This is a genomic window from Streptomyces sp. NPDC005863 (genome assembly GCF_042871345.1).
Lineage (GTDB): Bacteria > Actinomycetota > Actinomycetes > Streptomycetales > Streptomycetaceae > Streptomyces.
On the sequence record NZ_JBIAII010000002.1, the window covers coordinates 399,405 to 457,075 of the forward strand.

General features: G+C 72.7%; 12 protein-coding genes (2 of these 12 cut by a window edge). 6 read left to right on the plus strand and 6 right to left on the minus strand.

All coding sequences use genetic code 11. The features are described from left to right. The 5 genes from ACFYO9_RS08090 to ACFYO9_RS08110 all read left to right on the plus strand — a co-directional run. A protein-coding gene (locus ACFYO9_RS08090; protein ID WP_388666087.1) for a type I polyketide synthase crosses the window boundary here: on the plus strand, positions 1-4,112 show its 3' portion. It extends 838 nt beyond the left edge of the window; 4,112 of the gene's 4,950 nt are visible here — the last part of the coding sequence; the start codon falls outside the window, past its left edge; its stop codon occupies positions 4,110-4,112. A 111-nt stretch (positions 4,113-4,223) separates the two neighbouring features. Beyond that, on the plus strand, positions 4,224-15,587 hold the full coding sequence (locus ACFYO9_RS08095; protein WP_358779179.1) for a type I polyketide synthase: 11,364 nt from the start codon (positions 4,224-4,226) through the stop codon (positions 15,585-15,587). A gap of 19 nt (positions 15,588-15,606) precedes the next feature. After that, positions 15,607-16,041, plus strand: coding sequence for a nuclear transport factor 2 family protein (locus tag ACFYO9_RS08100; protein WP_358779178.1), 435 nt, complete (start codon positions 15,607-15,609; stop codon positions 16,039-16,041). A gap of 38 nt (positions 16,042-16,079) precedes the next feature. Continuing rightward, positions 16,080-16,493, plus strand: a complete 414-nt coding sequence (locus ACFYO9_RS08105; protein WP_355813912.1) for a nuclear transport factor 2 family protein — start codon at positions 16,080-16,082, stop codon at positions 16,491-16,493. Next, on the plus strand, positions 16,490-17,935 hold the full coding sequence (locus ACFYO9_RS08110; protein WP_358779177.1) for an FAD-dependent oxidoreductase: 1,446 nt from the start codon (positions 16,490-16,492) through the stop codon (positions 17,933-17,935). Before ACFYO9_RS08105 ends, ACFYO9_RS08110 begins: the two co-directional genes overlap by 4 nt. A 15-nt stretch (positions 17,936-17,950) precedes the next feature. Here the strand turns inward: ACFYO9_RS08110 and ACFYO9_RS08115 are convergent, their stop codons facing one another. After that, positions 17,951-18,529 (minus strand): helix-turn-helix domain-containing protein, encoded by a 579-nt coding sequence (locus ACFYO9_RS08115; RefSeq protein WP_358779176.1) that lies wholly within the window; start codon positions 18,527-18,529, stop codon positions 17,951-17,953. Positions 18,530-18,616: 87 nt separating this feature from the next. On the opposite strand from ACFYO9_RS08115, the gene ACFYO9_RS08120 reads away from it, so the two are divergent. Then, a complete protein-coding gene (locus ACFYO9_RS08120) occupies positions 18,617-19,498 on the plus strand; it encodes an SDR family oxidoreductase (protein ID WP_358779175.1) in 882 nt (293 codons plus the stop codon). A gap of 109 nt (positions 19,499-19,607) precedes the next feature. Here ACFYO9_RS08120 and ACFYO9_RS08125 read toward each other — a convergent pair whose 3' ends face one another. From ACFYO9_RS08125 to ACFYO9_RS08145, 5 genes are all read right to left on the minus strand, one after another. Beyond that, positions 19,608-22,637, minus strand: coding sequence for an AAA family ATPase (locus ACFYO9_RS08125; protein WP_358779174.1), 3,030 nt, complete (start codon positions 22,635-22,637; stop codon positions 19,608-19,610). Positions 22,638-22,681: 44 nt separating this feature from the next. Continuing rightward, positions 22,682-27,961 carry a beta-ketoacyl synthase N-terminal-like domain-containing protein gene (locus ACFYO9_RS08130; RefSeq protein WP_358779173.1) on the minus strand — a complete coding sequence of 1,760 codons (5,280 nt, stop codon included), beginning with the start codon at positions 27,959-27,961 and terminating at the stop codon, positions 22,682-22,684. Positions 27,962-27,978: 17 nt separating this feature from the next. Then, the gene (locus tag ACFYO9_RS08135) at positions 27,979-40,410 is read right to left on the minus strand and encodes an SDR family NAD(P)-dependent oxidoreductase (RefSeq protein ID WP_388666090.1); all 12,432 of its coding nucleotides are present in this window, start codon (positions 40,408-40,410) and stop codon (positions 27,979-27,981) included. Between the two features lie 49 nt (positions 40,411-40,459). Then, entirely contained in the window at positions 40,460-52,693 is a 12,234-nt protein-coding gene (locus tag ACFYO9_RS08140; RefSeq protein ID WP_388666093.1) for an SDR family NAD(P)-dependent oxidoreductase, read from the minus strand. A gap of 84 nt (positions 52,694-52,777) precedes the next feature. Continuing rightward, positions 52,778-57,671: the final stretch of an SDR family NAD(P)-dependent oxidoreductase gene (locus ACFYO9_RS08145; RefSeq protein ID WP_388666096.1), read on the minus strand. 7,463 nt of this gene lie beyond the right edge of the window; only the last 4,894 of its 12,357 coding nucleotides appear in the window; its start codon lies beyond the right edge, outside the window; its stop codon occupies positions 52,778-52,780.

The window sequence follows — 57,671 nt, forward strand, 5'->3', positions numbered from 1 at the left end:
AGCGGCTCTCCGACGCGCGCCGCAACGGCCGCAAGATCCTCGCGGTGATCCGGGGTTCGGCCGTCAACCAGGACGGCGCGAGCAACGGTCTCACCGCGCCCAACGGCCCCGCCCAGGAGCGGGTCATCCGCGCCGCCCTCGCCAACGCCCGCCTCACCGCCGAGGACGTCGACGTCGTGGAGGCGCACGGTACGGGGACGACGCTCGGCGACCCGATCGAGGCCGGCGCCCTCATCGCCGCCTACGGGCAGGAACGGCCGGAGGACCGCCCCCTGTGGGTCGGCGCGGTGAAGTCCAACATCGGCCACACGCAGATCGCCGCGGGCGTCGCGGGCGTCATCAAGATGGTGATGGCCCTGCGGAACGACCTGCTGCCCGCCATCCTGCACGTCGACGAACCGTCCCCGCACGTGGAGTGGGACGGCAGCGGGCTGCGCCTGCTCACCGAGGCGGTGAAGTGGCCACGCGGCGAACGCCCGCGCCGGGCAGGGGTCTCCTCGTTCGGCTTCTCGGGGACGAACGCGCACCTGATCCTGGAGGAGGCGCCGGCGGAGGCCCCTGCCTCTTCCTCAGCCTCTGCCTCTGCCCCTGCCGCTGTCCGTGAGGGGGCGGGTGCCGTCGCGGGTGGGGTGGTTCCGTGGGTGGTGTCGGGACGGTCGGTGGAGGCGCTTCGTGAACAGGCCCGGAGGCTGGGCGAGTTCACGGCGCGGGACGAGGACGTCACGGCTGCGGAGGTGGGTTGGTCGTTGGCCACGACGAGGTCGGTGTTCGAGCACCGGGCCGTGGTGGTGGGGCGGGACCGGGACGCTTTGACTTCTGGGCTCGGTGCGTTGGCCTCGGGTGTGGCGTCGGCGGATGTCGTTTCCGGTGCGGCGACGTCCGGTGGTGCCGGGCCGGTGTTGGTGTTTCCGGGGCAGGGGTCGCAGTGGGTGGGCATGGGCGCCCAACTCCTCGACGAATCGCCGGTGTTCGCGACGCGGATCGGTGAGTGTGAGCGCGCGCTGTCGGCTTACGTGGACTGGTCGTTGACGGATGTGCTTCGCGGGGACGGGAGTGAGCTGTCCCGGGTCGAGGTCGTGCAGCCGGTGCTGTGGGCCGTGATGGTGTCGCTGGCCGCTGTGTGGGCGGACTGCGGGGTTGCTCCGGCTGCTGTGGTGGGGCATTCGCAGGGTGAGATGGCCGCTGCTTGTGTGGCGGGGGCGCTGTCGCTGGAGGATGCGGCACGGATCGTCGCCGTACGCAGTGACGCTCTGCGGCAGTTGCAGGGGCGCGGGGACATGGCGTCCCTGGGTACGGGTCCGGAGCAGGCTGCCTCGTTGATCGGCGACCGTCCGGGAGTGTGTGTTGCCGCCGTCAACGGGCCGTCTTCTACGGTGATTTCGGGACCGCCCGAGCACGTGGCCGCAGTGGTGGCCGAGGCGGAATCCCAAGGACTACGGGCCCGGGTCATCGACGTTGGCTATGCCTCTCACGGCCCCCAGATCGACGAGCTCCACGACCTCCTCACCGAACGCCTGGCCGACATCCAGCCGACCCGTACCGACACAGCCTTCTACTCCACCGTCACCGCCGAGCGGCTGTCGGACACCACCGCTCTGGACACCGAGTACTGGGTCACCAACCTCCGTCAGCAGGTCCGTTTCGCGGACACGATCGACGCCCTCCTCGCCGACGGTTACCGGCTCTTCATCGAGGCCAGTGCCCACCCGGTCCTCGGTCTCGGCATGGAGGAGACCATCGAGCGGGCGGACGTGCCCGCGACTGTCGTCCCCACCCTCCGCCGCGACCACGGCGACGCCGCCCAACTCACCCGCGCCGCAGCCCACGCCTTCACCGCCGGCGCGGACGTCGACTGGCGCCGCTGGTTCCCGGCCGACCCCACCCCCCGTACCGTCGACCTCCCCACCTACGCCTTCCAGCGCCAGCACCACTGGCTTGAGCGGGCCGCGGCTCCCGTGGCCGGTGGCGGTGAGCAGGGGGCCGCCGAGTCACAGTTGTGGCGGGCCGTCGAGGAGCTCGATCTCGGGCTGCTTGCCGAAACGTTGGGCTCGGAGGAGGGCAGTGCGGAGGCGGTCCGGGCGCTGGAGCCCGCGTTGCCGGTGCTCCAGGGCTGGCGTCGGCGCCATCGGGACCAAGCCACCATCGATTCCTGGCGCTACCGCGTCACGTGGAAGCATCAACCCGATCCGACCGCCCCTGAACTGGGCGGCGCATGGCTGCTGTTCGTACCCTCCGGCCACGTCGAGCACCCGGCCGTGCGGGCCACCGTGGACGCGCTCACCGCACACGGGGCGGACGGTGTACGGCTGCACCCGGTGGAGACCGGCCGGGTCCGGCGTGCCGAGTTGGCCTCGGTGGACACCGACGGACTCGCCGGCATCGTCAACCTGCTGGCCCTGGACGAGGAGCCGCACGCCGAGCACCCCGCCGTACCCGCGGGGCTCGCCGCGACCACCACGCTGATCCAGGCCCTCGGCGACAACGGCACGAGCGCGCCGCTGCACACGGTCACCCAGGGTGCCGTCTCCACCGGCGCCACCGACCCGCTCACCCACCCCCTGCAGGCCCACGTCTGGGGGCTCGGGCGGGTGGCCGCCCTCGAACATCCCCGTCTGTGGGCCGGTCTCATCGACCTCCCGGCCCGCGTCGACACCCACATCCACGCCCGGCTCGCCGCCACCCTCCTCCCCCGGGAAGAGGACCAGACCGCGATCCGTCCCACCGGCGTCCACACGCGGCGGTTCACCCACGCCCCCACCTCCCCCACGACCCACCGGGCCGAGCCGTCCTGGCGGCCCGAGGGGACCACCCTCATCACCGGCGGCACCGGCGGCATCGGCGCCGTCCTCGCCCGCTGGCTCGCCCACCGCGGCGCCCCCCATCTGCACCTCACCAGCCGCCGCGGGCCCGACGCCCCCGGCGCCGCGGAGCTCGCCGCCGAACTCACCGGGCTCGGCACCACCGTGACCGTCACCGCCTGCGACGTGAGCGACGCCGACGGAGTGCGCCGCCTCGTCGACGACATGCCCGACGAGCACCCCCTGACCGCCGTCATCCATGCGGCGGGCATCACCGATCTGACCTCGGTCGCCGATCTGACGACGGCACGCCTGGGCGAGATCCTCGGCTCCAAGTCCGGCGCCGCCTGGACCCTGCACGAGGCGACGCGCGGGATGGAACTCTCGGCGTTCGTGATGTTCTCCTCCGGCGCCGGTGTCTGGGGCAGCGGCCAGCAGGGCGCCTACGGAGCCGCCAACCACTTCCTCGACGCGCTCGCCGAACACCGGCGCTCCCAGAGACTGCCCGCCACCACCGTCGCCTGGGGGCCCTGGGCCGAGGCCGGCATGTCGGCGGACCCGGAGTCGCTGACGTACTTCAAGCGCTTCGGTCTGCTCCCGATCGGCCCTGAGCTGTGCGTCAAGGCGCTGCATCAGGCGGTGGACGCCGGTGACACGACGCTGACCGTGGCGAACTTCGACTGGGCGCGGTTCACGCCGACGTTCACCGCGCAGCGGCCCAGCCCCTTCCTCGACGACATCCCGCAGAACCGGCGGGAGGCCGAGCAGACCGGTTCCGCCGCGGAGACCGGCGCGTTCCGCGCGGAGCTCGCGAAGACTCCCGCGGCCCAGCGGCTCGGCTTCCTCGTCCAGCACGTACGGACGTACGCCGCCGCGACGCTCGGCCGCACGGTCGAGGACATCCCCGCCGCGCAGCCGTTCCAGGAGCTCGGCTTCGACTCGCTCACCGCGGTCCAGCTGCGCAACCAGCTCAACGCCACGACCGGGCTCACCCTGCCGGCCACCGTGATCTTCGACCATCCGACGTCCGAGGCGCTCGCCGCGCACCTGCGCGGGCAGCTCGGGGACGACGGCGGGGCCGCGGGCGAAGGCACCGTGCTCGCCGCGCTCGACAAGTGGGACGCCACGTACGGCACGGCCGAGGTCGACGAAGCGGCGCGCCGGCGGATCGTGGGCCGGCTGCAGGTGCTGGTCTCGAAGTGGAGTCCCGCGCAGGAAAGCCCGGAAGGGGGCGACTCCGCCCACTCCGACCTGGAGGCGGCCAGTGCGGACGACATCTTCGACCTGATCTCCAGCGAGTTCGGCAAGTCCTGAGCGAAGTCCCCCACCCCGCCGCCTCCCGCCGTCCCTGTTCCCCCACCGTCCTCTCCGCTCCCCCACCCGTACGTCCCCGATCACCACGTAGCGCCAAGGAGCCTGGGTCAGATGTCGAACGAGGAGAAGCTTCTCGATCACCTCAAGTGGGTCACCGCGGAGCTGCGCGAAGCCCGCCAAAAGCTCCGCGACAAGGAGTCGGCTGAACCGGTCGCGATCGTGGGCATGGCCTGCCGCTATCCCGGCGGCACACGCTCCGCCGAGGATCTGTGGCGGCTGGTGCGCGACGAGGGCGACGCGGTCGCGGCGTTCCCCGGCGACCGGGGCTGGGACCTGGAGTCGCTCTACCACCCCGACCCGGAACACCCCGGCACCAGCTATGTACGGGACGGCGCCTTCCTGTACGACGCGGGCGACTTCGACGCCGACTTCTTCGGCATCAGCCCGCGCGAGGCCGTCGCCATGGACCCCCAGCAGCGGCTGCTCCTGGAGACCGCATGGGAGGCCATCGAGCACGCGGGCCTCAACCCGCAGGCGCTGAAGGGCAGCGACACCGGCGTCTTCACCGGCGTGAGCGCCCACGACTACCTGACGCTGATCAGCCAGACGGCCAGCGAGGTGGAGGGGTACATCGGCACCGGCAACCTCGGCAGCGTGGTGTCCGGCCGGATCTCCTACACGCTGGGCCTCGAAGGCCCGGCGGTCACCGTCGACACGGCGTGCTCGTCCTCCCTCGTGGCCATCCACCTGGCGGCGCAGGCGCTGCGCCAGGGCGAGTGCTCCCTCGCGCTCGCCGGCGGCTCGACCGTCATGGCGACGCCCGGCTCGTTCACCGAGTTCTCGCGGCAGCGCGGGCTCGCGCCGGACGGGCGGTGCAAGCCGTTCGCGGCCGCCGCCGACGGCACCGGCTGGGGCGAGGGCGCGGGCGTGGTGGCGCTCGAACTGCTCTCCGAGGCGCGCCGCCGCGGCCACCAGGTCCTCGCCGTGGTGCGGGGTTCGGCGATCAACCAGGACGGTACGAGCAACGGTCTCGCCGCCCCCAACGGTCCCTCGCAGGAGCGGGTCATCCGCGCCGCGCTCGCCAACGCGCGCCTCTCACCCGAGGACGTCGACGCGGTGGAGGCGCACGGTACGGGCACCACGCTCGGCGACCCCATCGAGGCGCAGGCCCTGCTCGCCACGTACGGCCAAGGGCGGCCGGAGGAACGGCCGTTGTGGCTCGGCTCGGTCAAGTCGAACATCGGTCACACGCAGGCCGCCGCGGGCGTCGCCGGGGTCATCAAGATGGTCATGGCGCTGCGCAACGAGCGGTTGCCCGCCTCGCTCCACATCGACGCGCCCTCCCCGCACGTGGCGTGGGAACAGGGCGGGGTGCGGCTGCTCGCCGAGTCGGTCGCCTGGCCGGCGGAGCGGACCCGGCGTGCGGGCATCTCGGCCTTCGGCATCTCGGGCACGAACGCGCATCTGATCCTGGAGGAGGCGCCCCAGGACACACCGGAGTCCGCCGCGGAAGAGCCCGCTCCGGCGCCCGATGCGGTTCCGTCGTCGGACGGGGTGGTGCCGTGGGTGGTCTCCGGGCGGACCGGAGAGGCCCTGCGGGAACAGGCGCGGAGGCTGGGCGTGTACGCGGCCGGCGACACGGGGGCACGGGACGCGGGGGCACGGGACGCGGGTGCCTCGCCCGTGGAGGTCGGCTGGTCACTGGCCACGACACGGCCACTGTTCGCGCACCGGGCGGTGGTGGCGGGGTGCGACAGGGAGGCTTTGACGGTTGGGCTGGGTGCGTTGGCGTCGGGTGAGGCTTCCGCCGATGTGGTGTCCGGGGTGGCCGGGGATGTGGGCCCTGGACCGGTGTTGGTGTTCCCGGGGCAGGGGTCGCAGTGGGTGGGCATGGGCGCCCAACTGCTCGATGAGTCGGCGGTGTTCGCGGGGCGGATCGGTGAGTGTGAGCGGGCGCTTTCGGCTTACGTGGACTGGTCGTTGACGGATGTGCTGCGCGGGGACGGGGCGGAGCTGTCCCGGGTCGAGGTAGTTCAGCCCGTGTTGTGGGCCGTGATGGTGTCGCTGGCCGCCGTGTGGGCGGACTGCGGGGTCGTTCCGGCTGCTGTGGTGGGGCATTCGCAGGGCGAGATGGCCGCTGCTTGTGTGGCCGGTGCGCTGTCGCTGGAGGATGCGGCGCGGATCGTCGCCGTACGCAGTGACGCCCTGCGGCAGCTGCAAGGGCATGGGGATATGGCGTCCCTGGGTACGGGCCCGGAGCAGGCCGCCGAGCTGATCGGCGACCGGCCGGGGGTGTGCGTTGCTGCCGTCAACGGGCCTTCTTCTACGGTGATTTCGGGCCCGCCCGAGCACGTCGCCGCCGTGGTGGCCGAGGCGGAATCCCAAGGACTACGGGCCCGGGTCATCGACGTGGGATACGCCTCCCACGGCCCCCAGATCGACCAACTCCACAACCTCCTCACCGAGCGTCTGGCCGACATCGCACCGACCCGTACGGACGTCGCGTTCTACTCCACCGTCACCGCCGAGCGCCTCGACGACACCACCGCTCTCGACACCGAATACTGGGTCACCAACCTCCGCCAACCCGTCCGCTTCGCCGACACCATCGAAGCCCTCCTCGCCGAGGGCTACCGGCTCTTCATCGAGGCCAGCCCGCACCCCGTCCTCAACCTCGGCATCCAGGAGACGTTCGAGGCCACGGGCGTCGACGCCCGTACCGCCCCCACCCTGCGCCGTGATCAGGGGGGCCGCGTCCAGTTCACGCACGCCGTCGCCCAGGCGTTCGTGGCCGGGGCGGACGTCGACTGGCGGCGCTGGTTCCCGGCCGGCCCCGCCCCCCGTACCGTCGACCTCCCCACCTACGCCTTCCAGCACAAGCACTACTGGGTGGAACCGCCCGCGGCGGGCGCTCCCGTGGGCGCCGGGCACGATCCGGTCGAGGCGCGGGTGTGGCAGGCCATCGAGGACCTGGACATCGACACCCTCGTCGACAGCCTGGGTGTACAGGGACAGGCCGAGACCGTGGGGGCGCTGGAGCCCGCGCTGCCCGTCCTGTCCGCCTGGCGGCGGCGCCACCGGCAGCAGACCACCGTCGACTCCTGGCGCTACCACGTCACATGGAAGCACCAGCCGGACGCCACCGCCCCTGATCTGAGCGGCAGTTGGCTGCTTCTCGTGCCCGCGGCGCACGCCGACCACCCCGTGGTCCGGGCGACCGCGCAGACGCTCGCCGCACACGGCGGGGAGGTGCGGCACCATGTGGTCGACGCACGCGCCGTGGAGCGTGCGGGGCTCGCGCAGGAGCTGCGGTCCCTCACCGACGGGGGCGCCTGCGCCGGGGTCGTGAACCTGCTCGCGCTGGACGAGGAACCGCATCCCGAGCATCCGGCGGTTCCCGCCGGGCTCGCCGCGACCACCGCTCTCGTCCAGGCCCTGGGCGACCTGGCCGCCGACGGCGCCAACACGGCCCCGGTACGGACCCTCACCCAGGGCGCCGTCTCCACGACCGCCACCGACGCCCTCACCCACCCTGTGCAGGCCCAGGTCTGGGGGCTCGGGCGCGTCGCCGCGCTGGAGTATCCGCAGCTGTGGGCCGGTCTCGTCGACCTTCCGGGGCGCATCGACCACCAGACGCTCTCCCGTCTCGCCGCGGCCCTCGCGTTCCGGGACGAGGACCAGGTGGCCATCCGCCCGGGCGGCGTCCAGGCCCGTCGTCTCGCCCACGCGCCGGGCCGCGCGCACGACAGCGGCGTACGGTGGCGGCCCGAGGGGACCACCCTCATCACGGGCGGCACCGGCGGCATCGGCGCGGTCCTCGCCCGCTGGCTCGCGCGGGAGGGCGCCCCGCATCTGCTGCTGACCAGCCGTCGCGGATCCGAAGCACCCGGCGCCGACGAACTCAGGGCGGAGCTCACCGAGTTGGGTGCCGCCGTCACCATCGTCTCGTGCGACGTCGGCGACCGCGAGCAGGTGCAGGCGCTCATCGAGGGCGTACCGGACGAGCATCCGCTGACGGCCGTGATCCACGCGGCGGGCGTGCCGAACTACATCGGGCTCGGCGACGTGTCGGGCGCGGAGCTGGACGAGGTGCTGCGGCCCAAGGCGCTCGCCGCGCAGCACCTGCATGAGGCGACGCGTGGGGCGGATCTCTCGGCGTTCGTGATGTTCTCCTCCGGCGCCGGTGTCTGGGGCAGCGGCCAGCAGGGTGCCTACGGAGCCGCCAACCACTACCTCGACGCGCTCGCCGAGCACCGCCGCTCCCAGGGGCTGCCCGCCACCTCCATCGCGTGGGGCCCCTGGGCCGAGGCCGGAATGGCCTCCGACCAGGCCGCGTTGACGTTCTTCAGCCGGTTCGGCCTGCACCCGCTGAGCCCGGAGCTGTGCGTCAAGGCGCTGCAGCAGGCGCTCGACGCGGGCGAGACGACGCTGACCGTGGCGAACTTCGACTGGGCGCAGTTCACGTCGACGTTCACCGCGCAGCGGCCCAGCCCGCTCCTCGCCGACCTGCCCGAGAACCGCAGGGCGAGCGAACCCGCGGCAGCCGAGGAGGAGTCCGGGGAGGCGTCCTCGCTCCAGCGGGAGCTGACCGAGGCGAAGCCCGCGCAGCAGCGGCAGTTGATCCTTCAGCACGTACGCGCGCAGGCCGCGGCCACCCTCGGGCACGCGGACGTCGACGCCGTACCCGCGACGCAGCCCTTCCAGGAGCTGGGCTTCGACTCGCTGACCGCGGTGGAGCTGCGCAACCGGCTCAACAAGAGCACCGGCCTGACGCTGGCCACCACCGTCGTCTTCGACCATCCCACGCCCGACTCCCTCACCGATCTCCTCCTCGCCGAACTGTCCGGCGACACCTCGGCCACCGGCGCCGCCGCCCTGACGGCCACGGCCGCCGCCGACGACGAGCCGATCGCGATCGTCGGCATGGCCTGCCGCTACCCGGGTGACGTCCGCTCGGCCGAGGAGCTGTGGGACCTGGTCACGGCCGGCCGGGACGCCATGGGGGACTTCCCCGACGACCGGGGCTGGGACCTGGAGGCGCTGTACGACCCGGACCCGGAGAGCCGCGGCACCAGCTATGTGCGCGAGGGTGGATTCCTTTACGACGCGGGCGACTTCGACGCCGGCTTCTTCGGCATCAGCCCGCGCGAGGCCGTCGCCATGGACCCCCAGCAACGGCTGCTCCTGGAGACCGCATGGGAGGCCGTCGAACGCGCGGGGCTCGACCGGGAGACGCTCAAGGGCAGCAACGCCGGGGTGTACACGGGCCTCACGATCTTCGACTATCTGGCGCTCGTCGGTGAACGGCCCACCGAGGTCGAGGGGTACATCGGCACCGGCAACCTCGGCTGTGTCGCCTCCGGCCGGGTGTCGTACGTACTCGGGCTCGAAGGCCCGGCGATGACCATCGACACCGGGTGTTCGTCCTCTCTGGTGGCGATCCACCAGGCGGCGCACGCGCTGCGGCAGGGTGAGTGCTCCCTCGCCCTCGCGGGCGGCGCGACGGTGATGGCCACGCCCGGCGCCTTCGTCGAGTTCTCCCTGCAGCGCGGCCTGGCCAAGGACGGGCGCTGCAAGCCGTTCGCGGCCGCCGCCGACGGCACGGGGTGGGCCGAGGGAGTCGGCCTGGTCGTCCTCGAACGGCTCTCCGAGGCCCGCCGCAACGGCCACAACGTCCTTGCCGTGATCCGGGGTTCGGCGATCAACCAGGACGGTACGAGCAACGGTCTCACCGCGCCCAACGGCCAGGCGCAGCAGCGCGTGATCCGACAGGCGCTCGCCAACGCCCGCCTCGCCGCCGAGGACGTCGACGCAATCGAGGCACACGGCACCGGCACCATGCTGGGCGACCCCATCGAGGCCAGTGCGCTTGTCGCGACGTACGGCAAGGAGCGGCCCGAGGACCGGCCGCTGTGGCTCGGCTCGATCAAGTCGAACATCGGCCACGCCCAGGCGTCGGCGGGCGTCGCCGGGGTCATCAAGATGGTCATGGCGCTGCGCAACGAGCAGTTGCCGGCCTCGCTGCACATCGACTCCCCCACACCGCACGTGGAGTGGGAGGGCAGCGGCGTGCGCCTCCTGTCGGAGCCGGTCGCCTGGCCGCGCGGCGAACGTCCGCGCCGCGCCGGTGTCTCGGCCTTCGGCATCTCGGGCACGAACGCGCACCTCATCCTGGAGCAGGCCCCCGACGCACCGGAGCCTGTGGATGCCGCCCCGACGGGCGAGTCCGCGGCTGGCGTGGTGCCGTGGGTGGTGTCGGCGCGGGGTGAGGAGGCGCTGCGGGCGCAGGCCGGGCTCCTGGCCGAGCGTGCGACGGCCGACCCGCGGCTCGCGTCGCCCCTCGATGTGGGCTGGTCGCTGGTCAAGAGCCGCTCGGTCTTCGAGAACCGGGCCGTGGTCGTGGGCGAGGACCGCGAGACGCTCCTGGCCGGGCTACGTTCCTTGGCGGCGGGCGAGCCCTCGTCGGACGTCGTCGCGGGCACCGTCCAGGGTGCTTCCGGTGCCGGGCCGGTGTTGGTGTTTCCGGGGCAGGGGTCGCAGTGGGTGGGCATGGGCGCCCAACTCCTCGATGAGTCTCCGGTGTTCGCGGGGCGGATCGGTGAGTGTGAGCGGGCGCTGTCGGCTTACGTGGACTGGTCGTTGACGGATGTGCTTCGCGGGGACGGGAGCGAGCTGTCCCGGGTCGAGGTCGTGCAGCCGGTGCTGTGGGCCGTGATGGTGTCGCTGGCTGCGGTGTGGGCGGACTGCGGGGTTGTCCCGGCTGCTGTGGTGGGGCATTCGCAGGGTGAGATGGCGGCTGCTTGTGTGGCGGGGGCGTTGTCGTTGGAGGATGCGGCGCGGATCGTCGCTGTACGGAGTGATGCGCTGCGGCAGTTGCAGGGGCGCGGGGACATGGCGTCGCTGGGTACGAGCGCGGAACGGGCTGCTGAGTTGATCGGCGACCGTCCGGGCGTATGCGTGGCTGCCGTCAACGGGCCTTCTTCTACGGTGATTTCGGGCCCGCCCGAGCATGTGGCCGCAGTGGTGGCCGAGGCGGAATCCCAAGGACTGCGAGCCCGGGTCATCGACGTTGGCTATGCATCCCACGGCCCCCAGATCGACGAACTCCACGACCTGCTCACCGAGCGCCTGGCCGACATCCAACCGACCCGCACCGACGTGGCGTTCTACTCCACGGTGACGGCCGAGCGCCTCGACGACACCACCGTTCTCGACACCGAGTACTGGGTCACCAACCTCCGCCAACAGGTCCGTTTCGCGGACACGATCGAGGCCCTCCTCGCCGACGGCTACCGGCTCTTCATCGAAGCCAGCCCCCACCCCGTCCTCAACCTCGGCATGGAAGAGACCATCGAACGGGCCGACCTGCCCGCCACCGTCGTCCCCACCCTCCGCCGCGACCACGGCGACGCCGGCCAACTCACCCGCGCCGCAGCCCACGCCTTCACCGCCGGAGCCGACGTCGACTGGACCGGGTGGTTCCCTGCCGTGCCGCTGCCTCGGGTGGTGGACCTGCCGACGTACGCCTTCCAGCGGGAGCGGTACTGGCTGGAGGGGCGCAGGGGTGTCGCCGGGGATCCCGCGGGGCTCGGGCTCGCCTCCGCGGGGCATCCGCTGCTCGGCGCCGCCGTGGAACTCGCGGACGGCGGCAGCCATGTGCTGACCGGCCGGATCTCGCCGCGCGACCAGACGTGGCTGGCGGAGCACCGGGTCATGGACACCGTGCTGCTTCCCGGTTCGGCGTTCGTCGAGCTCGCGCTGCAGGCCGCGGCGCGCACCGGCTGCGAGGAGCTGGCGGAGCTGACCCTGCACACGCCGCTCGCCTTCGGCGACGAGGGTGCGGGAACGATCGATCTGCAGGTCGCGGTCGGCGCGGTCGCCGAGGACGGCCGTCGCCCCGTCTCCGTCCACTCGCGTCCCGCGGGTGAGGGCGAGGAGGCCACGTGGACCCGGCATGCCGCGGGTGTGGTCGCGCCCGTCGAAGCGGACGCCGAAGCGCGCTCCGCGTCGGGCTCCGCGGCGGACGTCCCGTTCGGCGGGGCCTGGCCGCCACCCGGCGCCACCCCGGTCGGCGGGGCGGATCCGTACGGCGAACTCGCCGCGCACGGATACGACTTCGGGCCCGGATCCCAGGGGCTCGTGAGCGCCTGGCGCCTCGGGGACGACATCTTCGCCGAGGTGGCGCTGCCCGAGACCGAGACCGGCCGGGCCGACCGCTACCAGGTGCACCCGGTGCTCCTCGACGCCACCCTGCACGCGCTGATCCTGGACGCGGTCACCTCGTCCGCCGAAACCGACCAGGTGCTGCTGCCGTTCTCCTGGAGCGGGCTGCGGGTGTACGCGTCCGGTGCGGACCGGCTGCGGGTCCGCGTCGCACGGACCGGCCCCGACCAACTCGCCCTGACCGCCGTGGACAGCGACGGTTCGCCGGCGCTGACGCTGGACTCGCTCATTGTGCGGCCGGTGGGCGCGCATCAGATCGCCGGGGCCCGTTCGGCGGACCGCGACGCGCTTTTCGGGCTCGTATGGGCGAAAGCGGCCGCCGCGGCCGGTGCCGGAGGTGGCGCCACGCGTCCCGCCGTGGTGGCGCCGGCCGGCGAACCGCTGGGCTCCGCGCTCGCCGGTGCGCTGTCCGATGCCCCCGTGTGGGGCACGTTCGGCGCGCTGCGGGCCGGTGTCGAGGCGGGCGGTGAGGCTCCCGATGTCGTACTCGCCGTGTGTACCGGGCTCGGTACGGGTTCGAGGAACGGTGTGGCCGGTGCGGGTGCACACGGTGAGCCGGCCGGGGCCGGTGCGGCCGGGGACGCGCGGGCCGTCGCCGTGGCGCTGCTGTCGCTGCTGAAGGAGTGGGTCGACGATCCGGCGTTCACGTCCGGCCGTCTCGTCGTCGTCACCCGGGGCGCGGTGGCGACCAGGCCGGGCGAGGCCCTCGGCGACGTGCCGGGCGCCTCCCTGTGGGGTCTGGTGCGCAGCGCGCAGGCGGAGAACCCCGGCCGTCTCACCCTGCTCGACCTCGACGGGCTGGACGCTTCTCTCGGCGCACTGCCCGGCGTGCTCGCCTCGCGCGAGCCGGAGTTGGCGCTGCGCGACGGGCAGGCGTATGTGCCGCGGCTCGTACGCGACGACGTCTCGGCACGGCTTGCGCCACCGGTCGGATCGGCCACGTGGCGCCTTGCCCGGGGCCGTGCGGAAGGGGCTGGTGCGGGAGGGGCCGCTGCCGGAGGGCAGTTGTCGCTCGTCGACGCTCCCGAGGCGGGGCGGGCGCTGGAACCGCACGAGGTGCGGGTGGCGCTGCGGGCCACCGCGCCCGGCTCGGGAACGCGCGGGGCAGCGGCTCTGTCCGGGGCGGGCCGGGCCGCGGGTGCGGGCTCGGTCGAAGGTGCCGGCGTGGTGACCGAGGTCGGCGACGCGGCGGGCGCGGTGGCCGTGGGCGATCGCGTGATGGGCGTGTTCGACGCGGTCGGCCCGGTGGCCGTCACCGAGGCCGGGATGGTCATTCCCGTTCCGGGCGACTGGAGTTGGGCGCGGGCGGCGGGGTCACTGGGAGCCTACGTGGCCGCGTACCACGTGCTGGCGGATGTCGTCGTGCCGCGCGGCGGGGAGTCGCTGCTCGTCGAGGAGGAGACCGGTTCCGTCGGCCGGGCCGTGCTGGGTCTCGCGGCGCACTGGCACCTCGATGTGGTCGGCGGCGGACTGTCGGCCCGCGGATCGGGCGGGGAGCGGGTGGCCGATGTGGCTGATGTGGTCATAGAGCGCCGCCAGGTCACGACGGTCACGCCCGGCGAAGGGGACGGCGGCGAGGAGGCGTTGGTCGTCCGGCGTCCCGGTGCCGGTGCCGCATCCGGTTCCGATTCCGGTGACGCGGGCGCGGACACAGGTGCAGACACAGGCACAGACGCAGGCACAGACGCAGACGCAGACGCCGGGCAGCCCGTCACCCCCGCAACCCCCGACCGAGTACGTGAAATCCTCGCCGAACTGGCCCAGTTGGCCGACCACGGCGCCCTGGAGCCGCTCGACGTATCCGTCTGGGACATCCGGCAGGCGCCCTCCGCGGACGCCTCGCCACCGTCACCCGGCGAACCCACCGTGTTCACGCTGCCCGTCCCCTTCGACCCCGACGGCACCGTGCTGATCACCGGCGGCACCGGTGCCCTCGGCGCCCTCACGGCGCGCCACCTGGTGGGCCGCCACGGCGCCCGGCACCTGCTCCTGTCCAGCAGGCGCGGGGCCGACGCGCCGGGCGCCCTGGAACTGGCGGCGGAACTCTCCGCACTCGGCGCGCGGGTCACCTTCGCCGCGTGCGACCCGGGCGAGCGCGAGGCGGCCGCCGCGCTCGTGGAGTCGGTGCCCGCCGAGCATCCGCTGACCGCCGTCTTCCACTGCGCGGGCACCGTGAACGACGCGGTCGTGCAGAACCTCACCGCCGAGCAGGTCGAGGCGGTGATGCGGGTGAAGGCGGACGCCGCGTGGCACCTGCACGAGCTGACGCGGGACGCCGACCTGTCCGCGTTCGTCCTGTACTCCTCGGTCGCCGGGCTGCTCGGCGGCCCCGGCCAGGGCAGTTACACGGCCGCCAACGCCTTCCTCGACGCGCTGGCCCGGCACCGGTACGACACCGGGCTCGCGGCGACCTCGCTGGCCTGGGGCTACTGGGATCTGGAGAGCGGGATGTCCGGCCGGCTCACCGACGCCGACCGGGCCCGCCACGCCCGCGCCGGCGTGGTCGGGCTCGACGCCGACGAGGGGCTCGCCCTGCTCGACACCGCGTGGGCCGCGGGCCTGCCGCTCCTGGCACCGGTCCGCCTGGACCTGGCCGGGATGCGGCGGCAGGCCCAGAGCCACCCGGCCCCCGCGCTCCTGCGGGACCTGGTGCGCGGCACGGGCAGGAGCGGCGGCTCCGGTACGGCCGGGGCGTCCGCGTTCCTCAAGGCGCTCGGCCGGATGTCCGACGCGGAGCGCGAGGAGGCGCTGCTCGACCTGGTGCGTACGCACATCGCGGCCGTCCTCGGCCACGACGCGGCGACCCCGGTCAACGCGACGCAGGGGCTGCGGGAGCTCGGCTTCGACTCGCTGACGGCGGTGGAGCTGCGCAACCGGCTCTCGACCGCGACCGGCCTGAAGCTGCCCGCCACGTTCGTCTTCGACCACCCCAACCCCGCGGAGCTCGCCGCGCACCTGGGGCAGGAGCTCGCGCCCCGCGCGGCGGACCCGCTCGCCGGCGTCCTCGCGGAGTTCGAGCGGCTGGAGAGCTCGCTCCTGTCGGTGTCCTCGCAGGACGGCGCCGCACGCGCCGAGCTGGCCGGGCGGCTCCGCGCCACGCTGGCCCGGCTGGACGCTCCGGCTCAGACGACGGGCGAGGCGGCGGTGGCCGCCCGGATCCAGGACGCGTCGGCCGACGAGATCTTCGCGTTCATCGACCGGGACCTCGGCAGGGACAGCGGCAACGGACAGGCAGTGGAGGGACAGCGATGAACGAAGGGGAGGGACAGCGGTGAACGAGTTCGCCCGCAAGCAGCGCGCCCAGGAGCACAGCCGGCGGATCAACGCCGGGGACCTCGACGCGCTCGTCGAGTTGTACGCGCCCGATGCCGTCCTCGAGGACCCGGTCGGCCACCCACCGGTCACCGGGCACGCGCAGCTGCGCGCCCATTACGCGCGCCTCTTCTCCGCGCGGCTGCGGGAGCAGGCGGAACAGCCCGTCGCCGGGCAGGACGCGGCGCACGCGCTGATCCAGGTCGTCTCCGAGATGGACTACCTGCCCGTGGGCCCCTCGTACGCGGAGCGGGGCTGGCTCAAGGCCCCCGACGCTCCGGAGACGGCCCGCGTGCGGCGTACGGCGATGCTCGTGATCCGCATGGACCCGTCCGGCCTCATCCGGCATCTGAAGTCGTACTGGGGCACATCCGATCTCACGGTCCTCGGCTGAAGCACAGGCCGAGGCCCCCACCCCGCACTGGAGGTGCTATGCCCGACGAGGCCACCCGCAAGCAGATGGCCGTCGACTACGCCGAGCGGATCAACGCCGGCGACATCGAGGGCGTCCTCGACCTGTTCACGGACGACATCGTCTTCGAGGATCCCGTGGGGCGGCCGCCGATGGTGGGCAAGGACGATCTGCGCCGGCACCTCGAACTCGCCGTCTCCTGCGGTACGCACGAGGTGCCGGACCCGCCGATGACCTCGATGGACGACCGGTTCGTGGTGACGCCGACGACGGTCACCGTGCGGCGACCGCGGCCGATGACCTTCCGCATCGTCGGCATCGTCGAGCTCGACGAGAACGGTCTCGGGCGCCGGGTCCAGGCGTTCTGGGGAGTGACGGACGTGACCATGGACGAGCCCGCCGACAGCAGCCATCCCGAAGGGATCCGCGCGTGACCACCACCCGACCCGCACACGCCGTCGTACTGGGCGCCAGCATGGCCGGCACCCTGGCGGCCCACGCCCTGGCCCGGCACGTGGACACCGTCACCGTCGTCGAACGGGACGCGCTGCCCGGGGAACCCCTGCACCGCAAGGGGGTCCCGCAGGGCCGCCACGCCCACCTGCTGTGGTCCAACGGCGCCCGCCTCATCGAGGAGATGCTGCCAGGCACCACCGAGCGCCTCCTCGCGGCGGGCGCCCGGCGCCTCGGCTTCCCCGAGGACCTGGTGACGCTGACCGGGCAGGGCTGGCAACACCGCTTTCCCGCAACGCAGTTCGCGCTGGTCGCCAGCCGGCCGCTGCTCGACCTGACGGTGCGCCGCCAGGCCCTCGCGGCCGGCAACATCACCGTCCGGCAGCGCACCGAGGCCGTGGAGCTGACGGGTGACGACCGCCGGGTCACCGGTGTCGTCGTACGTGAGGTCGACGGCGGCCGGCAGGAGACGCTGGCGGCGGACCTGGTGATCGACGCCACCGGGCGCGGCTCCCGCCTCAAGCGGTGGCTGTCGGCGCTCGGCGCCCCCGCCCTGGAGGAGGACGTGGTGGACGCGGGCGTCGCCTACGCCACCCGGCTCTTCCAGGCACCGCCCGGCGCGACGACCCGCTTCCCCGCCGTCAACATCGCCGCGGACGACCGGGTGCGCGAGCCGGGCCGGTTCGGCGTGGTCTACCCCATCGAGGGCGGCCGCTGGCTCGCGACGCTCTCGTGCACGCGGGGCGCCCAACTGCCGAGTACAGAGGACGAGTTCGTACCGTTCGCGGAGAACCTCAACCACCCGGTCATCGCCCATCTCCTGCGCGACGCCGAACCGCTCACGCCCGTCCACCATTCCCGCTCCGGGGCGAACCGCCGCCTCTATCCGGAGCGGCAGGAGCGGTGGCCCGACGGTCTGCTCGTCATCGGCGACTCGCTCACCGCGTTCAACCCGATCTACGGACACGGCATGAGCTCGGCCGCGCGCTGCGCCGACACGATCGACCGGGAGCTCGCCCGCGAAGGGTGGGGCGGTCCTGGCGCCGCGCTCGGCCTGCAGAAGGCGATCGGCGCGGCGGTCGACGATCCGTGGATCCTGGCCACGACCAAGGACATCGACTACGTCAACTGCCGGGTGTCCGCGACGGATCCACGCCTCACCGGGGTGGACACCGCGCAGCGGCTGCGGTTCGCCGAGGCCATCACCGCGGCGTCGATCCGCTCGCCGAAGGCGTCCGAGATCGTCACGGACGTGATGAGCCTCAACGCGCCGCAGAGCGAGCTGGGCTCCAACCGCTTCCTGATGGCGATGCGCGCGGACGAGCGCCTCCCGGAACTCACCGCACCGCCGTTCCTGCCCGAGGAGTTGGACGTGGTGGGCCTGGACGCGGCGACGATCGCGCCGGAGGCCGCGCGGACCTGAGGCGCCGGTTCCCGGTCAGCCCAGCGAGGCGCTGGCGATCCGCAGCCCCTCCAGGGCCGACAGGACGTATCCGGCGAGTTCCTCCTCGCCGTCCCGGTCACCGTCGGACCACTCGGCGAACCCGCGCTTGAAGGCGAGGACGCCCAGCTCGCTCGCGAGGGCGGCGGTGGGGTCGGGCAGGCCGCGGGCGATCAGGGCGGCCGTCATCGCGGCGGCGAGCGTGACGGTCTTGAGCGCGTCACGCTCCTGCAGCTCGACGCAGGAGGCGATGGCCGCCTTCACGCGCGGGGCGAGCTCGCGGTTCATGGGGCCCATCGCACTCGACGCGCGTTCGAGGCCGGCGGCGACCGCTTCAAGCGGGGTGGCGCGGCGGGGGGCCTCCGCGATGCCCTCGGCGAGCAGCCGGCTCAGCGTCTCCTGCCCGGCCGCCAGCAGCTCCCGCTTGTCGGGGAAGTGCCGGAAGAAGGTGCTCTTGGTGACGCCGGCGCGCTCGGCGATCTGCGCGACCGTCGTGGCGTCGTACCCCTGCTCGGCGAAGAGGTCGACCGCTGCCACGACGAGGCGCTCGCGTGCGCCTGGTTCCCACCTACCCATGGGTCCAGCATATGCGATGGGACTCTTGTCCCGTCACCCTGGTAGCTTGTGACGGGACAAGAGTCCCATCACTCTGGGAGGAACCCCATGCGTGTCTTCGTCACCGGCGCCACCGGCCTGATCGGGTCGACCGTCGTCGCCGAGCTGCTCGGCAACGGCCATACCGTCCTCGCGCTCGCCCGTTCCGACGCGTCCGCCCACGCCGCCGAGGCGGCCGGCGCCGAGCCGCTGCGGGGAGCCCTCGCCGATCTGGACGTCCTGCGGGCCGGCGCCGCGCAGGCCGACGGCGTCGTCCACCTGGCGTTCGGCAACGACTTCAGCGGCCCCGAGGTCATCGCGAAGAACGTCGCCGAGGAGAGCGCCGCCCTCGCGGCCCTGGGCGAGGAACTCGTGGGCAGCGACCGCCCGTTCGTGACCGCGTCGGGTACGCCACTCGCCCCCGGCCGCCCCTCCACCGAGGCCGACCCGGTGCCGACCGACGGACCGGTCGGCGGTCGCGGCCTCGCGGTCACGGCGGTCCTGGGCCTGGCCACGCGCGGGGTCCGGAGCACGGCCGTACGGCTGCCGCGCACGGTGCACAACCAGGGCGCGGGCGGGTTCGCCGGCCTGCTGACCGACATCGCCCGCCGGAACGGGGTGTCCGGCTACCCGGACGACGGCACACAGCGCTGGCCGGCCGTCCACGCGCTCGACGCGGCGGTCCTCTTCCGGCTCGCCCTGGAAAGGGGGGACGCCGGGACCGTCTGGCACGCCGTGGCCGACGAGGGGGACCGGGTGCGGGACATCGCCGAGGTCATCGGCCGGCGCCTCGGCCTGCCGGTCGAATCGGTGCCGTCGTCGACGTACGGCCCGCTCGGCCCCCTGTTCGCGAGCGACCAGCCCTCGTCCAGCGTCCACACCCGGCGGGCCCTCGGCTGGGAGCCGAAGCACCCCGGCCTCTTGGAGGACCTGGAGAACGTCCGGCCCTGACGGGCGGAAGGTCCGACTTGACCGGCGAGAGGTCCGGCCCTGACCGGCGAAAGGGAGGCCCCGCCCGGCGTACGACGCGGTGTACGACCTGCGCCTCCTACCTCAGGTCCTACCTCAGGGCGGCCTGCAGATCGACCCGCTTGACGTCGAGCTTCCGGTAGATCCGGGTCAGGTGCTGTTCCACGGTGCTCACCGTGACGCACAGCTTGCGGGAGATCTCGCGGTTGGTGAACCCGTCGGCCGCGAGCTCCGCCACCCGGCGTTCCGCGCCGCTCAGTTCGGTGTCGGGCGGGGTGGCGTCGGGTGGGGCGTCGCGGTGGGGGGCGTCGTGGAGTGGAGTGCCGTCGAGTGGGGTGCCGCCGTCGGGGGCCGTCGCGGGGACGGGCGCGTTGCCCCAGCGCCGGGACAGGAGTTGGGCCTTGCGGGCGAGCAGGCGGGCCCGTTCCGCCTCTCCCCTTTCCCGTACGGCGACGCTCTGGTCCGCGACGGCCCGCGCCAGCTCGAAGGGGTCACCGCACTCCCGGAGCGCCACCACGGCCTCGTCCAGCAACGCGACGCGCTCCGGGGCGGGCGAGGTCGCGGCCCGCAGACGCAGGGTCATGCCCCGGGTACGGCCACCCGCCGGGGCGTTCAACGCGCTCTGGGCGTCGACCAGTTGGCGGGCCAGGAGCGACTCACCGAGGGCCAGGTACGCCTCGGCCGCGCCGAGCCGCCACGGTTCCAGCGCGGGCAGATCGAGATCCCAGCTGCTCATGCGGGTCCCGCAGGCGTAGAAGTCGCAGAGGGCGGCGTAGTGGCAGCCGGTGGCCAGGTGGTAGCGGCCGCGGGCCGCGAGGTAGTGCAGTCCGGGGCGGGTCTGGAACACCGACTGCGGTACGGGCCGCTCCAGGAGGGCCGCCGCCCCGTCCACGTCCCCCAGCGCCGACTTCGCCTGTACGGCGGCGGCGAGCGGCAGTCCGATCGCGGCGCCCCAGCCCTTCGGGCCGAGCAGGGCGAGCGCGGTCGCGGCGCGCCGGTCCGCAGCGGCCGGGTCGCCCTGGCGCAGGTGGATCAGGGCCCGCCAGGCGTGGAACAGCGCCTGCCAGGTGGGGCTTTCGCGCTCGGCGGCCTGCGCGACGAGCCCGTCGCACCAGGCCGCGGCGCGGTGCGGACGGTCGTGGTAGGTCAGGGTGGCCAGGGCCGCCGACTGCACCGCCACCGTGCGGGGGCCGAGCCGGTACCGGTTCAGGGCGCGCTCGGCGGCCTCGACGGCGTCCGGTCCCGCGCCGTGCAGCAGGTCGTTCAGGAGGGTGCCCGCCCCCTGCAGCTCCGGAGTGACGGCGGGCGGGGCCGAACGCTGTGAGGCGAGCACGCCGGCGCCCAGCCGCTCCTTGACGTGCCCGGGGAACAGGTACGCGCCCCACAGCCACGGGGTGTCGAGGTCCGCGGCGTTCATCGGGGGCGCGCCGTCCGGCCGGCCCGGGCTCGGCCCGGTGAGCGCCTCGATGGCGTCCAGGCCCTCCTCGACCCGCCCGTGCCAGAGGAGGTGCGTGGGGAGACGGGGTGGGGTGAGGCCGAAGGGTGCGGGTGTGCGCCCCGCGGGTGAGCGCCCTGCGGGGTGCGCCGCGGTCACGGTCGAAGCCGTGGGGTCGGGCAGGTGGCGGAGCACCTTCGCGGGGTCCACGCGCCACTCCGCGTCGGCGAGCGCGACGACGGTCGCGGCCAACTGGCCGGTGGTCCGGCACCGGCGATGGGCGGCCCGCAGGTAGCCGATGCCGGTCTCCATCCGGTCCTCGTCCAGGGCGAGTTGGGCCGCCTCTTGGAAGACGGGCACCGCCCACGGCGTGTCCGCGCGGTCGGCGGCCACGAGGTGTGCGGCGACCTCGGTCGCCGGCGCGCCCTCCTCGTACAGCAGGTCCGCCACCCGCCCGTGCAGGGCCCCGCGCTCCTCGGGCGGCATGCCGTCGAGGACGGCCGCCGCGAACGCCGGATGGCACAGGCGCCCCTCGTGCAGGACGTCCGCGGCGGTCAGCTGGTGCACGGCGCGGGCGACGGACGCCGCGTCCACGTCCAGGAGCCGCCCGACCAGCGTCGCACCGGCCCGCGTCCCGAGCGCCGCGACCGCCCGGGCGACCTGGGTGACGGGTGCCTCGTGCCGGTGGAGGAAGCCGAGCACCGCGCGCCCGTACGCCTCCCCCGCCCCGCCCGCCGTCCGGTGGTCGTCGATCAGCGCGCGGACGAGGTGCGGGTGGCCCGCGGTCATCTCGTGGACGAGGGGCGTGAGGTCCTGGGCCGTCCGCTCGTCCAGGTGCCGGGCGAGTACGGCGCCCACGCCGGCCTTCGACAACGGCTCCAGACGGAGTACGCGCAGGTCGGGCTCGTGCGGGAAATCGCTGCCGAGCAGGGCGTTCGACGCCTTCTGCTGCGCGTACTCGGTGAGCACCACGTGCAACCGCGCCGACCGCAGGCGCCGCACCACGTACAGCAGGCACCGCAGCGAGGCGGCGTCGGCGTGATGCGCGTCGTCGACGGCGATCACGACGGGCCGCTCGTCGAGGAGGCCGCGCAGCACGGTGCAGAGGCCGCGCAGGGCGGGGGCGGAGAGGGGCGGCTCACTGTCGCCGGTCTCGGGGGTGAGGGCCTCGGGGGTGTGGGTGATGGCGGTGGCGGTGGCGGTCGTGGTCGTGGTGCGGGGTTGGGGGTACGGGGCGCCCGGGGCCGGGGTGGTCGGGGCTGACGTGTCCGCGCCGTCGAGCCACGCCAGAGCGCGTTCGGCGCTCGCGGCGGGCAGGCCGGGGCTGTGCAGCAGCTGCTCCATGACCCCCAGCGGCAGGCCTCGTTCGGCGCGGCAGGCGGTGGCGGTCAGCACCAGGGCGTCGGCGTCCAGACCGTCCGCCCAGGCGCGCAGCAGCGCCGTCTTTCCCGTACCAATACCGCCGCTGAGGACGACGAGGCTGCCGTGGCCTTCGGGGCGGCGGGCGGACCCCGGGTCGGGACGGGTGCCGGGGTGGGGGCCGGGACCGGGGCGGAGGCCGGCACCGGAGTGGGGGCCGGCATTGGGGCGGGCGCCCGTACCGGCACCGCTGGCACCGTCGCCCTCGACGTCTCCGTACGCGTCCCGTAAAGCGGACAGATGCTCCGAACGTTCCACCAGGTCCACCGCTCGCCCCTTCCGTGATCAGCTGCCCGGCCGAGAGGCACGGGTCATCGCGTGCCCCACTGGCGGTCGATCAGCGCGAACATGTCGTCGGCGCTCGCGGTCTCCAGGTCCTCGCCCTCGTTCCCGTCGCCCGGCGTGTCTCCGTCGGCGGGAGCAGCCGCGCCGGTGGTGTCGGGCTGCTGTTTCCACAGCAGGGTCTGCAGGCGCCGGATCAGTCCCTTGCGGCGCGGATCGTCCACGGCGAGGCCGTCGAGGGCCAGCTCCAGGTCGTCCAGGTGGGCCGCCACCGGCAGCTCCCCCGCGCCGCCGTCGGGCAGGATGCGGTCGAGCAGGTGTTCCGCGAGGGCGCGGGGCGTCGGGTAGTCGTAGACCATCGTGGCGGGCAGGCGGAGGCCGGTGGCGGCGCGCAGCCGGTTGCGCAGCTCGACGACCACGAGGGAGTCGAACCCGAGGTCCTTGAAGGCCTTTTCCGGCTCCACCTCCTGCCCCGGCTCGTACCGGAGGACGGCCGCCACTTGTTTGCGGACCACGTCCAAGAGCGCGCCGGTCCGCTGCGGGACGGGCAGGGCGGCCAGTTCGCGGCGCAGCTCCGCGGCCTTCTCGGCGGCCTTCTCCGCGCCCTCGCCGCTGTCCGACGACGCGTCGAGGATCCGTACGGCCTCCGGGACCCCGTCGAGCAGGCGGGTGGGGCGGGCCAACGTGAACAGCGGGGCGAACCGCTCCCATTCGATGTCCGTGACCAGCGTGTGGCCCTTGCCGCCATCGAGCACGGCATGCAGCGCGCCGAGCGCCAACTGCGGTTCGAGCGGGGGCAGTCCCTGCCGTCGGGACAGCGCGGCGGCGTCGCGTGCCGGCTCCCCGTCGTCGGGCAGATCCCAGATGCCCCATCCGACGGCGACCGTACGCGGGCCGTCGGTGTCCTGCCGCTGCGACAGGGCGTCGAGGTAGGCGTTGGCGGCGGCGTAGGCGGCGTGCTCCCTGCTGCCGAGGGTGGCGGCGACGGAGGAGAAGTAGAGGATGGTCTCTACGGTGCTCACGTCGGCGTCGGCGTCAGCTTGGGTGTCGGCGTCAAAGTCTGGTGTGCCGCCCGCAGTTGGGGCATGACCCGACCCCGGCGCAGGACCCCCCAGCTCGCCCAGCTCGACGGCAGCGGAGGCCATGGCCACGAGCTCCCCGGGAGTGACCTCGGCAAGCGGGGCGAGCCGGCCGGGGAGCGAGGTGTGGATGACGGTGCGTATGGACAGGTCCGGCAGCTCGGCGAGCGCACGCGTCACCGCCGCCCTTCCTTCGGCCGGGCCGCCGGTGAGAACCGTCAACCGGCTTCCGTGCCGCGCGACTTCGTCCGCAAGCTCGTCGTCGCGCGTGCTCGCCTCGGGGTCCGTGTCCAGGAGTACGACGTGTTCGGCACCGGACGCCGCAAGCCACCGCACCACCTGGTCCGCCAGGTGACCGACGCCGCCCGTGACCAAGACGGCACCGTGCGGCTGCCAGCGGGAACCGGCGGAGTCGGCGGGGCTGGTGGAGCCGGTCGCGTCGGCGCCGGTGGCGGCGTCGGGGACGAGACGGCGGCCCAGGACTCCGCCGCGCCGCAGGGCGACCTGGTCCTCACCACCGCTGCCGGACAACACCGCGTACAGCGTGCCCGCGTCGAGCGCCTCCGGGTCGCCGGGCAGATCCACCAGGCCGCCCCACAGCTCCGGGTGCTCCAGGGCCGCCACGCGACCGAGCCCCCAGATCGGGGCCTGCGCCGGGGAGACGACCGGATCGGCGTCACCGCACGAGACCGCGCCACGGGTGGCGCACCACAGGGGGACCCCGAGATCGGCGTCGAGCAGCCCCTGCACCAGAGTCAGGGTGTCGGTCAGGCCCTGGGCGACGGCGTCGAGGACGGGAGCCTCGGTGGTTGCCGGGCCACCGGAAGCGGCGGCGCGCCCGGCTTCCCGCCCGTCGTCGAGCGCCAGCAGGGACAGCACCCCGCCGAGCGGCGACCCGTCCGGGCTCGCGGCCTGTTGCGCCCGCAGCAGCTCCGCGACCTCCGCCCGGCCGCAGTGCGGACCGACCTCGACGAGAGCCACCGGCACGCCTGCCTCCCCCAGCGCCCGTACGCAGGCCTGCCGCCAGACGGAAGTGGCCGCGTCGGCGGGAGTGACGATCAGCCAGGTACCGCCGTTTCCGCTGCCCGGCACCCCTTCCGCACGCGCGGTATCCGCGTTTCTGCGCGCCGCGACTGGCCCTGGAAGCGCGACCGATCCCGGAAGCTCGATGCGCTGCCAGTCGACGCGGTACCGCCAGCCGTCGATGATCGACTTCTCACGCCGCTCGCGCCGCCACGAGGCCAGCGCGGGGAACACCGTCTCCAGCGCCACCCTCTCGCCGTCGTCCTTGAGGTGCAGGGTGTCGCAGAGCGTCTGGATGTCCGCGCCTTCGACGGCCGCCCAGAAACCGGCCTCCTCACCGTCCGTCTGTGAGACGGCCACGGGCGCCGCGACGTCCGCCAGCCAGAACCGTCGCCCCTGGAACGGGTAGGTCGGCAGGTCGACGGTCCGGGGCGCGGGGTCGGGGTCGGCCGGGAAGTACGCGGACCAGTCCACGGTGGCCCCGACCGTGTGCAGGCGCGCCATCGCCCGCGCGAACGCCACGTCGTCCCGCAGTGCGGGGTCGAGGGACGCGGTGACGACCGGCTCCGGGGCACTGTCACCGCCCTCGGCCTGGTCTGCCACCGCATCCAGGGTGTGCTGGGCGGCGGTCGTGAGCACGGGGGCGGGTCCCAACTCCACGAACACCCCTGCTGACTGGGCGAGTTGAGCAATGGCGGGCTGGAACAGTACGGGCTGCCGCACGTGCCGCGCCCAGTACTCCGGAGCCGTGATCTCCGCCCCGGCCAGCTCCCCGGACACATTGCTCATCAGCGGGATCGACGGCTCCCGGAACTCCACATCCCGCAGCGCTTCGGTGAAGTCGGCCAGCATCGGCTCCATCAACACCGAGTGGAAAGCATGACTGACCGACAACGCCTTCGTCTTACGACCCCGCTCAGCCCACAAAGCCGAAATCGCAGCCACTTCCTCAACAGGCCCCGAAATCACCGTGGAATCCGGCGTATTAACCGCCGCCACACCGACGTCACAGCCCTCCAAATCAGGCGCCAACTCCTCACGAGTCGCCTGCACCGCACACATCGCCCCACCCTCAGGCAACGCCCCCATCAACCGCGCCCGAGCCCCCACCACCCGACACGCATCCTCCAACCCAAACACACCCGCCACATACGCAGCCGCGATCTCCCCGATGGAATGCCCCACCACCACATCAGGCCGCACCCCCACCGAACCCCACAACCGCGCCAAACTCACCTGCAACGCAAACAAACCCGCCTGCGCCCACAACGTATGACCCAACAACTCCCCCGGGCCCGCAAAAACCACCTCCCTCAACGACCGCCCAGAGGAACCCAACTCCCCATCCAACAGCCCGCACACCTCATCAAAGGCATCAGCAAACACCGGGAACCGCTCATACAAACCAGCCCCCATCCCCACCAACTGACTCCCCTGACCACTGAACAGCCAGACCACATCACCACCGATACGCTCCCCCGCAACGGGAGGACCGGTGAGGGACGAATGCACGTCACCCGCCGCCAACGCCTCCAACCCAGCGATCAGCTCACCGCGGTCCGCGCCCGCGACGACCGCGCGCCGGTCGTGCAGCGCGCGCGTCGTCAGCAGCGACCAGCCGACGTCAACAGGGGCACCCAATTCGGCTGCCTCCGCGAGACGTTCGGCCAAGGTCGCGGCCTGGGCCCGTAGCGCCTGGTCGCTGCGGGCCGATATCAGCCACGGCACCACCAGGTCCGCGCCGGCACCCCGGGCCTCAGCCTGCCCTTCCGGGGCCGCCGCGGGCTCGGGGGCCTGTTCGACGATCAGGTGGGCGTTGGTGCCGCTGATGCCGAAGGAGGAGACGCCCGCCCGGCGGGGGCGGTCGGACCGGGGCCACGGCACGGGGTCGGTGAGGAGCCGTACTCCCCCGCCCTCCCAGTCCACGTGCGGCGTGGGACGGTCGATGTGCAGCGAGGGAGGCAGTTCGCCGTGGCGCATCGCCATCACCATCTTGATCACGCCCGCCACGCCGGCGGCGGCCTGCGTGTGGCCGATGTTCGACTTCACGGAGCCGAGCCACAGCGGCCGGCCGGCCGGCCGGTCCTTGCCGTACGTGGCGAGGAGCGCATTGCCCTCGATCGGGTCGCCGAGCGTCGTGCCGGTGCCGTGCGCCTCGACGGCGTCGACCGCGTCCGGGGTGACGCGGGCGTTGGTGAGTGCCTGGCGGATCACCCGTTCCTGGGCGACGTCGTTGGGGGCGGTCAGACCGTTGCTCGCACCGTCCTGGTTGACCGCTGATCCTCGTACGACACCGAGGACCCGGTGGCCGTTGCGGCGCGCGTCGGAGAGGCGTTCCAGGAGGATCAGGCCGACGCCCTCGGAGAACCCGGTGCCGTCGGCCGCCTCGGCGAACGGCTTGCACCGGCCGTCGGGGGCCAGGCCGCGCTGGCGGGAGAACTCCACGAACGCGGTGGGCGTGGACAGCACGGTCACGCCGCCCGCCAGGGCCAGACCGCAGTCGCCCTGCCGCAGCGCCTGGCAGGCCAGGTGGATCGCGACGAGGGACGCCGAACACGCCGTGTCCAGGGTCACCGCAGGACCCGCGAGGCCGAAGGTGTAGGCGATGCGGCCGGAGATGACGCTGGCGAGGGTGCCCGTGGTGGCGTACCCCTCGACCTCCCGCGGCACCTGCCCGGCCTGTCCGCCCTGTCCGCCCGTCATGTGGTCCTGGCTCGACACGCCCGCGTACACGCCGGTGGGGGTGTCCTTGAGCGTGGCCGGGTCGATGCCCGCGCGCTCGAACAGTTCCCAGGCCACTTCGAGAAGCACCCGCTGCTGCGGGTCGGCGGCCAGCGCCTCGCGCGGGTTGACGCCGAAGAAGTCGGCGTCGAAGCGGGCCGCGTCGCGCAGGAACCCGGCTTCGCGCACGTAGGTCGTGCCCGGGTGGTCGGGGTCCGGGTGGTAGAGGCCGCCCAGGTCCCAGCCGCGGTCGGTGGGGAACTCCTCGATGGCGTCGCCGCCCGAGGCGACCAGGTCCCACAGCTGTTGTGGGGAGCCGACGCCGCCCGGGTAGCGGCAGGCCATCGCGACGATGGCCACCGGTTCCCGCTGCCGCTCCTCCATGTCGCGCAGCCGCTGGCGGGTCTGTCCGAGGTCCGCCGTCACTCGCTTCAGATAGTGGCGGAGCTTGTCCTCCGTACCCGGCGTGTCGTGCGTACCCGGCATGTCGTCTCCACTCCTGATCAAGAAGGCAGTTCTCGGTCGATCAGTTCGAAGAGCTCGTCGTCCGAGGCGGACTCGAGGTCTCCGTTCCCGGTGTCCGCGTCCTCGGCCGCGGCCTCGCCGGTGCCGTGCGTGCCGTTGCCCGGCACGCCGGTGGCGGCGTCGTCGAGGCGCCACATCAGGCTCTGCAGGCGCGCCACGAGGCGGTCGCGGGTGTCCGCGTCGTGCGCGTGCCCCGTGATGGCCGTCTCCAGCCGGTCGAGCTCGCCGAAGAGCGGCGCCGCGGGGTCGGCACCGGCGGGGCAGAGCTGCGTCCGCAGTTCGTCGGCGATGGCCGAGGGCGTGGGATGCCGGAAGATGAACGTGGCGGGCAGCCGCAGCCCGGTGGCGGCCGAGAGTCGGTTGCGCAGTTCGACGGCGGTCAGGGAGTCGAAGCCGAGGTCCTGGAAGGCGGCGTCGGCACGCACGGCGTCGGTGCCGGAGTGCCCGAGGACGGCCGCCGCGTGTGTCCGCACCAGGCCGAGCAGGGTGCGGTGCTGTTCGTCGGCGGTGAGCGCGGCCAGCTTGCCCGCCCAGTCGACGTCCTGCCGGACGGTCGCGGCCGTCGGACGCCCGGAGCCGCGTCCGCCCGCGAAGGCGCGCAGGAGGGCGGGCAGGGTGGCGGCGGATTGGCCGCCGAGGACACGGGTGTTGAGGTCGGCGGCGACGAGGTGCGGGTGGCCGTGCCGACGCGCGGCGTCCAGGAGGGACAGGCCGTGCTCCGGGGTCATGGCCTTCACGCCGATGCGGTTCATGCGGGCGACGTCGGTGTGGGTGAGGGTGCCGGTCATTCCGGTGCCGGGTGTGGCGGCGCTGGTGGCGGATGTGGTGGCGGCGGTGCCGGGTGTGGTGGCGTCGGTTGCTGTGCTGTTCGGCGTACCGTCCGTCTGCGCCTGCGGGGCCTCCCACAACCCCCAGCCGATGGACAGGCCCGACAGCCCCCGGGCCCGGCGGTGCTGCATGAGCGCGTCGCAATAGGCGTTCGCTGCGGCGTAGTTGGCCTGTCCCGGGCTGCCGAGGGTGGCGGCCGCGGAGGAGAACACGGCGAAGAGTCCGAGCCGCATGCCGCGTGTCGCCTCATGCAGATGGGAGGCGGCCGACGCCTTGGCCGTCCATACCCGCTCCAAGCCTTCCCGTGTCTGGGCGGTGACGACCGCGTCCTCCAGTACACCGGCGGCATGCACGACTCCCGTGAGCGGGTGGGCGGGTTCGGTCTTGCCGACCAGTTCCGCCACCGACTCCGCGTCACTGACATCCGCGGCGGCCACGGTCACCTCGGCACCCAACTCCCGTATACGGTCCGCCAGTTCACCGACACCCGGGGCGTCCGGTCCGCGGCGACTGGCCAGCAGCAGATGCCGTACACCCCACTCCCGCACCAAATGCTCGGCCACGACCTGACCCAGCGCACCGGTGCCGCCGGTGACGAGCACCGTGCCCTCGGGATCGAGGGCGGGTGGGACCTCCAACACCAGCTTGCCGGTGTGCTTGGCCTGACTCATGAACCGGAACGCCTCCCGCGCCTGATCCAACGGCCAGGAACGTACGGGCAGGGGCGCCAGAGCCCCGGAGGCGAACCGCTCGCCGAGCTCCCTCATCATGAGCTCGATACGGTCCGGCCCGGCATCGGTGACGAGGTCGTAGACCGTGTACGTGACGCCCGGGTACTCGGTGGCCACTTGGTCGGGCGTACGCAGGTCGGTCTTGCCCATCTCCAGGAACCGTCCGCCGTCGCCGAGCAGCCGCAGGGAGGCGTCTATGAACTCGCCGGCCAGGCTGTTGAGTACGACGTCCACGCCACGTCCACCGGTGGCCCGGCGGATGGTCTCCTCGAAGTCGAGGTCACGGGAGGACGCACGGTGGGCGGCATCGATGCCCATCGCGTCGAGCACGGCGTGCTTGGCGGGACTCGCCGTCGCGAACACCTCAGCCCCGAGGTGCCGGGCGATCCGCACGGCCGCCATACCCACGCCACCGGTACCGGCATGGATCAGTACCCGCTCCCCCGCCTTCAGGCCGGCCAGCTCCACCAACCCGTACCAAGCCGTCAGGTACGCGACGGGCATACCGGCCGCCTGGCGCATGTCCCAACCCTGCGGAACCGGCGCCACCATCCGCGTGTCCGCCACGGCCATCGGACCGAAGGATCCGTGCAGTACGCCCATGACGTGGTCGCCCACCGAGAGGTGCGCGACCTCGGAACCGACCTCCGTGACGACGCCCGCGCCCTCGCCGCCGAGGCCGATCTGGCCCGGGACCATGCCGAGGCTGACCAGGACGTCACGGAAGTTGATGCCCGCGGCGTGGACGTCGAGGCGTACCTGGCCGGGGCCCAGGGGCTCCAGGAGCTCCGGGTAGGCGACGGGCGCCACGCTCTCCAGTGTGTCGGCGGTCCCCTTGTCCAGGCGCCAGGCGCGGGTGTCGGGGACCGTCGCCAGCACGCCGCCGGCCGCGCGGACGAGTCGGGGGATCAGCAAGGTGTTGTTACGGAGCGCGAGTTGGGGTTCGTCGAGATCTTCCACGGCCTGGCGGAGGGCGGCTTGCGGCAGTTCGTCGCCGTGGGCGGTGAGGTCGGCGAGATCGCCGTCGACGTCCAAGTCCAACAGGGCGAAGCGGCCCGGGTGTTCCGACTGGGCGCTGCGGACGAGGCCCCAGACGGCTGCCGCGGCGGCGTCCACGTCGCCGGGGCTGCCGCCGTCGCCCTCTCCTGGGACGGCAACGGCAACGGCTCCGCGCGTCACCAGGAGGAGGCGGGACTCCGCCAGCTCCGGTTCCGCGAGGAACTTCTGCACCAGTGACAGCACCGCCTCCGCCACGGGGAGGCCGTCGCCGGGCGCAGTCTCACGGGGCTCGGTCTCACCGGGTGCGGACCCGCCGGACGGCGTCCCACCGGGTGCGGTCCCGAAGGGCATGGTCTCTACGGGTGTGGTCTCTACGGGTGTGGTCTCTACGGGTATGGTCTCTACGGGTGCGACGACCGCCCAGGGTGCCTCGCCACCGGCCCGCACCACGTCCGCCGGCCCGGCGCCGCCCCTCAGCGTGACCCACTCGCCGACGCCCTCCGCCTCTGCCCCCGAGGCCGGGAGCGGTAGCGGGATCGGCGTCCACTCGACCGCGAACAGCCCTTCATCGCGGGCCCGTTCCGTGCGCAACTGCCCGATGTCGGCGGGGCGGAGGGTCACGGATCCCACGCTCAGGACGTGACTCCCGGTCCCGTCGGCGACCAGTACCCGTACTTCCCGTTCCGTCTCGTCGTGCGCGCCGGGCGACAGACGGACGCGTACGGTGCCGGCACCCGCGGCCCACAGAGCGACCTGGTTCCACGTGAACGGCAGCCAGACCTTGCCGTCGTCCTGCGGCTCGCCGGGCCATTCGAGCAGCAGGGCGGGGTGGAGGGTGGCATCGATGAGGGCGGGGTGGATGCCGTACCCGTCATGGCTGCCGGCGGCCTCGGGCAGCTCCACCTCGGCGAGCAGATCCTGCTCGTCCCGCCACACCGCGCGCAGCCCCCGGAAGGCCGGGCCGTACGCGTATCCCGCCTCGGCCACCCGCTCGTAGAAGCCGGCCAGATCGACGGGCACCGCGCCCGGCACGGGCCACGCTCCGGCGAGACCGTCAGACGCATCGCTCGTGACACCTGCGGCACTCACCTGGGTGGCCTCGGGGGTGAGGGTGCCGGTGGCGTGGCAAACCCACGCGTCGTCACCGTCCGAGGAATCCGTATCGGGGCGCGTGTAGATCTGCACACCCCGCCGCCCGTCGTCGCCGGCCTCCTCCACCACGACCTGCACCCGCAGACCGGACGCCTCAGGCACCACGACCGGCGCCTGCAACATCAACTCCTCCACACCAGCGCAACCGACCTCATCACCGGCCCGCAACACCCACTCCACCAACGCCGCACCCGGCACCAGCACCGCCCCGGCCACCGCATGATCGGCCAACCACGACACACCGGACCGCGACAACCGCCCCGTCAGCAGACACCCACCCCGGCCGGCAAACTCCACCGCCGCCCCAAGCAACGGATGACCGGCAGCCACCAGACCTAGCCCCGCCGCATCCCGAGCCCCACGACCGCCACGCCCCGACAACCAGAACCGCTCCCGCTGGAAGGCATACGTCGGCAAATCCACCACCCGCGACGCCCCACCACCCGGGAAGAACACCGACCAGTCGACGTCGACACCAGCCACATGCAGCCGCGCCATCGCATCCACGAAGGCCCGCTCCTCGGGCCGCTCCCCGGCCAGCGAGGACACCAGCACCGGCTCGGCCTCCTGCTGCTCGGCAACGTCGTCCAGGGTGTGCTGGGCGGCGGTCGTCAGCACGGGCGCGGGACCCAGCTCCACGAACACCCGCGCTGACTGCGCGAGTTGAGCAATGGCGGGCTGGAACAGTACGGGCTGCCGCACATGCCGCGCCCAGTACTCCGGAGCAGTGATCTCCGCCCCGGCCCGCTCCCCGGACACATTGCTCATCAGCGGGATCGCCGGCTCCCGGAATTTTACACCCCGCAAAGCCTCCGTGAAGTCGTCCAGCATCGGCTCCATCAACACCGAATGAAACGCGTGACTGACCGACAACGCCTTCGTCTTACGACCCCGCTCAGCCCACAAAGCCGAAATAGCAGCCACTTCCTCAACGGGCCCCGAAATCACCGTGGAATCCGGCGTATTGACCGCCGCCACACTGACGTCGCAGCCCTCCAGCTCAGGCGCCAGTTCCTCGGGCGTGGCCTGCACCGCACACATCGCCCCGCCCTCAGGCAACGCACCCATCAACCGTGCCCGAGCCCCCACCACCCGACACGCATCCTCCAACCCAAACACACCCGCCACATACGCAGCCGCGATCTCACCGATGGAATGCCCGACCACCACATCAGGCCGCACCCCCACCGAACCCCACAACCGCGCCAAACTCACCTGCAACGCAAACAAACCCGCCTGCGCCCACAACGTATGACCCAACAACTCCCCCGGACCACCGAACACGACATCCTTCAGCCCAGGACCGAAAGCGCCCAACTCCTCATCCAACAGCCCGCACACCTCATCAAAGGCATCAGCAAACACCGGGAACCGTTCATACAAACCAGCCCCCATCCCCACCAACTGACTCCCCTGACCACTGAACAGCCAGACCATGTCGCCGCTGGCGGGCGTCGCATCTCCCCGCGTCTCCGCGAGGCCGACCGTCGGCTCTCCCGAGGCCAACGCCGCAAGGCCGGCGAGGAGTTCGGAGCGGTCACGGCCCGCCACCACTGCCCGCTGCTCGAACAGTGAGCGCGCGTGCAGCAGGGCCCAGCCCACGTCCCGTACCGCCACGGCCGGATCCGCCGTCACCGCATCACGCAGGCGGCTCGCCTGAGCACGCAACGCCTCCCGGCTGCGTGCCGACAACACCCACGGCACCACCGACCCACCACCCACCAGCTCCGACGAGCCCGCCCCCACCGGCTCCGGCGAGTCCGCCCCCACCGGCTCCTCCGGCACCTGCTCCAAAATCACATGCGCATTCGTCCCCGACGCCCCGAACGACGACACCCCCGCACGCCGAACACGCCCCACCTCCGGCCAATCCACCGACTCCGACGCCAGCCGAACCGCACCCGACTCCCAATCCACATGCGGCGACGGACCATCCACATGCAAACTCGCCGGCACCACACCACGACGCAACGCCATCACCATCTTGATGACACCCGCCACACCCGCAGCCGCCTGCGTATGACCAATATTCGACTTCACCGAACCAAGCCACAAAGGCCGACCCACAACCCGACCCTGCCCATACGTCGCCAACAACGCCTGCGCCTCAATCGGATCACCCAACCTCGTCCCCGTACCGTGACCCTCCACCACATCCACATCAACCGGCGACAAACCACCACTCGCCAACGCCTGACGAATCACCCGCTCCTGCGACGGACCATTCGGCGCCGTCAAACCATTGCTCGCACCATCCTGATTCACCGCCGAACCACGCACCACCGCCAACACCCGACGACCCGCCCGACGCGCGTCCGACAAACGCTCCAGCAGCACCACACCCACACCTTCGCCCCAGCCCGTGCCGTCCGCCGCCGCGGCGAAGGGCTTGCAGCGGCCGTCGGGGGCGAGGCCGCGCTGGCGCGAGAAGCCGGTGAAGACCTCGGGTGTGGCCATGACCGTGACGCCGCCCGCCAGGGCGAGGTCGCACTCGCCCTGCCGCAGTGCCTGCGCCGCCAGGTGGAGGGAGACCAGCGACGACGAGCACGCCGTGTCCACCGTGACCGCCGGGCCCTCCAGGCCCAGGGTGTACGAGACCCGGCCGGAGACCACGCTGCCGGAACCGGCCAGCATGGAGTACCCCTCCAGCTGGGCGTCCTGCGCGAGGCCCGCCGCGTAGTCGTGGTACATCACGCCCACATAGGTGCCCGTCAGGCTGCCCTTGAGCGTCGTCGGATCGATGCCCGCACGCTCGAACACCTCCCACGACGCCTCCAGCATCAGACGCTGCTGCGGATCCATCGCCAGCGCCTCACGCGGATTGATCCCGAAGAACGCCGCGTCGAAGTCGCCCGCGTCCGGCAGGAAGGCGCCTTGGTCGGCGTAGCTGGTGCCGGGGTGGTCCGGGTCGGGGTGGAAGAGGCGTTCCAGATCCCAGCCGCGGCCGGTCGGGAAGTCGCCGACGGTGTCCACGCCCGCCTCGACGAGGTCCCACAGTCCCTCCGGCGACGTCACTGCGCCCGGGTACTTGCAGGCCATCGCGACGATCGCGATCGGGTCGTCCGTGGTCGCGGACGAGGGAAGGACCGCCCGGGTGGTGGGCGTCGCCGTGCGGGTGTCGCCGCTCAGTCGCGTGCACAGGTAGGCGGCGAGGGCGTCGGGGGTGGGGTGGTCGAAGGCCATCGTGGCGGGCAGCCGGAGGCCACTGGCCGCCGAGAGGCGGTTGCGCAGCTGTACGGCGGTGAGCGAATCGAAGCCCAGATCCTTGAAGTTGGCCTCGGTACGGACATCGGCTGCGGATCGGTGGCCGAGCACCGCGGCAACGCACTCGCGTACGACGTCACCCACGACGGTTCGGCGTCCGGCCTCGTCCAGGCCGGCGAGCCGCGTCTCCAGCGCCGCCTTATCGACGGCGGAGTCGGCAGCCGCCCTGCGGCGCGTCCTGCCCGTCAGGTTGCGCAGCATCGCAGGCACGTCGTCGCCCGAGAGGCCGCGGACGTCGATGCCGGCCGCGACCACGAGCGCCGTGTGTGCGGCGGCGTCCCGCGCCGCGTCGAGGAGGGCGAGGCCCTGCTCGTCGAGCAGCGGCTTCACGCCGCCCGCGCGCAGCCGCGCCAGGTCGGCGTCGTCCAGGTGCCGGGTCATGGCACTGCCGCGCGCCCACAGGCCCCAGGCGATCGACAGACCCGGCAGGCCCGCTGCGCGGCGGCGGGCCATCAGGGCGTCGACGAACGCGTTGGCGGCCGCGTATCCGGACTGGCCCGCGTTGCCGAGAACACCGGCGGCGGAGGAGAACATCACGAACAGGCCCAGTGTCGAACCAGCCGTAGCCGCATCCAAGTTGGCGGCTACGGAGGCCTTGGCGGCCCACACCCTGGCCAGCTGCTCGGGGGTCTGCGCGGTGACCACGGCGTCGTCCAGGACACCCGCGGCATGGATCACGCCGGTCAGCGGGTGCGCGGCGTCGACCGACGCGACCAGCTCGGCGGTGGCGCGCCCGTCCGTCAGGTCGGCGGCGACGATCTTTACCTCGGCGCCCAGACCGGTCAGCCGTTCGGCGAGGGCAGGGGCGTCCGGTGCGGCGGGGCCCTGGCGGCTGACGAGCAGCAGGTGCCGAACCGACCAGGTGCGCACCAGGTGCTCGGCGACGAGCCCGCCCATCATCCCGGTGCCGCCCGCGATGAGTACGGTGCCGTCGGGGTCCAGGGCCGTGCCGGGGTGAGGGGAAAGGTCAGGGGTGAGGTCGGGGTCGGACCCGGGCACTCGTGCGGGCGTCGTCGTCGTGGCGCGAGTCAGACGGGGGGCCATCGGCTCGCCCGCACGTACGGCGAGCTGCGGTTCCGCGGTGGCGAGGGCGCGGGCGACGGCCGCCCGGTCCGCGCTCTGGTCGACGTCCAACAGGACGAAGCGGTCCGGGTGTTCGGCCTGAGCGCTGCGGATGAGGCCCCACACGGCGGCGGCGGGTGCGTCGAGGGTCGGGGCGTCCGGGCCCTCGACCTCGCCGCCCTCGGCGCCCCCGTCGCCGATGCGGTCGCCGTCTGCCGGCACGGCCACCGCGTGGTGCGTGAGGAGGACGAGTCGAGCCTCGGCGAAACGTGGTTCGGTGAGCCACTCTCGTACGAGCCGCAGAGTGCGCTCGGCGATCTCGCGGCCGCACGCGTCGACCGTTTCCGCGTCCGATGCCGATGCCGATGTCGATGCCGATGTCGTGGCGGTGTCGGCCACGACGGTCGCGGGGACGGTCTGGGCTCCCTCGTCGAGCGCGGCGGACAGGGCCGCCAGGTCCGGGTAGCGGGTCAGGCCCTCCGTGGCCGGTGCGGAGGCGTCAGGACCGAGCACCACCCAGTCGTCGCCGTTCTCCGCCTCGGCTGTCGCGGGCACGGCGGTCCACTCCACCGTGAACAGGCCGTTGGGCCCGCCGGTTGTGGTGCCGACCGCGCGCAGCAGTTCGGGGTCGACGGGACGCAGGGCCAGGGAGTCGGCGCTCAGGACCGGTGCCCCGGTCGCGTCGGCGACCGTCACCCGCAGCGCCGCGCGGGCTTCCGTCTCCGTCCCCTCGTACCGTTCCGCTCCCTCGTCGTCCCGGTACGGGGCCAGACGCACCCGTACCGTCGTGGCGCCGGTGGCCCACAGGGACACGCCGTTCCACGCGAAGGGCAGCCGGATTTCACCCGCTGCCGCTCCCGCGCCCGGGCCGTCGTGACCAGGCGTGGTCGGGTCGAACAGCAGGGCCGGGTGCAGTGCGGCATCCAGTAGTACGGGGTGGATGCCGAAGCCGTCGTGGGCGCCCGCCTGCTCGGGCAGCTCCACTTCGGCCAGCAGGTCCTGCCCGTGCCGCCACACCGCGCGCAGGCCCTGGAACGAGGGCCCGTACGCGTACCCTGCCGCCGCGGCACGTTCATACAGGTCACCGATCTCCAGCGCCTCGGCACCGGCCGGAGGCCACTGCCCGCCGAGACCGTACGGGCCATCCAGGCCGTCCAGGCCGTCCGGCGCGTCACCGGCCGTCTCCGCGCTCAGCGTGCCGATGGCGTGGCACGTCCAGGTCTCGTCCTGGTCCGGTGCGTCGTCGTCGGTGGCGGCGGAGTCGGCGCGGGAGTAGACCCGCACCTCGCGCAGGCCCGGCTGCTCGCCGTCGGCCGCCCCGACGACCACCTGAACCTGCAGACCACCGGAGTGCGGCAGCAGCAAGGGCGCTTGCAGCGTCAGGTCCTCGACCGTGGCGCAGCCGGCCTCGTCGGCGGCCTGCAACGCCCACTCGACCAGGGCCGCGCCCGGCACGAGCGTCGTGCCCGCCACCGTGTGGTCGGCGAGCCAGCCACTCCCCCCGGACGCGGCGAGCCGCCCGGTCAGCACGAGCGCACCGTCGGCCAGCCCGAGGGCCGCGGGCAACAACGTGTGCTCCAACCGCCGCAGCCCGGCAGACCGCACGTCCCCGACACCGTCCACCGGAAGCCAGTAACTCCGGCGCTGGAAGGCGTAGGTGGGGAGGTCGACGGTACGGGGGGTGGGGTCGGCCGGGAACCAGCGCCGCCAGTCGACCTCCGCCCCGGCCACGAACGCCTGGGCGGCGGCACGAGTGAGCTGGACGGCGTCGCCGTGGTCGCGGCGCAGGGTGGGGACGACAGTCGCGGGCACGTCCGCCCGCTCGATGGTCTCCTCCATACCGAGGCCGAGGACCGGGTGGGCACTGGCCTCGATGAAGAGCCGGTAACCGTCGGCGAGGAGGGCGTCGATCGTGTCCGCGAAACGGACCTGCTGACGGAGGTTGGTGACCCAGTACTCGGTGTCGAGAGCGGTGGTGTCCGACAGGCGCTCGGCCGTCACCGTGGAGTAGAAGGCTGTGTCGGTACGGGTCGGCTGGATGTCGGCGAGGCGTTCGGTGAGGAGGTCGTGGAGCTCGTCGATCTGGGGGCCGTGGGAGGCGTAACCCACGTCGATGACCCGGGCACGTAGTCCTTGGGACTCGGCGTCGGCCACCACTGCGGCCACGTGCTCGGGCGGGCCCGAAATCACCGTAGAGGCAGGTCCGTTGACGGCAGCTACGCATACGCCCGGTCGGTCGCCGATCAGCTCAGCAGCCTGCTCCGGACCCGTACCCAGCGACGCCATGTCCCCGCGCCCCTGCAACTGCCGCAGAGCATCACTGCGTACGGCGACGATCCGCGCCGCATCCTCCAACGACAACGCACCCGCCACACAAGCAGCCGCCATCTCACCCTGCGAATGCCCCACCACAGCAGCCGGAACAACCCCGCAGTCCGCCCACACGGCGGCCAGCGACACCATCACGGCCCACAACACGGGCTGCACGACCTCGACCCGGGACAGCTCGCTCCCGTCCCCGCGCAACACGTCCGTCAGCGACCAGTCCACGTAAGCAGACAAGGCTCGCTCACACTCACCGATCCGCCCCGCGAACACCGGAGACTCATCAAGGAGTTGGGCACCCATGCCCACCCACTGCGCCCCCTGCCCCGGAAACACCAACACCGGCCCAGGACCCACATCCCCGGCGACCCCGGAGACCACATCCGCCGACGCCTCACCCGACGCCAACGCACCCAAACCCGACGTCAAAGCCTCCCGGTCACGCCCCACCACGACCGCCCGGTGCTCCAGCACCGCACGTGTCGTGGCCAAGGACCAACCAACCTCCTCCGACGCCGCGACGTCCGAGCCCTCGGCCGCGAACTCGCCCAGCCTCCGGGCCTGTTCACGCAGCGCGTCCGTGCCGCGACCGGACACCACCCACGGCACCACCGCCCCCGAAGCCGAGGAGCCCAGGTCCCCCTGACCGGGCTCCTCGGACTCCGGCTCCTCCGGCGCCTCCTCCAAGATCACGTGTGCGTTCGTACCGGAGATACCGAACGACGAGACCCCCGCACGCCGCGCCCGCTCCCCCCGTGCCCACGGGACCGGCTCGGTCAGGAGCCGTACGCCGCCGCCTTCCCACTGGACGTGCGGGGTCGGTTCGTCGACGTTCAGGGTGGCCGGCAGCAGTTCGCGCTGGAGGGCCATCACCATCTTGATGACGCCCGCCACGCCCGCGGCCGCCTGCGTGTGACCGATGTTGGACTTCACCGAGCCGAGCCACAGCGGCCGGCCCTCCTCGCGCTCCTTGCCGTAGGTGGCGATGAGCGCCTCGGCCTCGATGGGGTCGCCCAGCCTGGTGCCGGTGCCGTGCGCCTCGACCACGTCGATCTCGGACGTCGAGAGGTGGGCGCTGGACAGCGCCTGTCGGATGACGCGGCGCTGCGAGGGGCCGTTGGGCGCGGTGAAGCCGTTGCTTGCGCCGTCCTGGTTGATGGCGGAGCCGCGCAGCACCGCGAGGACCTTGTGGCCGTTGCGGCGCGCCTCGGAGAGCCGTTCCAGGACGATGAGTCCGGCGCCCTCGCCCCAGCCCGTGCCGTCCGCCGCGGCGGCGAACGGCTTGCAGCGGCCGTCGGGCGCCAGGCCGCGCTGGCGCGAGAAGCCGGTGAAGACCTCGGGGGTGGACATGATGGTCACGCCGCCCGCGAGGGCGAGTTCGCACTCGCCCTGGCGCAGGGCGTTGGCGGCCAGGTGCATCGCGACGAGCGAGGAGGAGCAGGCGGTCTCCACGGTCACCGCCGGGCCCTCCAGGCCGAGGGTGAAGGAGAGCCGGCCCGACAGGACGCTGGGCGCCGTGCCCGCGTATCCCTCGGTCGCCTTGCCGCCGGGGTCGCCCTGCGTCTGGTTGCCGGTGGTGGCTGCACCTACGTAGACGCCGGTCGAACTGCCCTTCAGGGTGGCCGGGTTGATGCCCGACCGTTCGAGGGCCTCCCAGGACGTCTCCAGAAGCAGGCGCAGTTGGGGGCTGCTGGCCAGGGCCTCGCGCGGGCTGAATCCGAAGAAGTCGGAGTCGAAGCGGTCGGGGCCGGTGAGGAATCCGCCTTCGCGGACGTAGCAGGTCCCCGGGTGGTCGGGGTCGGGGTGGTAGATGCCCTCCAGGTCCCAGCCGCGGTCGGTGGGGAAGGGTTCTATGGCGTCGTCGCTCGCGGCGACCAGGTTCCACAGGCCTTCGGGTGTCTCGATGCCGCCCGGGAAGCGGCACGCCATGCCGACCACGGCCACCGGCTCCTGGCGGCGGTCCTCCACCTCGCGCAGGCGCTGCCGGGTGTCATGCAGCTCGGCGGCCACCCGCTTGAGGTAGTCGACCAGTTGCTCTTCACTCGCCATGAGAGTTCACCCAGCCTTCAGCGTGGTTGTCGCGCCGTGCACGGTCGGTTCACACACCCAGTTCTTTGTCGATGAAGTCGAGGACCTGGTCGGTCGTGGCGACCTCCAACTGCTCCTTGGTGGAACCGGATCCGGGTGCGGCACCGACTGCCTTCCACTTCGTCAGGAGCGCTTCGAGCCGGGCCGTGACGGCGTCGGCGTCCACGTGTTCGGCGAGGGATCCGGTGAGGGCGGTCTCGAGCCTCGCGAGATCGCGGAGGACCGGGTCGGTGGCCTCCTGCCCGGCGTTGGGCCCGCCCGCCGCGCCGCCGGGGGCGCCGTCGGGGGCGAGTTGCGCGCCGAGGTGTGCGGCGAGGATGTCGGCGTCCGGGTGGTCGAAGACGAGCCCGGAGGGCAGCCGGAGGCCGGTGGCGGCGGACAGCCTGTTGCGCAGTTCGACGGCGGTGAGGGAGTCGAAGCCGAGCTCCTTGAACGTGCTGCCCGTCGCGAGGCTGTCGGTGCGCTGCCCGAGGACGGTGGCGGCCTGCTCCCTGATCAGCCGCACCAGCGTGTGGTGCCGGTCGGACGGCGGCAGGGCGGCCAGCCGGCCCGCCAGGTCCGCGGGCTGTGCGCCCGCCGAGGCGGTCGGCCTGCTCGCACCGCCCATGGGGGAGGTGGAGGTGGCGGTGGCCAGGCCGCGCAGGAGCGGGGGGCGGGTGGCCACCGGGTGGGTGGCCAGGGTGCGCAGGTCGAGGTTGAATCCCACCAGGTGGGGGCGGCCGTGTCGGTAGGCGGCGTCCATCAGGGCGAGGCCGTGTTCGCGGCTCATGCCCTTGACGCCGATACGGCTCATGCGGGCGACGTCGGTGTGGCTGAGGGTGCCGGTCATTCCCGTGCCGGTCGTTCCCGTGCCGGTCGTTCCGGCGGGCGTTGTCGTGGCGGGGCGCGTGGTCGAGGCGGGGCGCGTCGTCGTGGCGGGGCGTGGGGTGCCGGTGTGTGTGGTGCCGGCGGCTGGTGTGGGGGTGTCGGCGCTGCCACTGCCTGCCGTGGCGGTGCCTGCCGTACCGCTGCCGGATGCCGGGCCGTGCGTCGTCCCGCTCAACTGGGCGGGAGCGGTCTCCCACAACCCCCAGCCCACCGAGACTCCCGACAGTCCCCGGGCCCGGCGGTGCTGCATCAGTGCGTCGCAATAGGCGTTCGCTGCGGCGTAGTTGGCCTGTCCCGGGCTGCCGAGGGTGGCGGCCGCGGAGGAGAACACGGCGAAGAGTCCGAGCCGCATGCCGCGTGTCGCCTCATGCAGGTGCGCGGCGGCCGAGGCCTTGGCCGCCCATACCCGGGCCAAGCCTTCCCGTGTCTGGGCGGTGACCACCGCGTCCTCCAGTACACCGGCGGCATGCACGACTCCCGTGAGCGGATGGGCGGGGTCGGTCTTGCCGACCAGTTCCGCCACCGACTCCGCGTCACTGACATCCGCGGCGGCCACGGTCACCTCAGCGCCCAACTCACGTATACGAGCCGTCAGTTCACGCACCCCCGGGACGTCCGGGCCGCGGCGACTGGCCAGCAGCAGATGCCGTACACCCCACTCCCGCACCAGGTGCTCGGCCACGACCTGACCCAGCGCACCGGTACCACCGGTCACCAAAACCGTCCCCTCGGGATCGAGGACGGGCGGAACCTCCAACACCAGCTTGCCGGTGTGCTTGGCCTGACTCATGAACCGGAACGCCTCCCGCGCCTCGTCCAGCGGCCAGGAACGTACCGGCAACGGCTTAAGCCGGTCTGAGGTGAACAACTCGACCAGCTGGTCAAGCATCCTCCCGATGAGGTCCGGCCCGGCGTCGCCGACCAGGTCGTACGCGGTGTACGTGACCCCCGGGGCCCCGGCGGCCACGTCTTCAGGGGTACGGACATCGGTCTTGCCCATCTCCAGGAACCGCCCGCCGTCGCCGAGCAGCCGCAGCGAGGCGTCGATGAACTCACCGGCCAGGCTGTTGAGTACGACGTCCACGCCGCGCCCACCGGTGGCCCGGCGGATGGTCTCCTCGAAGTCGAGGTCACGGGAGGACGCACGGTGGGCGGCATCGATGCCCATGTCGTCGAGCACGGCGTGCTTGGCGGGGCTCGCCGTCGCGAAGACCTCCGCGCCCAGGTGCCGGGCGATCTGTACGGCCGCCATACCCACACCACCCGTACCGGCATGGATCAGCACCCGCTCCCCCGCCTTCAGGCCGGCCAGCTCCACCAACCCGTACCAAGCGGTGAGGAAGGCCGCGGGAACTCCCGCCGCCGCACGCATGTCCCAGCCCCTCGGGACCCGCGTGACCATGCGCGCTTCGGCGACGACCACGGGACCGAAGGCTCCCTCGAACACGCCCATGACACGGTCGCCGACCGAGAGGTGCGTGACCTCGGATCCGATCTCCGTGACGATGCCGGCGCCTTCACCACCCATCGCGCCGTACGCGGGAACCATGCCGAGGGCGACGAGGACGTCGCGGAAGTTGATGCCGGCGGCGTGTACGGAGAGCCGTACCTGGCCCGGACCCAGAGGGTCGAGTACTTCGGGGCAGGCGACCGCCGCGAGCTCGTCCAGGGAACCGTCGTTCACCATCCGCAGACGCCAGGCGGGCTCGCCGGGGGCGGGGACGAGTGCGGTGGGGCGTTGCGCCCGCGTCAGGCGCGGGATGTGTATCTGCCCGCCGCGCAGGGCCAGTTGGGGCTCGTCGAGATCTTCCACGGCGTGACGCACTGCGGCTTGCGGCAACTCGGCGATGTCACCGTCGACGTCCATGAGGACGAAACGGTCCGGGTTCTCCGACTGGGCGCTGCGGACCAGACCCCACACCGCGGCCGCACACGCGTCCACGTCCACGCCCCCGTCGCCGAGGCCGACGCCGTCGACGGCGACCGCACCTCGCGTGACCACGAGGAGTCGGGACTCGGCAAGCTCCGGCGCGGCGAGGAACTCCTGCACCAGCGCCAGGACCCGTTCCACGACCGGCAGACCGCCGTCACCGTGACTTTCGTCGGCGTCGGCGGGAACCGTGACCGGACCGAGCACGGCCCACGGAGCCTCGCCGCCCGCCGGCACCACATCAGCGAGAGCGACACCGTCCGTGAGACCTACCCAGTCGTCTCCGCGTACGGATACGCGCATGGATTCGCGCACGGATCCGCGCCCGGACGCGTCGGTGCCTTCCGCAGCCGGGAGCGGCGTCCAGTCCACCGTGAAGAGGCCGCGTACATCGCGCCGTTGGGCGGCTGCCAGTTGCTCCGGTCGTACGGGACGGGTCTGCAGGGCCTCGACGTTCAGGACCGGCCCACCGGTCACATCGGTGACGGCGACGTTCAGCCCCTGGTCAATGCTCGCGCCGACGGGGCGCAGGCGTACGCGTACGGTCGTGGCGCCCGTCGCGTGCAGCGAGACGCCGGTCCACCCGAACGGCACGTAGACCTGGTCGTCCTCGGATTCCTCCTGGAACCGGGCGACGAGGAGGGGGTGGAGGGTGGCGTCCAGGAGGGCGGGGTGGATGCCGTACCCGTCATGGCCACCTGCGGCTTCGGGCAGCTCCACCTCGGCGAGCAGATCCTCTCCGTCCCGCCACACCGCGCGCAGCCCCTGGAACGCCGGACCGTACGCGTACCCGGACTCCGCCGCCTGCGCGTAGAAGCCCTCGACCTCCATGGGCTCGGCGCCGGCGGGAGGCCAGACGCCGCTCAACTCAGCTTCTGTGGAGCCACTTTCGAGGGCGAGGGTGCCGGTGGCGTGGCAAACCCACGCGTCGTCACCGTCCACGGCATCCGTATCGGGGCGGGTGTAGATCTGCACACCCCGCCGCCCGTCGTCGTCGGCTTCCTCCACCACGACCTGTACTCGCAGGCCGGACGCCTCAGGCACCACGACCGGCGCCTGCAACATCAACTCATCCACACCAGCACAGCCGACCTCGTCACCGGCCCGCAGCGCCCACTCCACCAGTGCCGCACCCGGCACCAACACCGTCCCGGCCACCGCATGATCTACCAGCCACGACACACCGGACCGCGACAACCGGCCCGTCAGCAGACAACCGCCCCGGCCGGCGAACTCCACCGCCGCCCCAAGCAACGGATGCCCCGCAGCCACCAAACCCAGCCCCGCCGCATCCCGACCGCCACCACCGCCACGCCCCGACAACCAGAACCGCTCCCGCTGGAACGCATACGTCGGCAAATCCACCACCCGCGACGCTCCACCACCCGGCAACACCGCAGACCAGTCGACGTCGACACCAGCCACATGCAAACGCGCCACGGCCTGCACAAACGCCTCCTCCTCCGGACGTTCGCCGGCGAGGGAGGCGACCAGGACGGACTGAGCACCGTCCGTTCCCTCCAGGGTGTGCTGGGCGGCGGTCGTCAGCACGGGAGCGGGACCCAGCTCCACGAACACACCGGCCGAGTCGGCGAGTTGGGCGATAGCAGGATGGAACAACACCGGCTGACGCACATGCCGCGCCCAGTACTCCGGAGCCGTGATCTCCGCCCCGGCCCGTTCCCCGGACACATTACTCATCAAGGGAATCGACGGCTCCCGGAACTCCACATCCCGCAGAGCCTCCGTGAAGTCGGCCAGCATCGGCTCCATCAACACCGAATGAAACGCGTGACTGACCGACAACGCCTTCGTCTTACGACCCCGCTCAGCCCACAAAGCCGAAATCGCAGCCACTTCCTCAACAGGCCCCGAAATCACCGTGGAATCCGGCGTATTAACCGCCGCCACACCGACGTCACAGCCCTCCACATCAGGCGCCAACTCCTCAGGAGTCGCCTGCACCGCACACATCGCCCCACCCTCAGGCAACGCACCCATCAACCGTGCCCGAGCCCCCACCACCCGACACGCATCCTCCAGCCCAAACACACCCGCCACATACGCAGCCGCAATCTCCCCGATGGAATGCCCGACCACCACATCAGGCCACACCCCCACCGACCCCCACAACCGCGCCAAACTCACCTGCAACGCAAACAAACCCGCCTGCGCCCACAACGTATGACCCAACAACTCCCCCGGACCACCGAATACGACATCCTTCAGCCCAGGACCGAAAGACCCCAACTCCCCATCCAACAGCCCGCACACCTCATCAAAGGCATCAGCAAACACCGGGAACCGCTCATACAAACCAGCCCCCATCCCCACCAACTGACTCCCCTGACCACTGAACAGCCAGACCACCTCACCACCGATCCGCTCCCCCGCAACGGGCGGACCGGTGAGGGACGAATGCACGTCACCAGCCGCCAACGCCTCCAACCCCGCGATCAGCTCACCGCGGTCCGCGCCCGCGACGACCGCGCGCCGGTCGTGCACCGCGCGCGTCGTCACCAGTGACCAGGCCACATCGGTCAGCGGTGCGCGGGACGCGTCTTCGGCGAAGTCCCGCAGGCGGCTCGCCTGAGCGCGCAACGCCTCCCGGCTACGTGCCGACAACACCCACGGCACCACCGACCCAACACCCACCGGCTCCGGCAAGTCCGCACGCACCAGTTCCTCCGGGACCTGCTCCAAAATCACATGCGCATTCGTCCCCGACGCCCCGAACGACGACACCCCCGCACGCCGAACACGCCCCACCTCCGGCCAATCCACCGACTCCGACGCCAGCCGAACCGCACCCGACTCCCAATCCACATGCGGCGACGGACCATCCACATGCAAACTCGCCGGCACCACACCACGACGCAACGCCATCACCATCTTGATGACACCCGCCACACCCGCAGCCGCCTGCGTATGACCAATATTCGACTTCACCGAACCCAGCCACAAAGGCCGACCCACAACCCGACCCTGCCCATACGTCGCCAACAACGCCTGCGCCTCAATCGGATCACCCAAAGTCGTCCCCGTACCGTGCCCCTCCACCACATCCACATCAACCGGCGACAAACCACCACTCGCCAACGCCTGACGAATCACCCGCTCCTGCGACGGACCATTCGGCGCCGTCAAACCATTACTCGCACCATCCTGATTAACCGCCGAACCACGCACCACCGCCAACACCCGACGACCCGCCCGACGCGCATCCGACAAACGCTCCAGCAGCACCACACCCACACCCTCGGAGAATCCGACTCCGTCGGCGGCGGCCGCGTACGCCTTGCAGCGGCCGTCGGGGGAAAGGCCGCGTTGGCGTGAGAATCCCGCGAACATGTCGGGGTCGGCCACGACGGAGACACCGCCCGCGAGAGCGAGATCGCATTCGCCCTGTCGCAGCGCCTGCGCCGCCATATGGAGGGAGACCAGCGACGACGAGCACGCCGTGTCCACCGTGACCGCCGGGCCCTCCAGGCCGAAGGTGTAGGCGACGCGGCCGGAGACCATGCTTCCGGTGCTCGCCAGGTAGGCGTAGCCCTCCAGTTGGGCGTCGGCCTCGGGGAACGACTTGGCGTAGTCGTGGTTCATCAGGCCGACATAGGTGCCGGTCAAGCTGCCCTTGAGCGTCGTCGGATCGATGCCCGCACGCTCGAACACCTCCCACGACGCCTCCAGCATCAGGCGCTGCTGCGGATCCATCGCCAGCGCCTCACGCGGATTGATCCCGAAGAACGCCGCGTCGAAGTCCCCCGCGTCCGGCAGGAATCCGCCCTGGTCGGCGTAGCTGGTGCCGACGTGCTCGGGGTCGGGGTGGAAGAGGCGTTCCAGGTCCCAGCCTCGGTCGGTGGGGAAGGGGCCCATCGCGTCGGTGCCGGAGTCCAGGAGTTCCCACAGATCCTCGGCGGAGCTGACGCCTCCCGGGAATCGGCAGGTCATGGCGACGATGGCGATCGGGTCGTCGGTGTCGGCCGTCGTCGGCCGCGGGCGAGGGGCCACCGGCGCCGGGGCGGACGTGGCCGCCGCCGCGCCCGCTAGGCGCTGGGCCAGGTGGGCCGCGAGGGCCTGGGGCGTGGGGTGGTCGAAGACGAGGGTCGCGGGCAGCCGCTCGCCGCAGGCGGCCGAGAGGCGGTTGCGCAGTTCCACCGCCGTCAGCGAGTCGAAGCCAAGGTCCTTGAAGGCGATGTCGACCTTCACCTGGGCCGCCGATCCGTGGCCGAGGACGGCGGCGACGTACTCGCGTACGACATCGGTGAGCAGCCGCGACCGGGCCTCCGCGTCGAGACCCACGAGGCAGCCGGCGAGCGCGCCGTCCGCGAGGCCCTCGGACGCAACGCGACGCCGCGTGCCGGACGCGGTGAGCGTGCGCAGCAGCGGCGACAGGTCGTCGGTGACGGCACGCGGGTCGAGGTCGGCCGCGACCACGTAGGCGCGGTCGTGGGCGCGGGCGGCGTCGAACAGCGCCAGGCCGCCCTCGTCGGTGAGCGCGGCGAACCCGGTGCGCTTCATGCGGGCCAGGTCGGTCTGGCTGAGTTCTCCGGTCATGCCGCTGGTCGCCTGCCACAGGCCCCAGGCGATGGACTGGCCCGCGAGTCCCTGGGCACGGCGGTGCTGGACGAGGGCGTCGCAATAGGCGTTCGCCGCGGCGTAGTTGGCCTGGCCCGGGCTGCCGAGTGAGGCGGCCGCCGACGAGAAGACGGTGAACAGGCCGAGGGGCGTCTCGCGGGTCGCCTCGTGCAGCAGCCGTGCCGCGGTGGCCTTCGCGGCCCATACGCCCGCGAGGCTCTCGGGGGTCTGGGCGGTGACCACGGCGTCGTCCAGGACACCCGCGGCATGGATCACGCCGGTCAGCGGGTGCGCGGGGTCGACGGACGCGACCAGTGCGGCGACCGACTCCGCGTCGGCGACGTCCGCCGTCGCGATGGTCACGGTGGCGCCCAACTCGCGTATCTGAGCCGCAAGTTCGAGGGCTCCTTGGGCCGCCTCGCCGCGGCGGCTCGCCAGCAGCAGGTGTCGTACGCCCCACTCCCGGACGAGGTGCCCGGCCACCAGCCGGCCCAGGACTCCGGTGCCGCCGGTGACGAGAACCGTGCCCGCCGCCGGATCGACACCCTCGGTACCGGTGGCCTTGGTGGCTCCGGGGGCCTCGGTGGCCTCGTCTGCCTCGGTGGCCCCCTCCGAATCGTCGGCCGCCGTCGACTCGGCGCGGACCAGCCGTGGCACACGTATCTCGCCGTCGTGCAGGGCCAGTTGCGGCTCCTCGTGGTCACCGTGTGCCGCTGCCAGGGCCGCGGCGATCGTGTCGTGCGGGCCCAGGTCGACGAGCGTGAAGCGCCCGGGGTTCTCCGACTGGGCGCTGCGCACCAGGCCCCACACGGCCGCGGCCGCCACGTCCACATCACCGGAACCGGAACCGGGACCGTCGCCGTCCCCCCCCACGGCCACCGCCCCCCGCGTCACCACCACCAGGCGCGCGTCCGTGAGCGGCGAGGCGAGCCAGGTCTGGACGAGGTCGAGGACGTACGTCGTGAGGGCCAGGCCGTCGTCGGTCGCGTCCGGCACGGCCGGCACGGCCACCAGCGACGGCGTGGGCGAACCCGCCTCGACGGAGGCGATCAGTTCGGAGAGGTCCGCGACGTCCTCGCCGAGCGTCACCCAGTCGCTCCCCGGAGCCTCCGGGACCGGCACGGTGTCCGTGCCCGAGTCGTGTCCGGGGACGGTCCATGCCAGGTCGAACAGCCCGTGCCGGTCGCGCGCCCCCGCCACGGCCAGGCGGCCCGTGTCGGTCGGGCGCGGGCGCAGGTCCCGTACGGAGAGGACAGGCGCGCCCACCGCGTCGGCCACGGTGATCCGCAGCCCTTGGTCGACCCGGTCGCCGAGGAGGGTGAGCCGAACGCGGACCGTCGTGGCGCGTACGGCGTGCAGGGTCACGTCGTTCCAGGCGAAGGGCAGCCAGACCTGTCCGGCGTCCGCCGCGGGGAGGAGCAGCGCGGCGGGCTGCAGGACCGCGTCGAAGAGGGCCGGGTGGATGCCGAACCCGTCGGGGTCGCCGGCCTCCTTGGGCAGCGTCACCTCCGCGAGGACGTCCTTGCCGTGGCGCCACAGGGCGCGGACGCCGCGGAACGCGGGGCCGTAGCCGTATCCGGTCTCGCCGGCCCGCGCGTAGAGGTCCTCGGGGTCGGCGGGCTCGGCGCCGGCCGGGGGCCAGGCGCCGTCGAGGGGTTCGGGGGCGGCGTCCTGCGGTACGGGGGCGAGTACGCCGGTGGCGTGGCAGGTCCAGGGCCGGGACGACGTGAAGGCGTCGTCGTCATCGGGGCGGGAGAACACCTGGACGTCGCGCCGGCCGTCGGCGGCCGCCGCGTCCACCACGACCTGGATCTGCAGCCCTCCGATGTCGGGCAGGACGAGCGGCGTCTGCAGCGTCAGTTCCTCCAGGGCGGGGCACCCCGCCTCGTCGGCGGCGCGCAGCACCCACTCCACCTGCGCGGCGCCGGGCACCAGCGCGCGGCCCGCCACGACGTGGTCGTCCAGCCAGGCCGCCGACTGCCGTGCGAGCCGGCCGCTCAACAGGTGTACGTCGCCCCCGGCGAGGCCGACGACGGCGCCGAGGAGCGGGTGCCCCGACGCGGCGAAGCCGAGCCCGGCAGGGTCGCCGGACGTTCCGCCGGTGGGGGCGATCCAGAAGTCCTGGCGCTGGAAGGCGTAGGTGGGGAGGTCGACGGTACGGGGGGTGGGGTCGGCCGGGAACCAGCGCCGCCAGTCGACCTCCGCCCCGGCCACGAACGCCTGGGCGGCGGCGCGAGTGAGCTGGACGGCGTCGCCATGGTCGCGGCGCAGGGTGGGGATCACCGTGGCGGGCACGTCCGCCCGCTCGATGAGGCTTTCGGTCGCCAGGTTGAGCACGGGGTGCGGGCTGACCTCGATGAACAGGCGGTAGCCGTCGGAGAGCAGGGCGTCGACGGTGTCGGCGAAACGCACCGTGTGGCGCACGTTCCTGACCCAGTACGCGGTGTCCAGGGTGGTGGTGTCGGGCAGGTGGCCGCCGGTGACGGTGGAGTAGAACGCGGTCTCGGTGGCGGCGGGGTCGATGCCCGCGAGCTTCTCGGCGAGCTCGTCCAGGATGGCGTCGAGCTGCGGTCCGTGGCCGGCGACGTCGGAGGCGACCGTACGGGCGCGCAAGCCGCGCTCCTGGGCCTCGGCGACAACTGCGGCGATGCCTTCGGGCGGGCCCGAAATGACGGTGGACGAGGGGCCGTTGACGGCGGCGACGACCACGCCCGGGTGCCCGTCGACGAGTTCGGCGGCCTGCTCCTGGCTCACGCCCAGGGAGGCCATGCCCCCGCGCCCTGACAGTTGCCGCAGCAGGACACTGCGGACGGCCACGATGCGCGCCGCCTCGTCCAGGCTGATGGCGCCCACGACGCACGCGGCCGCGATCTCGCCCTGCGAGTGGCCGACGACCGCGGCGGGGACGACGCCCTGGTCGGCCCAGACCGCGGCGAGCGCGACCATGACGGCCCACAGCACCGGCTGGACGACGTCGATGCGGGCCAGTTCGGAGCCGTCGCCGCGCAGTACGTCGGTCAGGGACCAGTCGACGTACGCGGAGAGCGCCTGCTCGCACTCGGCGATCCGGGCCGCGAACACCGGTGATTCGTCGAGGAGTCGGGCGCCCATGCCGACCCACTGGCCCCCCTGGCCGGGGAAGACCAGGACCGGGCCCGGACCGGTGGCGCCGGCCGCCGCGGACACGACGTCGGGTGCGGCCTGGCCCGCCGCCAGCGACCGCAGGCCGTCGAGAAGCTCCGCACGGTCCGTGCCGATGACGACGGCCCGGTTCTCGAAGACCGACCGGGTGGTGGTGAGGGACCAGCCGATCTCCGCGGGCGACCCGGGCCGCGGGTCCGCGCCGACGTGCTCGGCCAGCCGGGCCGCCTGGTCCCGCAGGGCGTCCTCGCCGCGCGCGGAGATCACCCACGGCAGCACGGCGCGCGCCCCGAGCTCGGCCTCCATGCCGGGCTCGGGCTCGCGCTCGGGCAGGGGCGCCTCTTCCTCGGGGGCCTCCTCCAGGATCACGTGGGCGTTCGTCCCGGACATGCCGAAGGCGGAGACGCCCGCGCGGCGCGGGCGTTCGCCGCGGGTCCACGGCACCGGTTCGGTCAGGAGCTTCACGGTTCCCGTCGACCAGTCGACGTGCGGCGTGGGCTCGTCGACGTACAAGGTGGCGGGCAGGAGTTCGCGCTGGAGCGCCATCACCATCTTGATGACGCCGGCGACACCGGCGGCGCCCTGCGGGTGGCCGATGTTCGACTTGACCGAGCCGAGCCACAGCGGCCGGTCCGCGTCCCGCTCGCGGCCGTACGTGGCGAGCAGCGCCCCGGCCTCGATGGGGTCGCCGAGCTTGGTGCCGGTGCCGTGCGCCTCGACCGCGTCGACCTCGGCGGCGCCGAGTCCCGCGTTGGCGAGGGCGGCGCGGATGACGCGTTCCTGGGAGGGGCCGTTGGGGGCGGTCAGGCCGTTGCTCGCGCCGTCCTGGTTGACGGCCGAGCCGCGGATCACGGCGAGGACCCGGTGGCCGTTGCGGCGCGCGTCGGAGACCCGCTCCAGGAGGAGCAGGCCCGCGCCCTCGGCGAAGCCGGTGCCGTCGGCGGAGGCGGCGAACGCCTTGGAGCGGCCGTCGGGGGACAGCGCGCCCTGCCGGGAGAACTCGGTGAACGCGCCGGGCGTCGACATGATGGTCACGCCGCCGGCCATGGCCAGGTCGCACTCGCCCTGCCGCAGCGCCTGGGCGGCCAGATGCATGGCGACCAGCGAGGAGGAGCAGGCGGTGTCGACGCTCACCGACGGGCCTTCGAGGCCGAGGGTGAAGGAGATGCGGCCGGACAGGACGCTGAGCGCGTTGCCCGTCAGGAGGTGGCCCTCCACCGTCCTGTCGGGCTGCGCCCCGCCGAATCCGAGCACTCCGGCCCCGATGTAGACGCCGGTGGGGGTGAGCTTGAGTGCGGCCGGGGCGATGCCGGCCCGTTCGAGCAGCTGCCAGGCCGTCTCCATCAGCACCCGTTGCTGCGGGTCCATGGCCAGTGCCTCGCGCGGGCTGATCCCGAAGAACGCGGCGTCGAAGGCGGGCGCGTCGTCCAGGAACCCGCCGCGGCGCACGTAGCTGGTGCCGGGGTGGTCGGGGTCCGGGTGGTAGAGGCCGTCGAGGTCCCAGCCACGGTCGGCGGGGAAGTCGCCGATGGCGTCGCCGCCTTCGGCGACCAGGTCCCACAGGGCTTCGGGGGTGCGGGTGTCGCCGGGGAAGCGGCACGCCATCGAGACGATGGCGATCGGCTCCTGGGAACGTTCCTCGACCTCGCGCAGGCGCTGGCGGGCCTGGCCGAGGTCCACTGTGACCCGCTTCAGATACTGACGAAGCTTCTCTTCGGTAGTCGACATCGAACGTCACTTCTCCATCACTGAAGGTCACAGGGCGCAGGGCACAGGTCACCGGGCACGGGGCTCCGGAGGCCCGGGGGCGGGTCAGAGTTCTCGGTCGATGAACGCGAACATCTCGTCGTCGGAGACGTCGTCGAGCGCGTCCAGGTCGGCCGCGCCCGCCGCGCCGGCGGTGGGCCCGCCGGCCGCTCCGTTCAGCTTCGACAGGAGGGTGTTGAGGCGCCGGGTCACCCGCCCGCGCGCGTCGTCGTCGAGGGCGAGGGCGGCCAGCGAGGACTCGATCCTGCCGAGTTCGTTGAGGACCGGGTCCGCCGCGTCCTTGAGGGGCGGCGGGGCGCCGCCGGGGGTGAGGCGTTCCAGGAGGTGTTCTACGAGCGTGGCGGACTCCGGGTAGTCGAAGACGAGGGCGGCGGGCAGTTTCAGGCCGGTCGCCGCGGCGAGACGGTTGCGCAGTTCCACGGCGGTCAGCGAGTCGAAGCCGAGCTCCTTGAACGACGTGTCCGGGCGGACGGCTTCGTGGTCGGTGTGGCCGAGGACGCCGGCCACGTTGCTCCTGACCAGGTCCAGCAGCAGGCGGCGGCGTTCGGCGGCGGTGAGCCCGGTGAGCCGGGCGGCGAGGCCGTCCGCCGAGGCGGCCGCGCCCGCGGCGGCGGTGCGACGGGCGCTGCGGCCGCCCCGGTCGTCCGGCACCGCGCCGGCCGCCAGGGTGCGCAGCAGGGCGGGCCGGGAGGTGGCGGGCTGCGCGGCGACGGCGCGCGCGTCGAGGTCCACCGCGATCAGGTGCGGGCGGCCGTGGGCGTGGGCGGCGTCGAGCAGCGCGAGGCCGTGTTCGGTGGTCAGCGGGGTGAAGCCGGTGCGCTTCATACGGGCCAGGTCGGTGTCGCTCAGGTGTCCGGTCATGCCGCTCGCCGTCTGCCACAGGCCCCAGCCGATGGACAGTCCAGGCAGCCCCTTCGCGCGACGGCGCCGCACGAGGGCGTCGCAATAGGCGTTGGCGGCGGCGTAGTTGGCCTGCCCCGGGCTGCCGAGGGTCGCCGCCCCCGAGGAGAAGACCACGAACAGGCCGAGCGGCACATCCCGGGTCGCCTCGTGCAGATGGTCCGCCGCGGCGGCCTTGGCGGCCCACACCCGCGCGAGGTGTGCGGGCGTCTGCGCGGTGACCACGGCGTCGTCCAGGACGCCCGCGGCGTGGATCACGCCGGTGAGCGGGTGGGCCGGATCCGTCTTGCCCACGAGCTCGGTGACGGCCTCCGGGTCGCCGACATCGGCCGCGACGACACTCGCTTCGGCGCCCCATTGCCCAAGTCGCGCTACGAGTTCGTCACTTCCCGGCGCCTCGGGCCCGCGCCGTCCGGCCAGCAGCAGGTGTCGTACGCCCCACTCCGTGACCATGTGCTCGGCCACGGCGGCGGCGAGAACGCCGGTGCCGCCGGTGATGAGCACCGTGCCGTCCGGGTCGAGGGCGGGCGGGATCTCCAGGACCAGTTTGCCGGTGTGCTTCGCCTGGCTCATGAACCGGAACGCCTCCCGCGCCCGGCCAAGGGGCCACGAGGTGACCGGCAGCGGGGACAGGACACCGGAAGCGAACAACTCCCCCAGTTCCGCCAGCATTTCGCCGATACGGTCGGGTCCCGCGTGCGGAACGAGGTCGAACGCCCGGTACCGGGCGCCCGCATGGTCGGCCGCGACCTGGTCGGGGTCGCGCTTGTCGGTCTTGCCCATGTCGACCATGCGACCGCCCTCGGCGAGCAGCCGCAGCGAGGCGTCGGTGAACTCGCCCGCGAGACTGTTGAGTACGACGTCCACGCCGCGCCCGCCGGTGGCCCGGCGGATGGTCTCCTCGAAGGCGAGGTCACGGGAGGACGCGCGGTGGGCGGCGTCGATGCCCATGCCGTCGAGCACGACATGCTTGGCGGGGCCGGCGGTGGCGTAGATCTCGGCGCCCAGATGGCGGGCGATCTGGGTGGCGGCCATGCCCACGCCGCCGGTTCCGGCATGGATGAGCAGGGACTCGCCCGCCCTGAGCCGGCCCAGATCCACGAGGCCGTACCAGGCCGTCAGGAACACCACGGGGATCGCGGCGGCTTCCTGGAGACTCCAGCCCTCGGGCACCGGCACGACCATCCGGGCGTCCGCGACCGCCGAGGGGGCGAACGCACCCTCGAAGAGACCCATCACGCGGTCCCCGACCGACAGGTGGGTGACACCGGGCCCGACCGCCGTCACATGACCGGCGCCCTCACTGCCCGCGAACGTGCCCTTGTCGGGATACATCCCCAACGCGATGAGGACGTCACGGAAGTTCATGCCCGCGGCCCGTACGGAGATCCGCACCTGCCCCGGCTCCAGCGGAGCGAGCGCCTCCGGGGCGTTGATCACCGCGAGGTTCTCCAGGGTGGCGGTGCCGGAGGTGCCGAGGCGCCAGGCGGATGACCCGACGGGTGGGACGAGATCTTCGGGGGCGCCGACGGCCACGAGGCGGGGGACGTACACATTGCCCTTGCGCAGGGCGAGTTGGGGTTCGTCGAGATCGACGACGGCTTGGCGCAGGAGGGCCTGCGGCAGCGTTTCGGCCGGGGTTTCGCCGTCGATGTCCAGCAGGACGAAGCGGCCGGGATTCTCCGACTGTGCGGTGCGGACCAGGCCCCAGATGGCCGCTGCGGACGGGTCGACGGCGGCATGGCTGGTGGCGGCCTGGTGGGGTTCGCCCTCTGCGTCTACGTCTACATCTACGGTCACGTCCACGGCCGCCCGGGTCACCACGAGGAGGCGGGAGTCGGCCAGTTCGGGCGCCGCCAGGAACTCCTGCACCAGCGCAAGGACTCGCTCCACGTCCGGCAGACCACCGCCACCGGTAGTCGTCTCCACGGGAGCGAGCAGGGCCCACGGCACCTCGCCGCCATCCGGTACGACGTCGGCAGGACCGACACCCTCCGAGAGCACCGCCCAGCCGGCGCCGTCCACGGGCGGCTCGGCGGGCTGAACCGGAAGCGGCGTCCAGTCCACGGTGTAGAGCCCGTCGACTCCGGCGTCGTCCCCGAACCCGGCTGCCAGAGCCGCCAGTTGTGCCGGATCGGCCGCGCGCAGCGTCAGCGTGTCCACGCCCAGGACGGGTGCGCCGGTGGCGTCGGCGACATCGATCCGCAGTTGCTGCTCGGCGGCGTCTCCCTGCGGGGAGATACGAACGCGGACGTGGGTCGCTCCCTCCGCGCTGAGGGTGACCCCGCTCCAGGCGAACGGCAGCCACATCCGCCGCTCTTGGGTACCACCCGCGTCCGTTTCGGCGTCCGGTCGCTCCAGGAGCATCAGCGGGTGCAGGGCGGCATCGAGGAGGGCCGGGTGGATCCCGAACCCGTCCCGGTCACCGGCCACCGACTCGGGCAACTCCACCTCGGCGAGCAGATCCTGACCGTGCCGCCACAGCGCCCGCAGCCCTTGGAACGCGGGGCCGTACTCGTACCCGGCGTCGGCTGCCCGTCCGTAGAAGTCGTCGACATCCACGGTCTCGGCGCCGGCAGGGGGCCATTGGCCCAGCAACTCGCCTGTGTGGGCTGCACCTTCAGGGCTCACGACTCCCTCGGCATGGCACAGCCACGGGGTACCGCTCACCTGGTCCGGGCGCGAGTACACCCGTACGTCACGTCGCCCCTGCTCGTCCGCCGCGCCCACGACCACCTGGATTTGGAGCCCTCCGGACTCGGGCAGCACCAGCGGTGCCTGCAGCATCAACTCGTCCAAGGTGGCGCAGCCCGCCTCGTCGGCGGCCCGCAGCACCCACTCGACCAGAGCCGCGCCCGGAACGAGCGTGGTGCCCGCCACCACGTGTTCGGCCAGCCACGAAAGGGCCTTGCGGGAGAGCCGTCCGGTGAGCAGATACGAGTCCGACTCGGCGAGTTCCACGCACGCGCCCAGCAACGGGTGCCCCACGGACGCCATGCCGAGATCGGCGGCGTCTCCGGTGATCCCGGCGGGCTCCTCAAGCCAGTAGTGCCGGCGCTGGAAGGCGTAGGTGGGGAGGTCGACGGTACGGGGGGTGGGGTCGGCCGGGAACCACCCGGTCCAGTCGACGTCCGCCCCGGCGGTGAAGGCGTGGGCTGCGGCGCGGGCGAGCTGGGCGGCGTCGCCGTGGTCGCGGCGGAGGGTGGGGACGACGGTGGCGGGCAGGTCGGCCCGTTCGATGGTCTCTTCCATGCCGAGATTGAGGACGGGGTGAGGGCTCGCCTCGATGAAGAGCCGGTAGCCGTCCGCGAGCAGGGCCTCGATCGTGTCCGCGAAACGGACCTGCTGACGGAGGTTGGTGACCCAGTACTCGGTGTCCAAAGCGGTGGTGTCGTCGAGGCGCTCGGCCGTCACCGTGGAGTAGAACGCCACGTCGGTGCGGGTCGGTTGGATGTCGGCCAGGCGCTCGGTGAGCAGGTCGTGGAGCTCGTCGATCTGGGGGCCGTGAGAGGCGTATCCCACGTCGATGACCCGAGCTCGCAGCCCTTGGGATTCCGCCTCGGCCACCACTGCGGCCACATGCTCGGGCGGGCCCGAAATCACCGTAGAAGAAGGCCCGTTGACGGCAGCCACGCATACGCCCGGCCGGTCGCCGATCAACTCGGCAGCCCGTTCCGGGCCCGTTCCCAGGGACGCCATGTCCCCGTGCCCCTGCAACTGCCGTAGCGCGTCACTGCGTACGGCGACGATCCGCGCCGCATCCTCCAGCGACAGCGCACCCGCCACACACGCGGCAGCCATCTCACCCTGCGAATGTCCGACCACGGCGGCCGGAACGATCCCGCAGTCCGCCCACACGGCGGCCAGGGACACCATGACGGCCCACAGCACGGGCTGCACGACCTCGACCCGGGACAGCTCCGCCCCGTCCCCGCGCAACACATCCGTCAACGACCAGTCCACGTGAGCCGAAAGAGCCCGCTCACACTCACCGATCCGCGCCGCGAACACCGGTGACTCATCAAGGAGTTGGGCGCCC

Coding starts and splice junctions, on each gene's coding strand:
- ACFYO9_RS08095 (WP_358779179.1), top strand. CDS start 4,224: ATGTCGAACGAGGAGAAGCTTCTCGATCACCTCAAGTGGGTCACCGCG.
- ACFYO9_RS08105 (WP_355813912.1), top strand. CDS start 16,080: ATGCCCGACGAGGCCACCCGCAAGCAGATGGCCGTCGACTACGCCGAG.
- ACFYO9_RS08115 (WP_358779176.1), bottom strand. CDS start 18,529: ATGGGTAGGTGGGAACCAGGCGCACGCGAGCGCCTCGTCGTGGCAGCG.
- ACFYO9_RS08120 (WP_358779175.1), top strand. CDS start 18,617: ATGCGTGTCTTCGTCACCGGCGCCACCGGCCTGATCGGGTCGACCGTC.
- ACFYO9_RS08130 (WP_358779173.1), bottom strand. CDS start 27,961: ATGCCGGGTACGCACGACACGCCGGGTACGGAGGACAAGCTCCGCCAC.
- ACFYO9_RS08135 (WP_388666090.1), bottom strand. CDS start 40,410: ATGGCGAGTGAAGAGCAACTGGTCGACTACCTCAAGCGGGTGGCCGCC.
- ACFYO9_RS08140 (WP_388666093.1), bottom strand. CDS start 52,693: ATGTCGACTACCGAAGAGAAGCTTCGTCAGTATCTGAAGCGGGTCACA.